General features: G+C 70.8%; 61 protein-coding genes, 1 other RNA gene and 1 pseudogene (1 of these 63 cut by a window edge). 20 read left to right on the forward strand and 43 right to left on the reverse strand.

What is annotated here, in order from left to right:
- The first annotated feature begins 743 nt into the window (after positions 1-743).
- From KY462_06505 to KY462_06525, 5 genes and pseudogenes are all read left to right on the forward strand, one after another.
- The gene (locus tag KY462_06505; GenBank protein ID MBW3577378.1) at positions 744-1190 is read left to right on the forward strand and encodes a hypothetical protein; all 447 of its coding nucleotides are present in this window, start codon (positions 744-746) and stop codon (positions 1188-1190) included.
- Positions 1171-1764, forward strand: coding sequence for a helix-turn-helix domain-containing protein (locus tag KY462_06510; protein MBW3577379.1), 594 nt, complete (start codon positions 1171-1173; stop codon positions 1762-1764). The genes KY462_06505 and KY462_06510 overlap by 20 nt, the downstream gene beginning before the upstream one ends.
- The gene (locus tag KY462_06515) at positions 1761-2201 is read left to right on the forward strand and encodes a hypothetical protein (protein ID MBW3577380.1); all 441 of its coding nucleotides are present in this window, start codon (positions 1761-1763) and stop codon (positions 2199-2201) included. Before KY462_06510 ends, KY462_06515 begins: the two co-directional genes overlap by 4 nt.
- Before the next feature lie 131 nt (positions 2202-2332).
- Positions 2333-2419, forward strand: a pseudogene (locus tag KY462_06520) (uracil-DNA glycosylase).
- A gap of 22 nt (positions 2420-2441) precedes the next feature.
- Complete coding sequence (locus KY462_06525; protein MBW3577381.1) at positions 2442-2972, forward strand: DinB family protein; 531 nt, start codon at positions 2442-2444, stop codon at positions 2970-2972.
- A 15-nt stretch (positions 2973-2987) separates the two neighbouring features.
- On the opposite strand, the gene KY462_06530 is transcribed toward KY462_06525, so the two are convergent.
- The 11 genes from KY462_06530 to KY462_06580 all read right to left on the reverse strand — a co-directional run bounded on the left by KY462_06530 (position 2988) and on the right by KY462_06580 (position 12295).
- Entirely contained in the window at positions 2988-4157 is a 1170-nt protein-coding gene (locus tag KY462_06530) for a sigma-70 family RNA polymerase sigma factor (protein MBW3577382.1), read from the reverse strand.
- Between the two features lie 118 nt (positions 4158-4275).
- Positions 4276-5070 (reverse strand): carbon-nitrogen family hydrolase, encoded by a 795-nt coding sequence (locus tag KY462_06535; protein ID MBW3577383.1) that lies wholly within the window; start codon positions 5068-5070, stop codon positions 4276-4278.
- Complete coding sequence (locus KY462_06540; GenBank protein MBW3577384.1) at positions 5070-5624, reverse strand: Fe-S cluster assembly protein HesB; 555 nt, start codon at positions 5622-5624, stop codon at positions 5070-5072. Before KY462_06540 ends, KY462_06535 begins: the two co-directional genes overlap by 1 nt.
- Positions 5625-5762: 138 nt before the next feature.
- Positions 5763-6344 carry a redoxin domain-containing protein gene (locus tag KY462_06545; protein ID MBW3577385.1) on the reverse strand — a complete coding sequence of 194 codons (582 nt, stop codon included), beginning with the start codon at positions 6342-6344 and terminating at the stop codon, positions 5763-5765.
- Between the two features lie 68 nt (positions 6345-6412).
- Positions 6413-7186, reverse strand: coding sequence for a hypothetical protein (locus tag KY462_06550; protein ID MBW3577386.1), 774 nt, complete (start codon positions 7184-7186; stop codon positions 6413-6415).
- Entirely contained in the window at positions 7183-7659 is a 477-nt protein-coding gene (locus KY462_06555; GenBank protein ID MBW3577387.1) for a cytochrome c-type biogenesis protein CcmH, read from the reverse strand. Before KY462_06555 ends, KY462_06550 begins: the two co-directional genes overlap by 4 nt.
- Positions 7652-9640, reverse strand: a complete 1989-nt coding sequence (locus tag KY462_06560) for a heme lyase CcmF/NrfE family subunit (protein MBW3577388.1) — start codon at positions 9638-9640, stop codon at positions 7652-7654. Before KY462_06560 ends, KY462_06555 begins: the two co-directional genes overlap by 8 nt.
- Positions 9637-10071 carry a cytochrome c maturation protein CcmE gene (locus KY462_06565; protein ID MBW3577389.1) on the reverse strand — a complete coding sequence of 145 codons (435 nt, stop codon included), beginning with the start codon at positions 10069-10071 and terminating at the stop codon, positions 9637-9639. Before KY462_06565 ends, KY462_06560 begins: the two co-directional genes overlap by 4 nt.
- Before the next feature lie 159 nt (positions 10072-10230).
- Positions 10231-10956 (reverse strand): cytochrome c biogenesis protein CcsA, encoded by a 726-nt coding sequence (gene ccsA, locus KY462_06570; GenBank protein MBW3577390.1) that lies wholly within the window; start codon positions 10954-10956, stop codon positions 10231-10233.
- Positions 10953-11696, reverse strand: coding sequence for a heme exporter protein CcmB (locus KY462_06575; GenBank protein ID MBW3577391.1), 744 nt, complete (start codon positions 11694-11696; stop codon positions 10953-10955). The genes ccsA and KY462_06575 overlap by 4 nt, the downstream gene beginning before the upstream one ends.
- Positions 11693-12295: an ABC transporter ATP-binding protein gene (locus tag KY462_06580; protein MBW3577392.1), complete on the reverse strand. Its 603-nt coding sequence runs from the start codon at positions 12293-12295 to the stop codon at positions 11693-11695. The genes KY462_06575 and KY462_06580 overlap by 4 nt, the downstream gene beginning before the upstream one ends.
- Before the next feature lie 342 nt (positions 12296-12637).
- On the opposite strand from KY462_06580, the gene KY462_06585 reads away from it, so the two are divergent.
- The 6 genes from KY462_06585 to KY462_06610 all read left to right on the forward strand — a co-directional run bounded on the left by KY462_06585 (position 12638) and on the right by KY462_06610 (position 17465).
- Positions 12638-13366, forward strand: a complete 729-nt coding sequence (locus KY462_06585; protein ID MBW3577393.1) for a cytochrome c biogenesis protein CcdA — start codon at positions 12638-12640, stop codon at positions 13364-13366.
- A 113-nt stretch (positions 13367-13479) separates the two neighbouring features.
- The gene (locus KY462_06590; GenBank protein ID MBW3577394.1) at positions 13480-13875 is read left to right on the forward strand and encodes a BlaI/MecI/CopY family transcriptional regulator; all 396 of its coding nucleotides are present in this window, start codon (positions 13480-13482) and stop codon (positions 13873-13875) included.
- Positions 13868-14641 (forward strand): M56 family metallopeptidase, encoded by a 774-nt coding sequence (locus KY462_06595; GenBank protein ID MBW3577395.1) that lies wholly within the window; start codon positions 13868-13870, stop codon positions 14639-14641. Before KY462_06590 ends, KY462_06595 begins: the two co-directional genes overlap by 8 nt.
- 14 nt (positions 14642-14655) lie before the next feature.
- Positions 14656-15285, forward strand: coding sequence for a class I SAM-dependent methyltransferase (locus KY462_06600; protein MBW3577396.1), 630 nt, complete (start codon positions 14656-14658; stop codon positions 15283-15285).
- 77 nt (positions 15286-15362) lie between these two features.
- Positions 15363-15503, forward strand: a complete 141-nt coding sequence (locus KY462_06605; GenBank protein MBW3577397.1) for a hypothetical protein — start codon at positions 15363-15365, stop codon at positions 15501-15503.
- A gap of 96 nt (positions 15504-15599) precedes the next feature.
- Positions 15600-17465: a copper resistance protein CopC/CopD gene (locus KY462_06610; protein MBW3577398.1), complete on the forward strand. Its 1866-nt coding sequence runs from the start codon at positions 15600-15602 to the stop codon at positions 17463-17465.
- A 1116-nt stretch (positions 17466-18581) separates the two neighbouring features.
- Here the strand turns inward: KY462_06610 and KY462_06615 are convergent.
- The 4 genes from KY462_06615 to KY462_06630 form a co-directional block, all read right to left on the reverse strand.
- Positions 18582-18842 carry a glutaredoxin family protein gene (locus KY462_06615; protein MBW3577399.1) on the reverse strand — a complete coding sequence of 87 codons (261 nt, stop codon included), beginning with the start codon at positions 18840-18842 and terminating at the stop codon, positions 18582-18584.
- The gene (locus KY462_06620) at positions 18842-19465 is read right to left on the reverse strand and encodes a redoxin domain-containing protein (protein ID MBW3577400.1); all 624 of its coding nucleotides are present in this window, start codon (positions 19463-19465) and stop codon (positions 18842-18844) included. Before KY462_06620 ends, KY462_06615 begins: the two co-directional genes overlap by 1 nt.
- Positions 19466-19526: 61 nt before the next feature.
- Positions 19527-20480, reverse strand: a complete 954-nt coding sequence (locus tag KY462_06625; protein MBW3577401.1) for a cytochrome c biogenesis protein CcdA — start codon at positions 20478-20480, stop codon at positions 19527-19529.
- A gap of 39 nt (positions 20481-20519) precedes the next feature.
- Positions 20520-20924 carry a DUF2933 domain-containing protein gene (locus KY462_06630; GenBank protein MBW3577402.1) on the reverse strand — a complete coding sequence of 135 codons (405 nt, stop codon included), beginning with the start codon at positions 20922-20924 and terminating at the stop codon, positions 20520-20522.
- 143 nt (positions 20925-21067) lie between these two features.
- Here KY462_06630 and KY462_06635 point away from each other — a divergent pair, with 143 nt between their 5' ends.
- Positions 21068-22021 carry a prolipoprotein diacylglyceryl transferase gene (locus KY462_06635; protein ID MBW3577403.1) on the forward strand — a complete coding sequence of 318 codons (954 nt, stop codon included), beginning with the start codon at positions 21068-21070 and terminating at the stop codon, positions 22019-22021.
- A 708-nt stretch (positions 22022-22729) separates the two neighbouring features.
- Here KY462_06635 and KY462_06640 read toward each other — a convergent pair.
- The 3 genes from KY462_06640 to KY462_06650 are packed head-to-tail and all read right to left on the reverse strand — an operon-like array spanning position 22730 to position 23706.
- Positions 22730-23083 carry a hypothetical protein gene (locus tag KY462_06640; protein ID MBW3577404.1) on the reverse strand — a complete coding sequence of 118 codons (354 nt, stop codon included), beginning with the start codon at positions 23081-23083 and terminating at the stop codon, positions 22730-22732.
- Positions 23080-23358: an SHOCT domain-containing protein gene (locus KY462_06645; GenBank protein ID MBW3577405.1), complete on the reverse strand. Its 279-nt coding sequence runs from the start codon at positions 23356-23358 to the stop codon at positions 23080-23082. The genes KY462_06640 and KY462_06645 overlap by 4 nt, the downstream gene beginning before the upstream one ends.
- 60 nt (positions 23359-23418) lie before the next feature.
- Positions 23419-23706, reverse strand: a complete 288-nt coding sequence (locus KY462_06650; protein ID MBW3577406.1) for a hypothetical protein — start codon at positions 23704-23706, stop codon at positions 23419-23421.
- A gap of 299 nt (positions 23707-24005) precedes the next feature.
- Here KY462_06650 and KY462_06655 point away from each other — a divergent pair, with 299 nt between their 5' ends.
- On the forward strand, positions 24006-24911 hold the full coding sequence (locus KY462_06655) for a hypothetical protein (protein MBW3577407.1): 906 nt from the start codon (positions 24006-24008) through the stop codon (positions 24909-24911).
- 231 nt (positions 24912-25142) lie between these two features.
- Here KY462_06655 and ssrA read toward each other — a convergent pair.
- From ssrA to prfB, 6 genes are all read right to left on the reverse strand, one after another.
- Positions 25143-25500: a transfer-messenger RNA gene (gene ssrA, locus KY462_06660) on the reverse strand.
- A 149-nt stretch (positions 25501-25649) separates the two neighbouring features.
- Positions 25650-26138 (reverse strand): SsrA-binding protein SmpB, encoded by a 489-nt coding sequence (gene smpB, locus KY462_06665; protein MBW3577408.1) that lies wholly within the window; start codon positions 26136-26138, stop codon positions 25650-25652.
- 35 nt (positions 26139-26173) lie between these two features.
- The gene (locus KY462_06670; protein ID MBW3577409.1) at positions 26174-27403 is read right to left on the reverse strand and encodes a peptidoglycan DD-metalloendopeptidase family protein; all 1230 of its coding nucleotides are present in this window, start codon (positions 27401-27403) and stop codon (positions 26174-26176) included.
- A gap of 212 nt (positions 27404-27615) precedes the next feature.
- On the reverse strand, positions 27616-28509 hold the full coding sequence (ftsX, locus tag KY462_06675) for a permease-like cell division protein FtsX (GenBank protein ID MBW3577410.1): 894 nt from the start codon (positions 28507-28509) through the stop codon (positions 27616-27618).
- A gap of 28 nt (positions 28510-28537) precedes the next feature.
- On the reverse strand, positions 28538-29224 hold the full coding sequence (ftsE, locus tag KY462_06680) for a cell division ATP-binding protein FtsE (protein ID MBW3577411.1): 687 nt from the start codon (positions 29222-29224) through the stop codon (positions 28538-28540).
- 149 nt (positions 29225-29373) lie between these two features.
- Positions 29374-30490, reverse strand: a protein-coding gene (gene prfB, locus KY462_06685) for a peptide chain release factor 2 (GenBank protein ID MBW3577412.1) whose coding sequence is annotated in 2 segments (ribosomal slippage) — positions 29374-30420 and positions 30422-30490 — 1116 coding nt in all. Because the reading frame shifts where the segments join, the coding sequence is not laid out codon by codon here.
- Positions 30491-30823: 333 nt separating this feature from the next.
- Here prfB and KY462_06690 point away from each other — a divergent pair.
- Positions 30824-31606 (forward strand): alpha/beta hydrolase, encoded by a 783-nt coding sequence (locus KY462_06690; GenBank protein MBW3577413.1) that lies wholly within the window; start codon positions 30824-30826, stop codon positions 31604-31606.
- Positions 31607-31626: 20 nt separating this feature from the next.
- Here the strand turns inward: KY462_06690 and KY462_06695 are convergent, their stop codons facing one another.
- The 3 genes from KY462_06695 to KY462_06705 form a co-directional block, all read right to left on the reverse strand.
- Positions 31627-32631 (reverse strand): alpha/beta hydrolase, encoded by a 1005-nt coding sequence (locus KY462_06695; GenBank protein ID MBW3577414.1) that lies wholly within the window; start codon positions 32629-32631, stop codon positions 31627-31629.
- A gap of 22 nt (positions 32632-32653) precedes the next feature.
- Positions 32654-34867: a DUF11 domain-containing protein gene (locus KY462_06700; protein ID MBW3577415.1), complete on the reverse strand. Its 2214-nt coding sequence runs from the start codon at positions 34865-34867 to the stop codon at positions 32654-32656.
- Between the two features lie 69 nt (positions 34868-34936).
- Positions 34937-35257 (reverse strand): antibiotic biosynthesis monooxygenase, encoded by a 321-nt coding sequence (locus KY462_06705; protein ID MBW3577416.1) that lies wholly within the window; start codon positions 35255-35257, stop codon positions 34937-34939.
- 84 nt (positions 35258-35341) lie between these two features.
- Here KY462_06705 and KY462_06710 point away from each other — a divergent pair, with 84 nt between their 5' ends.
- The 4 genes from KY462_06710 to KY462_06725 all read left to right on the forward strand — a co-directional run bounded on the left by KY462_06710 (position 35342) and on the right by KY462_06725 (position 39382).
- Complete coding sequence (locus KY462_06710) at positions 35342-35755, forward strand: hypothetical protein (GenBank protein ID MBW3577417.1); 414 nt, start codon at positions 35342-35344, stop codon at positions 35753-35755.
- A 19-nt stretch (positions 35756-35774) separates the two neighbouring features.
- Complete coding sequence (locus KY462_06715) at positions 35775-37670, forward strand: glycoside hydrolase family 15 protein (protein MBW3577418.1); 1896 nt, start codon at positions 35775-35777, stop codon at positions 37668-37670.
- On the forward strand, positions 37667-39157 hold the full coding sequence (locus KY462_06720; protein MBW3577419.1) for an NAD-dependent malic enzyme: 1491 nt from the start codon (positions 37667-37669) through the stop codon (positions 39155-39157). The genes KY462_06715 and KY462_06720 overlap by 4 nt, the downstream gene beginning before the upstream one ends.
- A 72-nt stretch (positions 39158-39229) precedes the next feature.
- Positions 39230-39382: a DUF3309 domain-containing protein gene (locus KY462_06725; protein MBW3577420.1), complete on the forward strand. Its 153-nt coding sequence runs from the start codon at positions 39230-39232 to the stop codon at positions 39380-39382.
- Positions 39383-39421: 39 nt separating this feature from the next.
- Here the strand turns inward: KY462_06725 and KY462_06730 are convergent, their stop codons facing one another.
- From KY462_06730 to KY462_06745, 4 genes are all read right to left on the reverse strand, one after another.
- A complete protein-coding gene (locus KY462_06730) occupies positions 39422-41089 on the reverse strand; it encodes an acyl--CoA ligase (protein MBW3577421.1) in 1668 nt (555 codons plus the stop codon).
- A gap of 111 nt (positions 41090-41200) precedes the next feature.
- Complete coding sequence (locus KY462_06735) at positions 41201-41782, reverse strand: FHA domain-containing protein (protein MBW3577422.1); 582 nt, start codon at positions 41780-41782, stop codon at positions 41201-41203.
- A 148-nt stretch (positions 41783-41930) separates the two neighbouring features.
- On the reverse strand, positions 41931-42398 hold the full coding sequence (locus KY462_06740) for an SRPBCC family protein (GenBank protein MBW3577423.1): 468 nt from the start codon (positions 42396-42398) through the stop codon (positions 41931-41933).
- A gap of 146 nt (positions 42399-42544) precedes the next feature.
- Positions 42545-43309 carry an endonuclease/exonuclease/phosphatase family protein gene (locus KY462_06745; protein MBW3577424.1) on the reverse strand — a complete coding sequence of 255 codons (765 nt, stop codon included), beginning with the start codon at positions 43307-43309 and terminating at the stop codon, positions 42545-42547.
- Positions 43310-43423: 114 nt separating this feature from the next.
- Between KY462_06745 and KY462_06750 the strand changes: the two genes are divergently transcribed.
- The gene (locus tag KY462_06750; GenBank protein ID MBW3577425.1) at positions 43424-44416 is read left to right on the forward strand and encodes a hypothetical protein; all 993 of its coding nucleotides are present in this window, start codon (positions 43424-43426) and stop codon (positions 44414-44416) included.
- Positions 44417-44454: 38 nt separating this feature from the next.
- On the opposite strand, the gene KY462_06755 is transcribed toward KY462_06750, so the two are convergent.
- Positions 44455-45072, reverse strand: a complete 618-nt coding sequence (locus KY462_06755; GenBank protein ID MBW3577426.1) for a hypothetical protein — start codon at positions 45070-45072, stop codon at positions 44455-44457.
- A gap of 99 nt (positions 45073-45171) precedes the next feature.
- Positions 45172-45396: a hypothetical protein gene (locus tag KY462_06760; protein ID MBW3577427.1), complete on the reverse strand. Its 225-nt coding sequence runs from the start codon at positions 45394-45396 to the stop codon at positions 45172-45174.
- Between KY462_06760 and KY462_06765 the strand changes: the two genes are divergently transcribed.
- Positions 45395-45796: a heavy metal-responsive transcriptional regulator gene (locus KY462_06765; GenBank protein MBW3577428.1), complete on the forward strand. Its 402-nt coding sequence runs from the start codon at positions 45395-45397 to the stop codon at positions 45794-45796. The two genes, KY462_06760 and KY462_06765, sit on opposite strands and share 2 nt — an antisense overlap.
- 355 nt (positions 45797-46151) lie before the next feature.
- On the opposite strand, the gene KY462_06770 is transcribed toward KY462_06765, so the two are convergent.
- From KY462_06770 to KY462_06815, 10 genes are all read right to left on the reverse strand, one after another.
- The gene (locus KY462_06770) at positions 46152-47300 is read right to left on the reverse strand and encodes a beta-lactamase family protein (GenBank protein ID MBW3577429.1); all 1149 of its coding nucleotides are present in this window, start codon (positions 47298-47300) and stop codon (positions 46152-46154) included.
- A 55-nt stretch (positions 47301-47355) separates the two neighbouring features.
- Positions 47356-48465 (reverse strand): N-acetylglucosamine-6-phosphate deacetylase, encoded by a 1110-nt coding sequence (nagA, locus tag KY462_06775; GenBank protein MBW3577430.1) that lies wholly within the window; start codon positions 48463-48465, stop codon positions 47356-47358.
- On the reverse strand, positions 48462-49634 hold the full coding sequence (locus KY462_06780) for an anhydro-N-acetylmuramic acid kinase (protein MBW3577431.1): 1173 nt from the start codon (positions 49632-49634) through the stop codon (positions 48462-48464). Before KY462_06780 ends, nagA begins: the two co-directional genes overlap by 4 nt.
- Entirely contained in the window at positions 49631-50542 is a 912-nt protein-coding gene (gene murQ, locus KY462_06785; protein MBW3577432.1) for an N-acetylmuramic acid 6-phosphate etherase, read from the reverse strand. The genes KY462_06780 and murQ overlap by 4 nt, the downstream gene beginning before the upstream one ends.
- Complete coding sequence (locus KY462_06790; protein ID MBW3577433.1) at positions 50535-51533, reverse strand: hypothetical protein; 999 nt, start codon at positions 51531-51533, stop codon at positions 50535-50537. The genes murQ and KY462_06790 overlap by 8 nt, the downstream gene beginning before the upstream one ends.
- A gap of 15 nt (positions 51534-51548) precedes the next feature.
- Positions 51549-52376 carry a carbohydrate ABC transporter permease gene (locus tag KY462_06795; protein MBW3577434.1) on the reverse strand — a complete coding sequence of 276 codons (828 nt, stop codon included), beginning with the start codon at positions 52374-52376 and terminating at the stop codon, positions 51549-51551.
- Positions 52373-53224: a sugar ABC transporter permease gene (locus KY462_06800; protein MBW3577435.1), complete on the reverse strand. Its 852-nt coding sequence runs from the start codon at positions 53222-53224 to the stop codon at positions 52373-52375. The genes KY462_06795 and KY462_06800 overlap by 4 nt, the downstream gene beginning before the upstream one ends.
- Before the next feature lie 135 nt (positions 53225-53359).
- Positions 53360-54643 (reverse strand): sugar ABC transporter substrate-binding protein, encoded by a 1284-nt coding sequence (locus KY462_06805; protein MBW3577436.1) that lies wholly within the window; start codon positions 54641-54643, stop codon positions 53360-53362.
- Positions 54643-55662 (reverse strand): ATPase, encoded by a 1020-nt coding sequence (locus tag KY462_06810; GenBank protein MBW3577437.1) that lies wholly within the window; start codon positions 55660-55662, stop codon positions 54643-54645. The genes KY462_06805 and KY462_06810 overlap by 1 nt, the downstream gene beginning before the upstream one ends.
- Positions 55663-55729: 67 nt before the next feature.
- On the reverse strand, positions 55730-56482 hold the 3' portion of the coding sequence (locus tag KY462_06815; GenBank protein MBW3577438.1) for an FAD-binding protein. It continues 720 nt past the right edge of the window; the window shows 753 of its 1473 coding nt (coding positions 721-1473); its start codon lies off the right edge, out of view — the gene reads right to left on this strand; the stop codon is at positions 55730-55732.

Below are 56482 nucleotides of genomic sequence, written 5' to 3' on the forward strand. Positions count from 1 at the left end.
TCAGGCAACCAGGAGCGGTAGCACGGCGACGTACTGCGGCCAGTGCACACCTCATCAGCCTCAGTCCTTGACTCCTACCACTGGAGCAATCAAGAGGCTCGTGCTCGCGAACATGCCTGTGGATAACTCCACGAGCTCGTCGCACACGGCCCGTACCGTAGGAGGGCGAAGCACATCAGTGCAACTACGTCGACGTAGTTCTTGCGAAAGGCCAGGTCATGTCGACAGTCGCAACTCTCCAGCGCGTCCTCGTCCGTCTCATCTGCGGCCGGTGCCGTCATGAGTGGGAACTCTGCGTCCCGGTCTCGGCGGCGGTTCCCCGTCCGATCCAGTGCAGCCCCCGCGGCGGGCCGGCCCCGGGAGCGGGTTCGCCCGCGGGCCTTCACTGTCCTGCCTGCCGTTGCTCATGCGATCTCGATGAAGGCGACCTCCGTCGACGCGTCGAGGAGGAGCTGCGCCGCGGTCGCGGCCGGCATGTTCGTGACGGTGCGGTCGTCATCGATTGCCGCTGACACCGAATCGCCGCGCACTCGCGGCCGCGCTGCGAACCGACCGCGCTCCCGCCGTCCCGTCCTGGCGCTCAAATGGATCCGGCACGCCAGCGGGTTGAGTTCACTTGACTGCACTTGCGGGGCGGCGGGGAACGCGCCATGCCGAGCAGGTAACTACATCTTTGTAGGCTCGCACACCGCACGGGAAGCGCACAACCGTTAAGTTGTGGGGGTAGTATGCCGTTACCTGAGGTGGACAGCACCACCGGGAACCTGCCTGAAGGTGACCATGTCGCCACATGGGACGAGCTTGACGAGCGGTTCGGCGTCGACCCTCGGCGCCGGCGCCGCCTTCGGGATCTGCGTGTCGTTCTGGATGACCTGGTCTGGCCGAGCGGCTCCGGGCGCGTCTGGATCGATGGCTCTTTCATCACCTTGATCGACTACCCCGAAGCAGGGAGGCCCAGAGACATCGACGTCTGTTACGAAGCTGTTCTCGGCCACGATCCGCTGAACTGGACAGACGCTCGACGTCAGACCCTATGGAAGCGCCGGAAAGTGGACTTGATGCCTTCGTACACGACGACCAACCGCTTCGACCGTACGCCAATCCTGGACAGGTTCAGGGTCGACGAAGAGGGCCGCGCGCGCGGCACCGTCGTGCTTCTCAACGAGCTGGATGGGGGTCAAGATGATTAAGAACGACCAGCAGCATCAGCGGGCCGAGCGCGACGCCGATGAACTGCGCAAGCTCCTAGAGGACGACGCGCTTCATCCGCAACAGAAGCCGGCTATCCAAGGTGAGCTGACTCGCATCGAAGCCGACATCGAGCGATACGCAGCTGTGCGTATGCGCCTGCAGCAAGAGTTCCACGTTGACGACATCGGAGATCTCGCTGACGTCCTCGTGCTGGCCAGGATCGCAAGAGGCGTGACGCAAAGCGAACTCGCTGATGAGCTCGGGGTCAGCCAGCAGCAAGTAGGCAAGGACGAGAACGGCGGCTACCACACAGCAAGCCTGACTCGGCTCAGCGACGTGCTGGATGCGCTCGACTACGACGTCGATCTAACCGTTCGACCAGCAGATTCGACCGACGTGGCGAAGCTCTGGCTGGCTGCGGAGGACTCGTTGGGTACGACTGCAGACGAGCGGCAGAGACTGCGGGTCCAGGTAGTGGGCGAGGTGCGGCAGCGTTCGAGTGCGACAACCGACTCCTCCACGAGCGGGCTCCGCTTGCGGTCGCAGCGCGCCGACTTCAAGGTCGATGCATGAGAACACTCGAACGGTTCTCGGGGACTGTGTTGTTGTGCGACGCGGCGCATGGCGACCGCGGGAAACTCCACGTGCTCGGCGCGGGCTGGACCCAGACTGGGCCAGATGCCGACCGGATCAGCGCCATAGTGAACGTTCAGGTCCCGCCCGAGACCGACACCGAAGTGAGGGTCCAGCTGTTGATTTGGAGGCGTGATCCATTCAACAACGATGGGCGACCTGACGCCGAGGCCGAGATCGTTGCGCTGATGGAACACGAGTCAACCGAGGAGGCGCCACCGTCCTGGCAGCTCTTGGCTCCCATCTCCGTACCCGTACGCTTGAGGCCGGCAACGGCTTACGTGGTCGAGCTCCGAGCGAACAAAACGTCGCTCGCCTTCGTCACATTCGCCACCCGCGACTATGAGCCCGACGTCCCAGGTGGAGAGGACCGCTAGATGCCACTTGGCGGGACACGTTCGCGCCTCGAGCCCTCTGGCTGTCAGCGTGGCTGTCACCCAAGATCCCTACCGGCTCAAGCGCGTCCGGGTCGGCGCACACGGCAGTCTTGGAGCGAGATGATGTCGTCAGCCAGCAGAACACGTTCACGGGGAAGCTGACCGAGGAGATGCTCGACGCGGTGTTCGACCGCGCGCGGCAGATCCTGGCGAGTTGATGCCGCCGATACGTTGGACCCCATGGAGACCAGCGCGATCCTGACGGACGCCTTCGAGCGCATCCGTGAGGGTGTGCGGCGGGTCACCGACGGGCTCGACGCCGACGCTCTCGCCTACCGCCCCGACGCCGACGCCAACTCGATCGCCTGGCTGATCTGGCACTCCACCCGGATCCAAGACGATCACGTGTCGGAGATCGCCGGGCGTGACCAGGCTTGGGTCGCCGACGGCTGGGCGGATCGCTTCGACCTACCCTCCGATCCGACTGACACGGGATACGGTCACAGCTCCCAGCAAGTCGGTGCCGTCCGCCCGGACGGACCGGACCTGCTCGTCGCCTACCACGAGGGCGTGGCACAGCGCACATTCCAGTACCTGGACACGATCGACGCTGCAGAGCTCGATCGGATCATCGACCGCCGGTGGGACCCGCCAGTGTCGGTCGGAGTGCGTCTGGTCAGCGTGATCAGCGACCAGATGCAGCACGTCGGCCAAGCTGCCTACGTCCGCGGGCTGCTGCAACGTCTGACGTCTTCGAGCGGCTCAGGTTGACCGGGTCGCAGTGCGTCAGTTCGGGCCGATGTCGGTGCCCTCGAGCAGTCCCCTCAGCCGGAACGCGCGGGCGGGGTGGCGCAGCTTGGTCAGCGTTTTCTTCTCGATCTGCCGGATCCGCTCACGGGTGAGACCGAACTGCTCACCGATCTCCTCGAGGGTGTGTTCCTCGCCGTCCATCATCCCGAAGCGCCACATCAGCACGGCGCGTTCGCGGGCGTCGAGGGCCGACAGCGCCGCCGCGACCTCCGCCTGGGTGAACACCGACGTCGCCGACTTGGACGGGTCGATCGCTTCCTCGTCGGCGACGAGCTCGCCCAAGGTTGCGTCGCCGTCCTCACCAACCGGCGTGTCGAGGGAGGTGACGTCCTGGGCGGCCTGACGGATCTCGCGTAGTCGCTCCACGCTCATGTCCAGCTCGGCCGCCACCTCGTCCTCGTGTGGTTCACGGCCCAGCTGCTGCAGCAGATCCAGCTCCACGAAGCGGATCTTGCCCAGCGTCTCGAACACGTGGGCAGGCAGCCGCACGGTACGGGCCTTGTCCGCCAACCCGCGCTGCAGCGCCTGTCGGATCCACCATGTGGCGTAGGTCGAGAACTTGTAGCCCTTGGTGTGGTCGAACTTCTCCACCGCCCGGATCAGCCCGAGGTTGCCCTCCTGGATCAGCCCGAGAAGGTCCAGCCCACGGCCCCGGTACTTGCGAGCGTTGGACACGACCAGCCGCAGGTTGGCGCGGATCATGTGGTCCTTGGCGTTCGCACCGTCACGCATGATCGACAGGAGCATCGCCTTGCGTCGCGGGACGAGCTTCATCCCTCCCCTCACGATGCGGCTGGCGTGCAGGCCGGCCTGGTACCGCTTGGCGAGGTTGACCTCGTCCTCGGCGGTGAGCAGGTCGGTGCGGCCGATCTCGTTGAGGTACTGGCGGATGGGATCCGACGAGGCGCTCATCGGCTGCGCCTCGGGCCGTTCGGCTCCGATCTCTGATTCCGACAGGTCGTCGACGACCTGCAGGCCCCGGTCCCGGACGCTCTGGGCCATCTCCTCCACCCAGGACTCCGGTTGGGTCAGCGGATCGTGCAGCTCGTGCAGCTCTGACAGCAGGACGTAGCCCCGACCTGCGGCCCGTTCGAGCAGTTCCGCCAGTGCAGCGACCTCGATGATGGTGGAGTCCACGGCTTCCATCCTGGCTCCTCAGGAGGAGGCGCGGAGGACCGCGACGGTCACCCGCGTCTGGGATGTTCTCTCGGCTGGTGCGCTGGCCAACGTGCGTTCCCCAGTGAAGGTTCCGTCGTGGCGTCCTTCAGGTCAACCAGGCAGCGTCGGCGCTGGCAGGCCCCTGCCGCTCCTGCAGCAGGGGGAAGCGCTCCCGCGCCTCCTGGACGCTGGCCGGATCGACACGGGCCATGACCAACGTCTCACCACCGCTCGCGGCTGCCAGCACCTCACCCCACGGGTCGACCACCAGGGTATCGCCTACGTAGGACAGGTCGTTGCCGTCGCGGCCGACGCGGTTGACGCCCAGCACGTACGCCTGGTTCTCGATGGCGCGTGCCCGGAGCAGCGTCGTCCAGTGTGTACGGCGGACTTCGGGCCAGTTCGCCGGGACCAGGTACAGGTCGGTCGTGAGCGCCGTCTCCCAGAAATCCCCGGCGAAGCGCAGGTCGTAGCAGACGAACAGGGTGGCGCGGAACCCACCGACCTCGACGGTGACCGGGCCGTCGCCGGCGGCGTAGTGCTCACCCTCGCCGCTGGCCGTGAACGTGTGCATCTTGCGGTAGCGGTGCAGGCGTCCGTCGGGCGCAGACAGCACGAACGTGTTGAAGGGACGGGACGCCCCAGCGGGGCGCTCGGGCACCGACCCTCCGACCCACATCCCGTGGATCATGGCCTGTTCGCGCAGGAAGCTGGCGCTGGGCCCATCGACGGGTTCGGCGATGCGGTCGGTCGCCATGGAGAAGCCCGTGGAGAACAGCTCCGGCAGGACCAGCAGCCGGACCCCTGCTGCGGCCGCGCGGCCGATCTCCGGCCGCAACCGCTCGAAGTTCGCCCCTCGGTCCTCCCAGACCGTGTCGCACTGCAAGCCACCGATCAACATCACCGCGCCTTGTGCCGCCGCTTCCACTCCCGTACGACCTGCACCGCCTCCGGCGAGTCGATGTCGGCCACCGACCGTGGCTGCTCGTCGGAGTACGGGGCGGCGGCCTCGCGCCAGCCGGGCGGGGCGGTCCCCAACCGCTTCCCGAGCACCGCGAGCAGGATCCTGGCTTTCTGGTCGCCGTACCCAGGCAGGGTGGTCAAGCGGTGCAGCACCTGGGCTCCGCTGTCCGCCGCCGACCAGATGCGTGCCGCGTCACCGCCGTAGTGCTCGACGAGGTGCGCGCACAGGTCCCGGGTACGGCGAGCCATCGACGCGGGGAAGCGGTGCAAGGCGGGCTTCTGTGCGAAGACCGCCTCGATCTCTTCGTCGCTCATGGCCGCGACCCGCTCGGCGACGAGTTCGCCGCCGAGCCGCTCACGCAGCCGGTAGGGCGCGGCGAACGCCCGCTCCATCGGGACCTGCTGGTCCAACAACATTCCAATGACGAGTGCCAGCGGGTCCTCGCCCAGCAGCCGGTCGACATCGGGATCGCCGGTGACGTGCAGTCCCATAGCCGCAGGCTAACGGAGAAGCAAGAGGGGGGCAGCGGCCGCGTGATGCCACGACCTGGGCGACGAACGAAGACGCTTGAGGCCGTGGCCGGTCTCAGCTCAGCGGGTGAGACGCGAACTCCCGGCGCACAGGGCTACTCAGCCGTCGCGTCCCTGCCAGAGCGCTCCTCCGGTCTTGCTGCCGGGCTGCTCGCCGACGAGGACAGCGTCCAGGGTCGCGCTGAGCGTGGGGTAGTCCGTCTTGCCGAGGACCTTCGCCGCCACGACGCCGTCGGTGTCGATGAAGAAGGTCTCGGGTATGCCGAACAGGCCGAACGCGATGGCCGCGCGTGAGCCCGGGTCTTCGAGGTGGTCGTAGCCCCGCCCGAGCTCGTCGAGGAAGCCGATCGCTTGCTCGCGGCGGTCCTGGTAGACGATGCCGATGAACGTGACGCCGCGGTGTTCGTAGGCAGCGGCGGCGGCGACGAGGTCGGCGTGCTCCTCGCGGCACGGGACGCACCAGGACGCCCAGAAGTTGACGACCACGACCTGTCCACGCAGGTCCGCGAGCGCCAGTTGGCCGTCGCGTTCCAGGTAGGGCAACGTGACGTCTGGGGCGGGGCGACCGATCAGCGGGGAGTCGACGGTGGTCGGGTCGGTGCCGAACCGGGTGCCGAAGGCCGCGGCCACGGCGATGGTCACGACAACACCGCCCAGGGCCAACCACCGGGGCCAGCGCACGCCGGAGTCGACCCCCTCGACCGGAGGTTCGCCGTCGTCGGCGTGGTTTCGCTTCAGCGACCCGTCGGTCACCGCCCCTTCTCCTGCCGCGCCTGGGCCAGCAGCGCTTCGACGACCGCGCGGTTGTCGGCGCCGAGGTCGTCGCGGGCGAGGAGTTCCTCGGCGATCGCGCCGGCCGCAGCGGCGTCCCCGCGTCCGTGCAGCGCCACGTACGCGCTCAGCCACAGCGTCTCGATGTCGTCGGGTTCGCGTTGCAGGCTGGCGTCGAGCAGCTGCTCGGCGAGCTCGACCTGACCGTCGAGGAACACCAGCCACCCGGTCCTGGCGAGGGCCTTGGGGTGGGGTTCGATGTCGAGCACCGCCCGGTAGTGCTCGAACGCCGCTGCCAGGTCGTCCTCGGCGAGGTAGCGGTCGGCGAGCAGCAGCCGCATCCCGACCACGCCGGGGTTGTCGGCGACGACCTCCTCCAGCGCCTCGATCGGGATGGCCGCGACGTCGGGGCTGCCGACCTGCGTGCCGGTGACGAAACCCCCGTCGGGCCGATCAAGCGCGAAGCGTGGCACCGCCAGCGCCGTCGCGACGACTGCGCCAACCAGCACCCCGCCTGTCATCCAGCGTCGCCGGCGGCCGCCGGTGGCGACCGGACCTCGCGCAGGCGGTTTCTGCTCGGCGGCGGCCTCGAGCGCGTCGAGGACCTCGGCGACCTCCCCCGTGTACAGCTCCCGGAGGGCGGTGGCGGTGGCCGGGTCGATCTCGCCGTCGGCGACCTGACGTTCGACGTCGGCGAGGTCACGCAGCGCCTGCCGCTTGCGCTCCTCGAGGCGCCTGATGCCGGCGCTCATCGCACGCCCTGTTCGCCGTCGTCGAGCTCGGCGAGTGCACGCGCCACCGCAGCGCGTCGCTCTGGGGTCAGCTCCACGTGCGGCCGACGGCGGTGCGACGTGACGCGGGCCACGACGAGGATCCCGGCGATGAGCACCGCCCCGGGCAGGACCCACAGCAGCGCGCTGGACCGGGTGAAGGGCGGGGCGAGGAGGATCCACTGCCCGTAGCCGTCGACGAACTCCTGGAGCACCTCGGCGTCGGACCTGCCGTCGGCGACGAGCTCCGCGATGCGTGCCCGCATCTGGCGGGCGGTCTCCGACGGGGAGTCGGCCACGGACTCGCTCTGACAGACGGGGCAGCGCAGCTGCGACGCGAGCTCGTGCACCCGGTCGGGTTCACGCGCGTCGGCCGTGAGCAGGCCGACGACGATGCCAGCCGCCAGCACGAGCGCCGCACCGGTCGTCGCCAGCCGCCGGACCCTGTCAGACACGGGTGCCCACCTCCTGGCTCGCCTCGGCGACACGGGTGGCGGTGGGCGGGGGGTCGCGCCGCCGGCGGCCGCCGGCCAGCGCCCACAACCCCCCGGCGGCGACCACCACGCCGCCGATCCACAGCATCCACTGCAGCGGGTACCGGTAGAGGTTGAGGGTCACCTCGTCGGTGCCCATCGCGGCGACCGACGCGTACAGGTCACCGGCGAACGTGGAGCGCACCGACGGGGTCCCGATCGGCTGGGCGCGTTGCCGGTACTCGTTGATCCGCGGCTCGAGCATCCCCGTCGGGGTGCCGCCCCGCGACACGTCGACCCGAGCCGCGACCACCGACCGGTGGGGCTCCTCCCAGCGGGCGATCTCGTCGAGGTGCAACTCGAACCCGGCGAAGTCCACCGAACTCCCCTGCGTGAGCGTCACCGTCGACCGCTCCGCCAGCCCGCCGGACAGCGCGATCGCGAACGCCACCAGCGCCACCCCCACGTGGGACAGTTGACCGCCCCAGTACCCGGGGTTGCCGCGCAGCACGCGCACGACCGCGACGTGCCCGCCAGCGGGGTGGCGTGCGGCGGCTGCTGACAGCTGCCGAGCGACGGCGGCCAGGACCGCTGCGGTGAACCCGCCGACGACGACCACGGATGCGACGCCTGCGGTGAACGCCAGCACGGCCGCCGCACCGAGCCCGGCGACGACCGGGATGCGCAGCCGTTCACGCACGAGCGAACCGGCTGCGACGCGGTACGGCAGCAGCGGCCCCACCCCCATGGTCAGCAGCAGCGCGAACGCGATCGGGACCGTGAACCGATCGAAGAACGGTCGACCCACCGACAGCTGCGCGCCGCTGGCTGCCTCGACCAGCACCGGGTAGGTCGTGCCGATGAGGACGACGAACGTGAACACCGCCAGCAGGAGGTTGTTGACGAGGAAGGCGCCTTCGCGGCTGGCGATCGACTCAAGGCGCGGCGTCGACGCGACGAGGTGCGCGCGGGCGGCGAACAACGCCAGGGAGGCGACGAGCACGACGGCGAGGAAGGCCAGCAGCACGGGGCCCACGGCCGACTGGGTGAAGCTGTGCACCGAGCTCACCACGCCCGACCGGGTCAGGAACGTGCCCAAGATCGTGAGGGCGAACGTCGCGACGATCAGGGAGATGTTCCAGGCCTGCAGGACGCCACGGCGCCGCTGCGCGACCGCGGAGTGGATGAAGGCGGTGGCGGTCAGCCACGGCAGCAGCGACGCGTTCTCCACCGGATCCCACGCCCAGTAACCACCCCAGCCGAGCACCTCGTAGGACCACCACGCGCCGAACACGATCCCGGCGGTCAGGAACGTCCACGCGACCAGGCTCCACCGCCGGCTGCGTTCCACCCAGGCGCAACCGCCCTCCCCGAGCGCGAGCGCGCCGATCGCCAGACCGAACGGGACGGTCCAGCCGACGAACCCGACGTACAGCAGCGGCGGGTGGATCAGCATGAACGCGTGGTTCTGCAGCAGCGGGTTGGGACCGGGGCCGTCGGCCGGGACAACGTCGAGGACGGTGAAGGGGTTGGCGGCGGTCGCCATCAGCCCGAAGAAGAACACCGCCACCGCCCCGGCGACCGCGAGCGCCGCCGCGCCGACGCGGTCACCGTCACGCACCGTCCTCCACAGCAAGGCCGTCATCGCAGCCAGCACCAGCCCCCACAGCACGATGCTGCCCTCCAGCGCCGCCCAGGCGGTGGCGACCTTGAACGCCACCGGCGTGGCCCGGGCGCTGTTGCGGGCGACGTACTCCAGCGAGAAGTCGTCGGTCAGGATCGCCCACTCGAGCGCGCCCATGGCGATGACGGCGCCGGCGAGGACGCCGAACACGGCCAGGCGGAGGCGTGGATGTGCGCGGACGCCTCCACGGGCCGCCCTGATCGCCTCGAACACCAGCAGCGCAGCCGCCGTGGCGGCGAGGGCGACACCCGCCGAGCCGGCGGCGGCGGCCACGTTCATCGGCTGGCACCGTCAGCGGGGGCTGCGTCGGCGGCAGGCGTGCGCGAGGGGCAGTGGCGCTCCTCGCGCTCGGGTGCGCAGTACTGCTCGTCGTGCTTGATCATCATCGTGTCCGACGCGAAGCGTCCCTCGTCCCACGACCCCTCGAGCACCACGTCGATGCCGGACCGGAACAGCTGCGGCGGCGCGCCAGTGTGCACGACCTCGATCGTCGTCACACCGTCGGTCATCGAGAACGCCGCGCCGGCGGCGGTGGGACGCACGCTGTCTTCCACGACATGCCCGGCGAGACGGAACCGCCGCTGATCGCCGAACTGTCCCTGCCTGTCCACGGCCTCGCTGGTCGTGAGGTAGTAGACGAGGTTGCCCCGGAGGTCACCGAACGCCAGGACGACGAACAGCACGGCGGCGACGCCGACCGCGGGAATCAGGAACGCCCGATGGGCGACCCTGCCGCCGCGCGCGCGTTTGATCACGGCTCGGGGCTCACAACCCGGCGAGCGGCGTTGCGCGCCCGCCGGCCGAGCGCGGCCGCGTACGCGCCGAGGCACACGTACGTCGTGGCGTATCCCACGGCGACCCACGACCAATCACCCATCGACGGCGCCTTCCAGACGTGGCGCGATCACCGCATCACCCGCGAGCGGGGCGTGCCGGTCGGTGTGGGCATCCGCCTCCGCTTCAAGGCGGGCAACCGCAGCGCGACGGCGGACGAGCGCGGCGTACACCGCGGTGAACGCGGCGACGTTGACCAGCAGCGCCATCAGCATGTCGTGATCCATCGTCGGATGCTGGTCGGGTCTGAGCACGGTCGGCGGCTGGTGCAGGGTCCGCCACCACACCACGGACATGTGGACGATCGGTACCTGCACGAACGCGACGACGCCGAGGATCGCCGAGCGTCGCGCCCGCGTCTCCGGGTCGGCCACCGCCCGTCGCAGTGCGAGGTACCCCAGGTAGACGATGAACAGCAACGCCGTGGTCACCAGGCGTGCGTCCCACGTCCACCAAACCCCCCAGATCGGCTTTCCCCACAGCGAGCCGAGCGCGATCGCCAGACCCGTGAACACCACCCCGACCTCCGCCGACGATGCGGCGAGCCGATCCCACCGGCGCCGGCGCGACACCAACCACCCGACGCTGCCCACCAGCGTGACCGCGAAGGCGAGGTAGGCGACCCAGGCCGCTGGGACGTGGACGTACATGAGCCGTTGGACGTCGCCCTGCAGCCGATCGGGTGGGGCGCCCATCGCGAGCACGAAGCCGATCGCGACCAGCGCGACCGCGACGATATCGAACGTGTGGCGGCGGATCATCGGGGTGACTCCTCGAGGGTCCGGGAGGCGGCGACGAGCGCGACGAGCACGACCAGATCGGATGCGACGGCCAGCAGGAGCCACCCTGTCGGCGGCTGGCTGTGCGCGGCAGCCTGTTGGGCCTGGGTGGCGGCGATCAGCAGTGGGACGGCGAGTGGCACCACGAGCACCGGAACCAAGCTCGCGCGCTGATCCACCCCGTCGGCCAGTGCGCCGGCGACGGTGCCCAGGACCGCGAGGCCGACCGCGACGAGGGGGACAAGGGCCGCCAGCCACGCCCATCCGTCGAGCGCCGGGTCGTAGAACGCCACGGCGACGGGAGCAAGCCCGACCGCGAACACCACGAGCAGCACCGTGCTCGCCGCCGCGCGAGCCAGCAGCGGCGCGAGCGGGTCCACCCCCAGCAGGTCGAGCAGATCCTGGTGGGCCGCGCTGCGGGTGGAGGTGTGCCGGACGGCCAGAAGGGCCCCGAACAGCAGCACGATCGCCCAGTACAGGCCCGGACCCAGGCTGCGAAGCAGCGGGACGTCGGCTCCGACCGCGAGGGGCACGATCAGCAGCGCTGTCGCGCCGAACGGCACGACCATCAGCAGCGCCTCACCGGAGCGGCGTTCGGCACGCAGATCCGTGCGGGTCAGCTCGCGGACCTGGCGCCAGAAGGACACCTCCCGACGCGGTCGCGACGCTGCGACGGGATCCGCAGCGCGTTTGCCCCGAGGGCGGACACCCGCACCGGTCATCGGCTGACGTCCCCGGGGTCGCGCAGGCGTCCGTCGACGAGCTCCACGGTCCGGTCGACCGCGCCGTCGAGGCGGCGAGGATCGTGGGACACGACCAGCGCCGCGCCGCCGTCAGCGCAGACCGTGCGGATGATCTGGGTGACGAGCTCCACGGAGGAGGAGTCCAGACCGCTGTGTGCCTCGTCCAGTAGGAGAAGTCGCGGCTCGGTGATGAGCACCCGTGCGAGTTCAGCCCTCTGCACCATGCCGTGCGAGCAGCGATCGGCCCGGCGTTCACCGGCCGCACCCAGCCCGACCGTCTCCAACGCCGCGTCCACCGTGGCGTCGGGGCGACCGCGCAGGCGCGCCACCAGCCGCAAGTGCTCGCGGAGCGTCAGTTGCGGATGCACCGACGGGTCGTGACCGACGAGCGCGATGTCGGGTCGCACGCGCCGGCGTTCATCGCTGCGAACGTCCGCGCCGAGCACCCAGCCCGCGCCCGAGGCCGGCGCGAGCAGCGTGGCTGCGACGCGCAGCAGGGTCGTCTTCCCGGAGCCGTTGGCGCCCCTGAGCCCCACCGCCTCACCCGGGCGCAGGCTGAGGGAGACGTCGCGCAGCACGCTGGCCCTGCCCAGTGTCACGCTCACGCCACGCAGCAGCAGCGGCACGACGCGCCCGCTGGCGGTCGCTGCAGGCGGCGTCGTCCCCGTTTCGGCGGCGGGGAGGGCGACGTTGACGAAAAGCACCACAGCCTCGCGACGGGGACCACGACGTATACGACGTGCTCGTAGTGCAGGGATGGTAGAACGTGACCGAACAACACGCGACCCGGGCACCGGGCAGCGCGCTCGCGACGCCACCCGCTCACTCCTACCATGCCGTAGCACCAACCAGCCTCCGACCTTCTGGCCGTTCCCGCGCACGTCCTGCACGATCCGGACCGACCGACCATGTGAGATCCGGTGGAACTGTTCGCGCTGGCCTCCCTCGCGCTTGTCGCGGGCATCGTGTCGTTCACCGCGCCATGCATGCTGCCGCTGCTGCCGGGCTACGTGTCCTACGTCACCGGTCTGACCTCGCCGGGGGACCACCCGACCGATCGCCGACGGCGACTGCTGGTGGGCACCGCACTGTTCGCCGCCGGGTTCACCCTCGTGTTCACCGCGATGGGCGCCACCGCCTCGGCGTTGGGATGGTTCCTCGCGCGCAACTCCCTGTGGTTCGACCGGCTGGCCGGGGCGGTCATCATCGTGATGGGGCTGGCCTTCGCCGGCGTCCTGAGGCTGCCGCTGCTGATGCGCGAGGCGCGCCTCGACCTGTCTCGCTTCGCGCGCGGACCGCGTGGCGCGGCGCCGCTCGGCGCCGCCTTCGCCCTGGGGTGGACGCCCTGCGTCGGGCCGGTGCTCGCTGGGATCCTCGCGACAGCCGCCACGGAGGCGACCCTGGGGCGCGGCGTGCTGCTGCTCGCCGCCTACTCCGCCGGGCTGACCATCCCGTTCGTATGGCTGGCGTTCGGCGTCCAGCGCGGCGCCGTGCGGCTGCGGTGGATCAAGGAGCACGGACGCCACGTCGAGATCGCGGGAGGCCTGCTGCTGGTTGCCATGGGCATCGCGATCGCAACGGGCGGCTGGGCGCAGCTGATGAGCCGGATGCTCACGTGGTACGCCCGGTTGGGGTGGCCGCCGATCTGAGCCGACTCACCGCCGAACACGGCGAGCGGTGCTACTGGTCGGTAGTATCCGCGCCGGCGCTCACGACCGGAGCACGCATGGCGCGAGGACGACCCCGCCGATCACGTCCGGCCGTGGAGGACCTTCTCGGACCGCTCGAAGCCGAATGCATGCGGGCGCTGTGGAAGCACGAGGCCGCGACCGTCTCCAGCGTGCTGGCGACCGTGAACGAGCGTCACGATCCCGAACTCGCGTACACCACGGTCATGACCGTGCTCTCCCGGCTCCACGACAAGGGGTACGCGACCCGCGAGCGCGAGGGACGCTCCTACACCTACCAACCAGCCTTCAACGAGCGGGAGCTCGTCCAGCTGCTCAGTCGTCGGGACGTCGACGCGCTGGTTGACCGCTACGGCCAGGCCGCGCTCGCCCAGTTCGCCGACGCCTTGCGCCGCGCCGACCCCGATCTGCTCCGGCGGGCCGCAGAGGTCGCCTCCGGTGGGCACCAGGAGGGCAGCGACGGTGCCTGAGGCCCGCGCTCGTCGACGGGTGCTGGCTGCGCTCATCGCGCTCCTGGTCGTCGCCTGCCTGTCGGCGGTCATCGTGACGTCACCGCCGGTGGCTGCGGCGGCCGGGGCCCTCGGGGGCACAACCCTCGCCGTGTTCGTGATCCGTGCGTGGCGCCACGGGCGACTGGCCCGGGCCTTCACGGCCGCGAGCACCCCCGGCGCCGTCGATGGCGTGGCGGTGCGCTGGTTGCCCTTCGATGCGGCCGCGGCGGTGGCAGGCCTGCGGCGTCCGAACGTGTTCTGCCATCCGTCGCTTCGAGGGGCGCTCAACGCCGATGAGCTGCGCGCCGTGGTGCTGCACGAGCGTCACCATCAGCTCCAGCGCGATCCCCTCCGCCTCGTCGCTCTCGACACGGTCGCTCCCCTGGTGACCCTCGTGCCTGGCGGGCGGCGGTGGCTCGAGGATCGTCGCGCGGCGATCGAGATCGCGGCCGACGCGTACGCGCTGGGCCGCGGCACGTCGAGGCGCGACCTCATCCGTGCCCTGCTCACGGTCGGCCACGGCCCATCCCCGGACGGGGCGGCCGGCTTCGCCCCCGCCATCGACCAGCGGCTCCGCGCCCTCGTGGAGGTCGGCACCGACGAACCGGGAGCGACCGACCGACACAGCCGTCCCGTGCGGCTCTCTTTGGGCGTGGCCGTCGTCGTGGCGGTGTGCGTGGTGGGCGTCGCCCATCATCTGGTGGCGGCGGGGACGACCATCGGCTGCGTGTGGTCCGGCTGCTGACGGTGAACGCCCGCTTGTCCGAGCTCGACACATCGACTGCGCGCGTCCGAGACCTCTACGACCGCGCCGCCAGCCGCTACGACACCATGATCGCGTTCTGGGAACGCATTCTCTTCCGCGGCGGGCGTGAGTGGGTCTGCGGTCAGGCACACGGCGACGTGCTCGAGTTCGCGGTCGGCACCGGGCGCAACCTGGCCCTGTACTCCTCGGCCTCGTCTGTCGTCGGCATCGACGTCAGCGAAGAGATGCTCGACGTCGCCAGGGCTCGGGCGGCGGACCTCGCCCTCGACGTTGAGCTGCGGGCCGGCGACGCGCAAGCGCTCGAGTTCGCCGACGGCTCGTTCGACACCGTGGTGTCGACCCTGTCGTTGTGCAGTATCCCCGACGAGCAGCAGGCTCTGGCGGAGTCCTACCGGGTCCTCAAGCCCGGCGGTGTGCTGCTGCTCCTCGAACACGTCGGCAGCCCGGTCACCGTGATCCGCGCCGGACAGCGGCTGCTGGAGCCGTTGTTCGTCCGCCTGCTCTGCGACCACCTGACGCGCGAGCCGCTCGAGTCCGTCCCGCGGGCCGGGTTCGTGCTCGACCATGTCGAACGGCGCAGGCTGGGCATCGTCGAGCTGCTCCGCGCGCGCAGACCTGGATGAGCCCTACGCATCTCCGTCATCGCAAACACGGCGACCGCCCGTCGTGGCCGCCGGGCTTCGGGCGACGAGCAGCTGCCGTGCTCTCGGACGCGCAGCTGGCGCAGCTCGGATCGGCATTCGGGTTCACCGTCGTTGCGTTCGACCGTCACAACGTCGTCGGTCAGCTCGGCGATGTCGTCCTCGGGCTGGCGGGCGTCTCCTTGGCCAAGAGGAACTGAGTGCGCCCATGGCGCGAGCCCGGGCGGGGAGTCGCCGATGACCGAGTCGTTGGTCGCCGCGCTCGGCGAGGGATCGCGGATCGGGCCCGTGCTCGGTTGCTGCCCGTCGTCTGCACGGCCCTGGTCATCGTCGCTCTCGGCGCCATGCCCGCTGCGGCGCACTCGTTCCTCGCCGCCACGGAACCGGCCGCAGGTGCCAGACTGGCGGAGCCCCCTGGAAGCGTGTCGCTGCAGTTCAGCGAGCAGCTGGCCGGGGACGCCACACAGCTGACGGTCCGCCGCGACGGGGCGGACGAGCTCAGGCTTCCCGCACCGGCCCTCGAGTCGGCCTCCCGAGTCGTGCGCACGCAGCTTCCCGACCTCGAGCCGGGGATCTACGTCGTCTCGTGGCACGTGGCCTCCGCGGTGGACGACCACCGGACGGCCGGCGAGTTCGCCTTCGCCGTCGGCGTGGATGACGCCGTCCCAGCCGCCGTCTCCCCAGCCCCGTCCTCGACGTCGACGTCGTCGCTGCTGTCGACCTGGCTGTTCTTCGCTGGTCTCGCCACCGCGGCCGGCGGCCTCCTCGGACCGCGCCTTGTCACCGGCACCGCGGGAAGCGACCGGCTGCTCGCGGGGCCCGGCTGGTTCCGCGCCGGTGCGGCGGCAGCGCTGGCCGCCGCGCTGCTTCGTGCCGCGGCGCCGGATGTCGCCGTGGACCCGGTCCGGCTCGGCGTCGTGGCCACGTCGCTCGTCGCCGGGCTCGGGCTCTCAGCACGCCCACCGTGGATCGCCGGCGGTGTCCTGCTGACCGCCGCGGCCGCGTGGGCCACCGCGAGCCACGCGGCTGCGAACGACGGGCTGGCCGGCGCCGCGCTCGACCTCGCCCATCTCGGGGCGGCAGCGCTGTGGGCAGGCTGCCTCGCCTACCTCGTCGCCGTCCTGTGGCGCACGCCCGCCGGTCACCGTCGCCAGGTCCTGGCCGGAGCGTGGGCCTACTCCCGGCTCGCGGCCGCGACCGTCGGTGTACTCACCGCCAGCGGCATCGTCGCCGCGGTCCGCCTCGTCCCGTCCCTCGACGCCCTATCGACGACCGGCTACGGGCAGGTCCTGCTCGTGAAGTCGGCGCTGCTGGCCGCGGCGCTCGCTCTCGCCCTGCTCGCCCGCCGCCGGCTCCTGCCTCGCCAACGCACATCGCGGCTGCGCCACGTCACCTCCGTCGAGGCGGTAAGCGTGATCGGCGCGCTCGCCGCGGCGGCGCTGCTGGTCAACCTTGCTCCCCCGGCACCGGTGCAGCCAGTCGACCACCTCCTGGGGCCGGCACCGATCCAGGGGCCGACCGCCCGGGCGGCCGGACTCGCCGGCACGCTCATGATCGACGCCAGAGCCGGCGACGGGCGCATCGACCTGGAGGTGCTCGGCTCGGCTGGCGGCTTCGACGGCGCCTCCCTGAGCGCCACCGCACACCTCCCCAACGGCACAAACGTCGACCTGCGTCCCCGCAGCTGCGGCGCCGGCTGCTTCACCCAGGAACTCGACCTGCCCGAAGGCGACACCGTCGTCAGCGTCGTCGCCGACGCTCCCGACCGTGACGGTGGAGGCCTCGACCTCACGTTGACCTGGCCGCCAGCACCCGAGGAGCCCGATCGCTTCGACCGGATGGTGACCACGATGCGGCAGGTCGACACGGTTCGCATCCACGAGGACGTACGCAGCGGTCCGGATCGGCGCACGCCGACCGACGCGACCGGCGGCGGGCTGGAACTGGGCGGCGAGAAGTTCATCGACCTCATGCCCTACGCCGGTGGCGGAGTCACCGACGTCCGCCCGCGTGACGACGGTTCGTTCTCCTTCTACCTGCCCGGCTCACGGATGCTGTTCACCGTCTGGCTGGACGGCCACGGCCGCATCGCCCGCCAGGAGATCGTCAATCCCGGCCACATCATCGAGTACGTGATGCGGTACGGGGACCGCGATGCGTGACGCTGCCGGACGATGTCAGGCTCTTCGGGCGGGATGCGCGGCCCCGCGGCCGGCCGCTGCTGACGCTGGTCACGTGCGCACGCGCTTCAGCGCCGCCAAGAGGCTCCTCGTCTTGACCGAGCTTGCCACCGGCTCATCGTGAAAATTCCGGGTGACCGAGTTCGGTCCGCGCCGGGCCGCTGTGGCGGGGACTCATGAAGGCACTCCGCTGGCTGATCAGTGCCGACCACAGCGTGCATGATGGCATCCCGGCTGGTCGGTGTGCATGCACGAACACGACCCGCGGCAGTTCACCGGGACGGAGGAGTTCTCCAGGCCGCTGTACCGCGGCAGCCTGACCAGCGAATGGATCCCGGCGCTTGAAGGGGTCGAAGCGAAGCTGCGGACGGGGGCTCGAGTCGCTGATGTCGGTTGCGGCCACGGCGCCTCAACCATCGTGCCGGCCGAGGCCACCCCAGCTCGAGCTTCGTCGGGTTCGACTACCACGACGCCTCCATCGAGACCGCCCGCAAGCGGGCGGCCGAAGCCGGCGTCCAGGCCGGGTCAGCTTCCAGGTGGCCTCGGCGAAGGACTATCGGGGTGACGGCTATGACCTCATCTGTTTCTTTGACTGCCTGCACGACATGGGCGACCCGGTCGGCGGTCCTGCTCCCACGGCTCGGGCCGACCATCGCCACCGAGCAGGTCCATGAGGTCGCTGCGGCGGATCGGGATGAAGCTCTGGGGCACGCTGCCGGCGGCCATGTTGCAAGGACACCCGCTTGCTCCGCTCGCACAGATCCTCCGTCGACGTCCGTCGCTACCGTACCGACGGCCTCGGAGGAGGCTTTTGAGTTCATCGTGCGGGGCTGGCGCCGCGCACCCTTGACGATGAGACCTCGCACCGCGGAGCATCCACCGAGCCTCCGCGCGGGTTGTCGGTAGCGCTGGGCAGACAGGATCAGGTCGTCGTGCTCCTCCTCGCACGTCACGCACCACGACGCCTAGAGGTTGATCACGAGCACTTTGGCCGCCCAGATTCGGTAGGGCCAGCCACCGTCCCCAGGGGAGCGCGTGCGGCCGCTGCTGCGGCGGGTCCGTTGTTCGGAGGCCGTCGGCGCCGCGGCTCATGGCTACCTACCTCTGCGCGACGGTCCGGCGATCGAACTCGCGGCGCACCCTCCGTTCGGATGGCCGCCCGTAGGAGACCGGGTCACTGTCGACCACGATGCCCGGGGGGAACAGCACGCCGGCGTCTCGGGCGAGCGCCTCACCCTCGGGCGAGCCGAGGTCGACCTCGCGGACGGTAAAATCGTAGTCGGCTGTGAGCCGGTCGAGCATCCGCTTGGCGTCGTCGCAGAACGCGCAGTGCTCTTGGGTGAGCAGGACGACCTCCACTACGCGCCCTCGCTGTCGCCGTTGAGCCCGGCGCGCAGGTCGTTGAGCAGCGCGTCGACCGGCAGGTACATCCAGTAGTCGGGAGCGCCGCCGTAGTCGGCGCGCCAGACGATGTCGCCTTCCGGGCCGACCACGACGAAGCTGTGGCCGTTGTGGCTGCCGCCCATCATCCCGTACGCGAGCGTGTCGTAGGCGGGCGAGACCTGCTTGTCCACGTCGGACAGCACGGTGGAGGTGATGCCCTCCAGCTGGACCTTCTGGCCCAGCGCGCCGAGGGGGTCGGTCGTGATGGTAACGATCCGGTCGATGCCGAGCTGCTCGAACCGACCCCAGTGCGACTCGATCTCGGTGAGCTGGTTCCAGCAGGGCTGGCACATCAAGCCCTCCTGGAAGTACAGCAGTACCGTCTCGCCGCGCGCGTCGGCGAGGTCGAAGCTGCCGCCGCTGGCTGCGGGCAGCTGGATCGGCGGCGCCGGCTCGCCGGCGCCCGGTTCGCCGACCTGGTAGGTGAAGCCGCCAGGTCCGGTCTGGGCCCCGGCCGCGTCGCCGCCGCCGGGACCGCTCCCCAGGAAGATCGCAGCGGTGACCAGGCCGACGATGCCGGCGACGACGAGCGCGGTCAGCCAGCGGCGGCCGGAGCGCTGTGGCTGCTTCGTCCCGGGCCGCCTGCGGGTCCGGGCGCGGTTACGCGTCGATGTGGGCACGGGTCGTCTCCGGGTTGTCGGTGTCGTCCGCCGCGGCGGAGCAGGTCGGTGCGTCGGTGGAGGCCAGGTCGGCGTGGGTGCGGGTCTGGCGCCACGCCAGCCGCCCGAGCGCCGCGACTGTGCCGACGAGTGCGAGCGCGGCTGCCCAAGCCGGCACCCAGCCGAGCGCGTCGGTGACGGCACGACCGGCGCGCTGCAGCGCGACGGTGAAGTTGGCTTGCCAGCCGGTGGCTGCGGGCATCGCCTCGCCGGCCACGCCGACCCAAATCATCCCGCCACCCATCAGCGCGAGCAGCACGCCGCTGGCCAGCGCCGAGCCGCTGAGGCTGCGCCGGAGCGGGCCGATGCGCCACGTGAACGTGCGCGGCTTGAGCAGGCGTGCGGCCCGCTCGCCCCAGCGGTCCCAGGCCAGCGCCAGGACGAACAGGGGCGCGACCATCCCCAACACGTAGGCCAGACCCAGACCCGCGCCGGCGGCGAGACTGCCGCCCACGCCCGCCAGCGCCACGACTCCGGCGAGCACCGGCGCGCAGCAGGCGCTGGCCACCCCCGAGAACGTCCCGAGCGTGTACACGCCCCACGGTCCGGTCCGCCCTGCCGGGGCGCGGCCGGGCATCGGCAGGCGCAACTCACCGCCGACGAGCGTGTAGGCGGCCAGCGCCAGCACGATGACGCCGCCGCCGACGTAGACGTAGGTGTGGCCCTCGACGAGCAGGCGGCGCAGCGCGACCGCACCGAGCGCGAGCGGGAGGATCACTGTCGCCACGCCGGCGGCGAACAGGAACGTCATGCCCACCAGCGCGCGGCGGTTCTGCACCGAGCTGGCGAAGTAGGCGGGCAACATCACCGAGAAGCAGCACGGCGCCAGCAGGGCGATGGTGCCGGCGACGACCGCGGCGATGGCGGAGCCGCCGAGGAGGACGCTGGAGTCCATGGACGGACCTCGAGAAGACGGGCTGGCGCGGCCTGCGGGTCAGCGGGGCGGTGCGGTGTCGGCCGGGACGTCGGAGGCGGTCGGCACGGTGGAGCCCTTGGCGGTATCCGGAGCGTCCTCGATGTTGTGGGCGGGTGGGCCGTGTCGCTCCCAGGCGGGGTCGGCGGTCGCGGCTGGTGTCCCTTGGGCGTCGTCACCGGCGAGGGGCAGCGCGAGCTGACCGGCGGGCACCGTCGGTTCGCCTGTGGATCTGGTTGCCCCGGTGGATTGCGCGTGATGCTGGCCGTTCATGCCACCCATGGCCTTCATCATGAAGACCATGGACAGCGGGCAGATCGCGATCAGCAGCAACGGCATGGCCGCGCCGATGGCGCCGGGCGCGAGCCACCAGATGCCCAGCCCGACCGCGGCGAGGCCGGCGACGACCTTCTTGTTGATGCACATCCCCAACACCTTCACGGCGCCCTCCGCGTGCTCGTGCCGGCCGGCTCCCCCGGGCGGATGCTACAGGTCAGTAGTACGCCGATATGCTACCGACCCGTCGTAGCAGCGTCACCCACGCCGTCACCACCACGCCAGGAGATCCCGTGGTCCTCGCCGCCCTCGAGTGGCCGATCCTCGAGCGCATCCCCATCGTGGGCGACCTGGCCATCTCGCCGCACGGCATCGGCATCGCCGCCGGCTTCCTGCTCGGCGCGTGGCTGATGATCCGACGCGCCCAACTGCGCGGTCTCGGGGTCGAGGTCGAGGACGTCTCCCAGGCGGTTCAGGACGTGCTGTTCCGCGTCGCCATCGGCGTGATCGTCGGCGCGCGGCTGTTCTACGTGGTCAACCACCTCGACGTCTACGCGCGCGACCCGCTGCAGATCCTGATGATCTGGCACGGCGGGCTCACCTTGCTCGGCGGCATCGCCGGCGGGGTGATCGCGGCGCTGCCGCTGGTCCGCACCCGCGGCTACCGCACCGCGCTGCTGATGGACTCGGCGGCGGTTGGGTTCACCGCCGGCCTGGCCGTGGGCCGCCTGGGTGACCTGGCCATCGGCGACCATATCGGCGCCCCCGCAGCCGGCTTTCCGCTCGCCTGGCGCTGCACCGGCAACTGGTGGGTGGCGGCGACCAACTCGTTCGGCTACGTCCCGCCCCAGTCCTACCCGCTCCAGGCGGCGGTCGCGCCCACCCAGGGTTGCTTCGCCGAAGCGGTGTACCAGACGGCGCTGTTCGACGTCCTGGCCGGCGCGCTGCTGTTCGCGGTCCTGCTGATGCTCGAACGGCGGCCGCGGTTCGACGGCTTCTTCGTCACCGTGTTCGTGTACGGGTACGGCCTGTCGCGGCTCGCCACAGACTTCCTGCGTGAGGACCGCCGCTACCTGGCCCTGACTGGTTCGCAGTGGGCGGTGCTCGCCACGCTCGCGGCGCTGACCGCGTGGCTCCTGCTCCGGCGACCCTGGAAGCGAGCCGAGCGCGCGTGGCGCCCGCCCTTCACCCAGCCGCCGGTCCAGGAACCGACCGACCGAGGAGAGCCGATCGATGCCCGACCGTAGAAGCCCCGTCCGCCCAAGGCCATCCGCCGCGCGAAGCGGCCCGACCCTCGCGCCCGCGCCGCCCGCACCAAGCACATCGGCTGGGCCCTGGCCGTCCTCGGCCTCGTGCTGTTCGTGTCCGGAAGTCTGGGTGCAAGCCTCGGGATCGTCATCCTTCCCTTCGACCAGCACCACGTCATCGGCCAGTTCGGCGGAATCGTTCTGGCCGTCGTGGGCGTCAACGTGGCCACCAGGGACCGCTGACACGTGAACGATCGACGCGCCGTTTGTGGGTCGTCGCGGTTGACGAGTAGCCCGCGCCGAGGTCGCCCGGTTCGCCCGCGGCGACGGTCGTCGTCGTCGGAGCCGCCGAGCCGACGTCGGACGTGGCGGTCACCGTCGCCGCGGTGGCCGGGGCTACCTACACCGGCGGTTGCTGGCCCTGCTTGGCGTTGTGATGCCGTTCATGGCCTTCATCATGACCACCATCGACAGTGGGCACATCGCGAGCACTAGGACCAGGAGCGGCAACGCCGCTGAGATGGCCTCGGGCGTGAACACCCAGATACCGAGACCGACGGCGGCGAGCCCACCTACCACCCACTGTCGATGCACGTCCCGAAGACCTTCATGGCCCCTCCGTATCGCTTGACGGCCGTTCGCCCGGGGATGCTACACACGCGTAGTAGGTTTCGGCTATCCACCCGCGGTAGCGCGGTGGCCGGCAGGTCACCCGGTCACGTGGCGCGCCGGCCCAAGCGGCGCAGCCGGCGCCAGTTGGTGACGACGACGCTGACGGAAGAGAACGCCATGGCGGCGCCGGCGATGATCGGTTGAGCAGCCCACGGCCGCGAGCGGGATCGCGGTGGTGTTGTAGCCAGCGCCCACAAAAGGTTCTGGAGGATCGTGCGGTTGCCGCGACAGGTCGATGGCGGTCACGACGCCGTCCAGCGCGTCGCACATGAGTGTGAGATCGCTCGACTCGATGGCCGCGTCGGTGCCGGTTCCGATGGCGATCCCCTGCCCAGCACGCCGTGGCCGCGGATCCGGTTGCCTCGTCGTCTGGCCGCCCGCGAGCGTCACTCGCTGAGTGCGCGACGACGCTGCGCGAACTCCTCGTGATCGATCTCGCCTCGCGCGTAACGCTCCTCGAGGATGCCCAGCGCCCTGGAGCCTCCGCCGTCGCTGCCTCGACGGGCGGGGCCACCACCACCGCGCGGATCGCCCGCTCCGTCGCGGACGGCCCGAACGAGCAGCCACACCCCTGCGACGACGGCGGCGATGAACAGCAGGGTGACCAGCAGCATGAACAACATGAACACCCAACCCATCCCGTTCATCATCCCGTCCATCGGCATGTCACGCCCCTGTCGTCGTGCCCGGTGGGCGGCGGGCTGGAAGCATCCGGGCCGCGCCGCTCACCGTCCCATCATGCCGCCCATGCCCGAGCCACGGTCGTTCATCATCCCGCCCATCATCCCGCCGTTCGACATGCCCCGCATCATGTTCGACATGCCACCCATGGCGTCCATCATCCCGGCGCACTGATCCATCATCTCGTCGACGCCCTCGAGCTCGTGCATGCGCTCGGCCGTTCCCTCGCCGTGCATGGCGTCCATCATCCGGTGCATCACGCTGTGGGAATCACCGTCCGAGGCGCCTGCCTGCCCCGCCCAGGCATGCGCCGTCGCGGGGATGGCCGCCAAGAGCCCGAGTCCTCCGACGGCGACCAGAGCGATCCCAGCGACCGCCAGTTTCAGGCGGCGGAGCCCCGAGAGAGCGTGGCGTGAACGTCGCATCCGTTGACCTTCCATCGGTTCGCCGGGCCGCACCATATACTACCGTCGAGTAGTGGTCAGACTGTCGTGGACAGACTCGTGGCGTCGCGAGCTCGTGGCGTCGCGAGCGCGCCCATATCCTACTGCCGCGTCGTAATCGAGAGCTTGGAGCCAGCGGGCCGCGCGGCGGTCCGACACAGGCTCCCACATCCAGGTGAGGAACTGCCGTGAGCGTCATCCGAGGGACAAGGCCTTCCACCGCTCGACGGCGCCCGGTGACGCTGGCACTGGTCGCGTTGTCGACGATGTTGCTCGCGGCGTGTGGCTCACGGGTCGAAGAGGGGGAGGTTCTGCCCGCAGCGCCGCTCGAGGGCGAGGATCCCGGTCTGGCTCACGTCCACGGGCTCGGCGTGAACCCGGCCGACGGCCTGGTCTACGTCGCGACCCACTTCGGCCTGTGGCGCCTGTCGGGATCCGGAGAGCCAGAGCGCGTCGGGGAGTACTTCCACGACCTCATGGGCTTCACGGTCGTGGGCGAGGACCATTTCCTCGCGAGCGGACACCCGTCCGGCGGCGACCTGCCGCCACAGCTCGGCCTGATCGAGACCACCGACGCCGGCACGACCTGGCGCAGCGTGTCGTTACTCGGGGGCGCCGATTTCCACGCGCTGTCGGCCGCGCACGGGAAGGTCTACGGGTGGAACACCGCGGACAGCGCCTTCATGGTCAGCGACGACGGCCGCGACTGGGAGGAGCGCAGCACCGTGCGGATCCTCGACTTCGCGGTCGCGCCAGACGACCCCGACGAGGTACTCGCCACGATCGCCGAGAGCCGCGGTGACACGTCGGTCGCACGCAGCCGCGACGGCGGGCGCACCTGGGAGGAGATCGACGCCCCGTCACTGGGACGGCCCGCATGGCCGGATGGTGACGTCGTCTGGGCGGTGGGCGTCGATGGCGTGTTGTGGCGCAGCGAGGACCGTGGCGCCATCTGGGAGGAAGGCGCCTCGCTGGGTGGGTTCCCGGAAGCCTTCTTCGCGCACGAGGACCGGCTCTACGTCGCGGCGGGCGGGGTCATCGCACTTTCCGAGGACGAAGGCGAGTCATGGGACGCCCTCGTTCGTTACGGGTGAGCTGGCGACACGGTGGGACGGATCCGGGTCGACGGCCCTAGAACCGAACGACCCCGCGACACCGGGTCGCGGGGTCGCAGGCTCGACCTTCACCGATCGCGGGGCAGAGCGGCCCTTGAAGCGATGACGCGTGGACAACGCCGCGTTGAGGGCCCTTGCGGCCTTCATGCAGGCGGTGCCCTGCCCGGTCAGGCCCTTGGTGGCCCGTCGCGGGTGCGTTCTGGCGGCGTCTGGTGGAGCTGCCGGGAGTCGAACCCGGGTCCCGCAATCCCGACGCTGAGGCTCTACGAGCGTAGGTTCCGGATCAGGTTCGGGATCCGGTGCTCCGGAGCCAGGCAGCTCTCGGATCCCTAGCCACCTGCGGTTTCCCGGCTGACCCGGTGGCCAGGTCAGCCGGTCGAGCCCTGTTTCTGATGCCGGGATCTCCCTACAGGGCGTCAGGAGTCCGACAGGCGGACCTTCTTAGGCCGCCACCGCCAGGTTTTGGTCGGCAGTTGTTGGTTTCCGGCGCGGATTAACGAGGCAGCGTCGGCTCCTCGGCTCGCTCCCCGGGCGCCGGCTAAGACTACGGTCGAAGCCGTTCAGCCCCAGGTCTCTTACGTTGTGGGCCGCTCTGCAGTTGTCAACGATCGGCGCAACGGCCAGATCGGCCGGCACGCACCAAGCGTAACGCCACATGGCCCGGCGGTGTTCCGCCCCACATCGCCGTTCGGTCAGCCGAACGTCCGGTCGCGACACCTACCGCCGGCCATGCTGCTTCAGGGCCCGCTCGACCTCCCGCTGGGCGTCGCGGCGGGCCACGTCCCGCCGCTTGTCGTGCTTGGCCTTGCCGCGTCCGACGGCGAACGCCAACTTGGCGTACCCGTCGCGGAAGTACAGTTCGGTCGGCACCAGGGCGCTCCCCGTCTTGTGGAACTCGCCGACCAACCGGTCCAGCTCCCGGCGTGTGAGCAGCAGCTTGCGCGGCCGGGTGGGGTCGTGGTTGCGTCGGTGGCCGTACTCGTACTCGGGGATGTGTGCCTGCATCAGCCAGGCTTCGCCCGACTCGTCGATCTTGACCCACGCCTGGGCCAGGGAGGCCTTGCCCTGCCGCAGGGACTTGACCTCGGTGCCCTCGAGGACCAGGCCGGCTTCGTACCGGTCGCCGAGGTCGTAGTCGTAGCGAGCCCGACGGTTCACGGCGACCGTGCGGTCGCCGTGACTGCGTTCGCTGCTGGACCCTGACACGACCCGAGGCTACCGGCGAGCCCCTACCGCGCCCGTCAGTACCAGCGCATCGGGTCCTGGGGCTCACCGCCCACGCGGACCTCGTAGTGCAGGTGCGGCCCGGTCGAGAACCCGGTGGAGCCGATCTCGCCGATCTTCTCGGCTCTCTTGACCAGCTGCCCCGGGGACACCGCCAGCCGGGACTGGTGGGCGTACAGGGTGGCCAGCCCGCCCCCGTGATCGATCACGACGGTGAGGCCGTACCCGCCGCGGTACCCGGCCCCGACCACCAGGCCGTCCGCCGCCGCGACGATGGGTTGGCCGATGGGCCCGGCGATGTCGACGCCGGCGTGGAAGCGCTGGGTCCCGAAGATCGGGTGGGTACGCCATCCGTACCCCGAACCCGGGCGCCCGTCGGTGGGCCAGGCCAGCGTACCCGCACCCGGTGCAGCCCCAGCGCGCCACTGCGAGCGGCGCAGCTCCGCCGCGAGCCGGTCGGATTCGGCTTGCAGTGTGCTGACGAGCTGCTCGTGGCTCTCTCTGCTCGCCTCCAGCTCGGACAGCGTCTTGGCGCGCTCAGCCCGGTCCGCGGCGACGCGCTCGGTCAGCGCGCGCTGTTCCTGGGTCAGCCGCCTGACCTCCGCCTCCGCCTCCGCAGCGGTCTGGCGCTGCTCCACCGCGTCCTGCCGCATGCTGTGGACCTCAGCGCGTTGCTGGCGGACCTCCTGCGTCAGCGCGGAAACCTCGTCGATCAGCGCTTCCTCGAAGTCGAGCGCCGAACGCACGTAGTGGTAGCTGGTGACGAAGTCGCTGAAGTCCTGGGCCTGCACGAAGGCGTCGGCGTATGAGACCGTGCCGTACTTGTAGGTCGCAGCGACGCGGCGGCCGAACCGACGCTCACGCTCCTGCAGCTCGGCGACCACACGCTCGAGCCGTTGGGTCTCGGACTCCAGGCGGACGGTGAGCTCCGCGGTGCGGGCGGCGGCCGCCAAGTGCGCGTCGCGGGCGGTGCCCAGCTGCGTGTGGAGGGCGGCGAGCTCTCGGGAGGCGGCAGCCAGTTGCGTGTCGATGACCTGCAGTTGCGCGGCCACGGAACCGACCTGCGCCTCCACGCTTTCCAAGCCGGACCGGGCGCGGTCGAGCTCCTCGCGTGTCTCACGCAGGTGCTCGGCGGTGGGGGACGACGGCTGGCCCATCGCGGCGGTCTGCGCCGTGACGATCACGGCGGCCGCGAGCGCCAGGCGCCACGCTCCGAACCGCGTCAGCCGACCGGCACGGCGCGTCACCACACGAACCTCCTCCCCACGCCACCCGAGCCACACGGCCACACACGAGGTCATGCGAGCCACACGGTAACACACGAATAACAGGCTCTATCGCCGATCCACAGGCGGGCTGCGGGCGCGGGTAGGTATCGACCGCGTGGGGGGGTTCCTTGACGCCGTGGACGGGGTGACCCCGGCGCAGCCTCAACTGCGGGACTGCAGCGTTCGAGACGTCAGACGTCGAGGAAGCGCCGCAGCGCGACCATCGACGACATCCCCGCGATGACCACACCTGCAGCCAGCAGCACGGGACCGACCCGCACGGCCTCGTCCAACCCGATGAACGGCATGAACCTGACGGTGGCGCGCAGCGAGGAAGCGATCGCCGGGACCGTCAGGAGGAGCACGACCCAGGCCAGGAGCGCCCCGACCAACCCCGCGAACACGCCCTCGAGGACGAACGGCAGCCGGATGTACCAGTTGGACGCGCCGACCAGCTTCATGATCCCGGTCTGTTCGCGGCGGGCGAAGGCCGCCACGCGGATCGTGTTCACGATCAGCACGCACGCCGCGCCGAGCTGGACGATCGCCACGACCAGCGCCCCCATACGGACCTTGTCGATGAACGCGAAGATGGGGTTGAGCGTCTCACGCTGGTCAACGACCTCTTCCACGCCCGGACGCGCCTTGAACTTCTCGTAGATCGCGCTGAACTGCTGGGGGTCGACCAGCTTCACCCGGAACGACGCCGGCAGGGCGTCCTGCGTGACCGACTCGACGAAGTCGGGCTGGTCCTTGAACATCCGCTTGAACGACTCGTAGGCCTCGGCCTTGGATTCGTAGAAGACCTGAGCGACCAGCGGATCCTGACCGAGATCCGCGCGCAGCTGCTCCTGCTGGTCGGGGGTGATCGGGTCGCAGTTACGACCGTCGCACAGGAAGATCGACAGCTCGATCTTGCCGTACCACTCGTCGGTGGCGACCTCGACCTGGTCCTGGAACAGCATCGACGACCCCAGCAACGTCAGGGAGACGAACACCGACAGGATCACCGCGATCGTCATGAGCAGGTTGCGTCCGAGGCCGTTGATGGCCTCCCGCAACAGGTAGGTCAGGCGTGGACTCACCGCGCTCGCTCCCTGGCTGGGTCCCTGCTCATCCGCCGTAGCCGTACACGCCCCGCGACTGGTCGCGGACGACGATCCCGCCCTCGAGTTCGACCACGCGGCGGCGCATGGAATCGACGATCTGCTGATCGTGGGTCGCCATCACCACGTTGGCACCGGTGCGGTTGATGCGGTCCAGCAGCTTCATGATCCCGACCGACGTGTGCGGGTCGAGGTTGCCGGTGGGTTCGTCGCACAGCAGGATCCGGGGGGCGTTCACGAACGCTCGCGCGATCGAGACCCGCTGCTGCTGCCCACCGGACAGTTCGTGAGGCAACGCGTCGCTCTTGTCAGACAGCCCGACCAGCTCCAGCACCTCAGGGACCCGCTTGTTGATGATCTGGCGTGGTTTGCCGATCACCTCCAGGGCGAACGAGACGTTCTCCACGACGGTTTTGTTCGGAAGCAGCTTGAAGTCCTGGAACACGAAGCCGATCTCTCGGCGGAGCAGCGGGACCTTCCACCGCTTGAGCGTGTTCAGGTTCTTTCCGGCGACGTAGATGTCGCCTTCATCGGGAAGCTCTTCGCGGGTCAGCAGACGCATCAGCGTGGACTTGCCCGACCCGGACGGGCCGACGACGAAGACGAACTCGCCCTTACCGATCTCGAGCGTCACGTCCTTGAGGGCGACGATGCCGCCCTTGTACGACTTGGTGACGTTGCGCAGCGTGATCACAGGTCAACCGTCTGGAGAGGGACACGACGTGGGGGCCGCGGCGGCGCAGGGTAGCACCGTCGCCTCACGTCGACCGCAGAGGCCACGGTCACCGACGATTGATCCGCACCCGCAGTCGATCCTGTCGCACAGGTGCGGTGACCCGCTGGTCAACCCGTCGCACGTTCCGCGGCGCGACGCCGCAGCTCCGCTTCGATCAGCTCGTCGAGCGCCCCGTCGAGCACCGCGTTGATGTTGCCGGTCTCGTACCCGCTGCGCAGATCCTTGACCAGCTGGTAGGGGTGCAGGACGTAGCTGCGGATCTGCGAGCCGAAGCCGACGTTCTGCGTCGCGCCGCGGAGCTCGTCGAGGGCGTCCTGGCGTTTCTGGCGCTCCAGCTCGGCGAGCCGGGCTTTGAGCACCCGCAGGGCGACCGCCTTGTTCTGGTGCTGCGACTTCTCGTTCTGGCACGACACGACCAGGCCGGTGGGAACGTGGGTGAGGCGGACCGCCGAGTCGGTGGTGTTCACGCTCTGCCCGCCGGGCCCCGACGACCGGTACACGTCGACGCGGATGTCCTCCTCGGGGATGTCGACCTCGGCGTCGACCTCCGGGATCTCCGGGACCACGTCGACCAGCGCGAAGGAGGTCTGACGCCGGGCGTTGGCGTCGAAAGGCGAGATCCGCACCAACCGGTGCACCCCGTGCTCGGCCTTGATCAACCCGTAGGCGTCGCGACCGCGCACGGTGAACGTCGTCGACTTCAGACCGGCTTCCTCCCCGAACTGCTCGTCGAGGACCTCCACGTCGAAGTTGCGCCCAACCGCCCAGCGCAGGTACATGCGCTGCAGCATCTGTGCCCAGTCCATCGCGTCCAGACCGCCCTCGCCGGCGTGGACCGACACGATCGCGTCCGAGGCGTCGTGCTCGCCGGACAGCAGCGTGGCGATCTCGAGGCGGTCGAGCTCGGCGACCAACGCCTCCACGCCCTTGGCGACCTCCGCAGAGGCCCCCGCGTCGTCCTCCTCCTGCGCGAGTTCCTCGAGGACCTCGAGATCGTCGACGGTGGCGGTCAGGCGGTCGACCTGGGCGAGTTCATCCTCGAGGCGCGACAGCGCCGTGGTGACCTGGCGGGCCCTGTCGGGGTCGTCCCACAGGTCGGGCGCGACGGCCCGGTCCTGCAGGTCGCCGGCCCGCGCCCGCTTGCCCGGCAGGTCAAAGGTACTCCTTGACGTGCTCGAGGCGGCGCCGCAGCTCGGCGATCCGGTCTGCGTGGGATTCGGGCATGGTCGACTCCTGGTCCTGCGTGGGGTCGCCGCGGCGGCGGGGCCACCACCCAGGGTACCGGGGGCGAAGATGGAGCCGGAGACGCGGCAGAGATGATGCCCTCCCCTCAAAGAGCACCCGCTCGGCAGCCTCTCCGGCTCTCGGTCCAGGTTCGACGCGGGCACGTCGGCCTCCTGCCCCTGCCGGGCCAGGGTGCGCCAAGCGCACATGCTGTCATCGAGGGCGCGCGAAGACGGGCGACCGGTGGCGCCCCCAGGGAGGCACGGCGGGACCACCGACGCGGGGCTGCGCGACCGTGGCGCCGCTGGCAGGATGGGTGGGGGAGGTCACGCTGTGCCGTACATCGACATCGAAGGGACCCGGTTGCACTACCGCAGTGCCGGGCAGGGGCCGCTGGCGCTGCTGATCCACGGCTTCCCGATGGACTCGACGTTGTGGCTCGATCAGCTGGAGGCACTGGCGTCGCTCCGCCGCTGCGTCGCCCCGGACCTGCGCGGCTTCGGCGCTTCCGACCCGACCTCGGCTGCGGTGCTGACCATGGAGCGCCACGCCGACGACGTCTCCGCGCTCGTGGCCGAACTGGGCGACGGCGACGGCCGTGCTGACCTGGTGGTGCTGAGCATGGGCGGCTACGTGACCTTCGCACTGTGCGAACGCCACCCGGAGGTCGTCCGGTCGTTGGCATTGATCTCCACACGCACCGAAGCCGATGACGAGCAGGGCCGTGCCCGCCGCGACGACGCGATCGAGTCGGTCGTCGCCGAGGGGCGGGGCGCCTTCGCGGACGGGATGCTCGGGACGCTGCTGGCCGCGGACGCCGACGCCACACCCCGCGCACGGCTACGCACCATGATCGAGGGCACGCGCGTGGAGACGATCGTGGCGGCCCAGCGCGGGATGCGTGAGCGCCCCGACCGCACCCACGTCGTGGAGGGGCTCGAGCGGCCGATCGTCGCCATCTCCGGACGCGAGGACAGCCTCACTGGCCCCGACACGATGGGGCCGCTGGCGCAGCGGGTCGGCGCACGTCTGGAGGTCGTCGACGGGGCCGCGCACCTGCCCCCGATCGAGCGACCGGAGGCGGTGAACGACGTCCTCGCCGCCTTCTGGTCCTAACACCGGGTTGAGCGCACGCGCTATGCGGCTTCGCCGGCGGCCAGGACGGTCGCGGCGAAGTGCCAGCTCTCGCGGATGTCGGCGACGACTTGGCGCAGCTGCCGGAGCGTCGGCGCGAAGTCGACGTGGGTGAACAACCGCACCTGGTGGGTACGGGCGTCGGGGAACGCGCGCTGCAGGCGGGCCAGCTCGGCGGGCGGGATCGTGGGATCATCGACCGCGTGCGCCAGGATGATCGGTGCGCGGACGTGTCCGGCGACGCGCACGGGCGACAGCCGCTCGACCAGAGCGGGGAACGGGGCGGGCAGGCGCGCGATCAGGTCCGCCACCGCAGCCGGGTCGTCGTTGTCCACGAGCGCCCGGACAGCGGCCTGGTGGTCGGGGCACGCTCCGCCGAGGTAGGCGCTGATCGTCTGATCGAGGCGCGCCTTCAGGATGCGGGCGACGCGCTGGTGGCCCGACCACAGGTGGGTGCGGCCGTCGACGATGCTCGCCCCGGTGGTGACCGCCTGGATGAGTCCGGTGAGGTCGCCGTACGCCCCGAAGGTCGCGACCAGGTTCACGCGGTCGCTCAGACGGGGATCGGCTGCGGCCAGCAGCGCGAACGACCCGCCGAACGAGAAGCCCAGCAGCGTGACACCGCGACGCACCGCCGGGCTGGCGTGGAGGGCCAGCACCGCGCGCACGAGTCGTTCGACGTCGGCCTCGGTGATGCGCTGGCGCGGCAATTCCATCGCGGGCACGAACACGACCCGACCGCAGCGGGTCAGCGCGTCGGCCAGGCGGACCACCCGCGGATCGTCGGGGCCGCGGGGGGTCACGCCCGCGGCCAGGACGATCGCGGGGGCCGGGCCGCCGGGCGGGATCCACAGCTGACCGGTGACCTCGGGGGGGCCGGGAGCCAACACGAGGTCGTGGCGGGTCACCGCCGTCCCCACCGGCCGGCGCGGCCCCAGCGCCCACAGGAGCACCATCGCCGCACGGATCCACGTGCCGACGCGAGGGCGGGGATGGTGACCGCTCATCCGCCCGCCGGTCTCGCGCCTGTCAGGGCCGCAGCGCCGGCCAGCTCGAGATCTCGATCATCGCGACGCCGAAGGCCAACAGGCACAACGCGATCACCAGCGCCTCGCGGGGATGGTCACGGGCCCCGGTTGCCGGGAGCTGCCCGGGCGGCGGGGCGCCGGATGCGGTGATCGGGATCGTCACCGCGGTGCTGGCCGGCTGGTCGACGTCCGCGGTGGTGATCGTGGCGAGGTTGATGATGGCCGCGCCGGGCGCGGCTGAGGCGACCCGCAGCGACTGCTGCACGACCACGACCTGGCCGGGGGCGAGGTCGCCCAGGGCGAGCCCGTCCGCCAGGGGGTTGCGACCGTCGGCGACGTCGGCCACCGCCGACCCGTCGCGCGACGTGCTGGCCGGGACGTAGTCCAGACCTGCCGGCGTGGGGTCGGTCAGAGCCACCTGCCGGGCGGTGGCCGCCCCCAGGTTGGCGACGGTGATCGTGAACGTGACCGTGTCGCCGGGCGCGGCGGCGGCGACGCTCGCGGTCTTGGCCAGGGTCAGCTGCGGGGCGCCGCCGGCCACGACCGCGATGGGGTGCGACACCGTCCCGGTCACCGGGACGACACCGGTCGCGGTCGCGGTGGCGACGTTGCGCAGCGTCCCCGCCGCGGCCGGGTCGAGGCGGACCCGCGCGGTGACGGTCCGCGCCGTCCCCGGCGTCAGATCCCCGAGCGGCAGCCCGGCGGCCAGCGCAGCGGCGCCGTCGCCGACCTCCACGCCGTCCAGCGTCACAGCCAGCGCGGTGGTCCCAGCCGGGAACGGGTCGGTCAGGACCACGTCGTGGGCGGTGGCCTGCCCAGCGCTGGTCACCACGATCGTGTAGGTCAGCTCCGCGCCGGGAGCGACCGGCTGTCCGCCCGGTGGCTCGGCCCGTTTCTCGACGGTCAGGCCGGGCAGGAGCTGGCGGACGGTGGTGGGGTCGCTGGCGCGGTCGTTGTCAGGATCGAGATCTCCGGGCGTCGCCACGGTCACCGTGTTGGTGACGCCCGGCACGGCCGCAGCTTCGGGGCGGACGGTGACGGTGATGGCACTGCTGGCCCCGGCGGCCAGCGGGCCGGGCGTCGTGCAGGTGATGTCCTGGCCGGCGACGTCGCAGGTCCATCCGGCGCCGGCCGCAGCGACGGGGACGAGCCCTGACGGCAGCGGGTCGCTGACGGTGAGCGCGCCGAGGGTGGGACCGGACCCGGCGTTGCTCACCGTGATCGTGTAGTCGGCGGGGACCCCGACCGTGAAGTCACCGGTGTGGGTCTTGGCCACGGCCAGGTCCGGGGGCGCCACCGCGGTGACGGTGATCTGCTCGACCCCTGGCGTGGCGGTGTTGAAGTCGGCGTTGTAGTGGTAGCTGCCGCCGGAGATGTCCAGGATGGTCTGCATCATGGTCGCGGTCCCTGTGCCCACGATCTGCACGGTGTAGACGGTGGTGACCGTCCCTCCGACCCGCCCGCCCGCGTAGTTGGGCGGCCCGACGCACGACAGGTAGTCGGACGACGTCGGGTCGCTCTCCCAGCCGCACGCGTCGGCGTAGATCCGATCGTTGGTGGCCCCGGACGGGGCGCCGTAGGTGACGTCGACGTCGAGGATGCGGAAGATGGTGTTCGGGAAGTCGAGGAAGACCTCCAGCTGTGGGAAGCCCTGCGGGGAGGTCGCAGCGACCGTCTCGTACTGGTACGTCTGGCCGACCACGACCTCGGTCGGCCCGGTGACGGCCGTCGCGTCGTTGCGGTTCTGCGACAGGATCGGCTGCACGAACAGCTCACGGGGCCTGGGCGTGCTGACCGTCCCGAGCCCATTGCCGGTCGCCTCGATGTGGTAGCCACGGGCGGTTCCCCTGGCCGCCGGGTTGCGCGCCACGGCCACGTCGTAGTAGGCGTCGGCGCACTGGCCCGGGGCCAGGTCGCCGAGCGCGAGGGTCGGCGTGCCGCGCAGCGTGACCAGAGGGTTGTCCGAGTCCCACACGAAAGCGGTCGACACGCCGGTCGCCGCGGCGTCGCCGGTGTTGCACACCCGCGCCCCGACCAGGAACACGTTGGGGCCCTGCGACACGTCGTTGTGGTCCAAGCCGATCACGTTCCACGTCAGCGGCTCGATGCGCAGCGCCGGCGCCGCACTGGCGGCCGGAGCCGCCGCCACCGCCGCGACCACCATGGCCAACAGCACCGCTGCGCGCAGTGCCCCACAACCGACCTCACGCCCCACGTCGTCCCCCTGCCCGCAGGCCACGGATCGTAACCGGCGGATCGTCCGGCTGGGCGGCGGCATGACGTCTCAGCGGTCGTCGGGACGCCCGACCTCCACGACGACCTCGAAGCTCAACAGCTCCGAGCCGGTGGCGGCGGGTCCGTGGCGGGCACTCTGCGCGTGGCCCTTCCGGAAGGCGTCGCTGTCGACCCACGCCAGGAACGCGTCCTCGCTCTCCCACCGGGTGACGACGAAGTAGCGGCCACCTTCGTCGGTGGGTCGCAGCAGGGAGAAGCCCTCGAACCCGGGGAGCTTGTCGACCTCCCCGGCCCGGGCCGCGAAGCGTTCTTCGAGCGTCTCCGCCATGTGCGGCGGGACGTCCAGGGCGTTGATCTTCACGACGCTCACGGCGGCTCCTCGCTTCCAGGATCGCCCATCGTAGGCCGCAGCGGCGCGTCGGCGTCGTGTGGTGGGCGGCGATAGGTTGCTGCCGTGCCTGCAGCGCGGTCCCGCCCCGATCCCGACGCCCACCGCCAGCCGTGGTCGGAGCTGGACTTCGCGACACGCCGTCGCATCGTCCGGGCGGTGAACCGCGGACGGGCGCTGGACGACCCGCACGAGGCAGCGCTGGCGGTCGGCGTCGCACGCAACCAGCAGCGCTTCTGGCGGTGGGCGTGGCTGATCGGCCCGGTCGCCGCGATGCTGCTGCAGCTACGCAGCGGGTGGGTCGCGATGGCATGGAACGCTGCGGTCGCCGGCGTGCTGTTCGCGGTGATGGCGTGGCTGTTCCACCGACGGGCTCGACGCGCCGAGGCCGCCAACCGAGCCGTGACCGACCGGACTCGAAGAGCCCGCCGGCACCTGCCGCGTCGCAAGCACCGCCGCCGGTCGAAGCGACGCCGGTGACCGGGGCTGGGACGCGCCGATGAGCCGCCCGCTGGAGGACTACGCGCTGATCGGCGACACCGAGACGACCGCGTTGGTGTGCCGCGACGGCTCGATCGACTGGCTGTGCCTGCCGCGCTTCGACGCGCCGGCTTCGTTCGCCGCGCTCCTTGGTGATCACCGGCACGGGCGGTGGCTGCTGGCGCCAGCCAGCAACGCCCGTGCCGTCCGGCGCCGCTACCGGCCGGGCACGCTGATCCTCGAGACCGAGTTCGACGTCGACGGCGGGACTGCGCGGGTGGTGGACCTCATGCCGCCTCGGTGGGCCCCGAGCACCCATGCGGGCAACCCCGACGTCGTCCGTGTGGTGCAGGGCGTGCGCGGCCGGGTCGAGATGCGGATGCAGCTGGTGATCCGCTTCGACTACGGCGCCATCGTGCCGTGGATCGTGCCGTTCGATGGGGGGATGCGAGCGATCGGAGGACCCGACGCCTTGACGTTGCACACCCCGGTGGAGCTCGAGCACGACGGCGGGTCGACGCTGGCGCGTTTCTCCGTGGCGGCGGGCGACGTCGCCCCGTTCGTTCTCACCTGGCACCCCTCGCACCGCCCCAGCCCCGAACCGGTCGACGCCCACGAAACCCTGGATACGACCACCCACTGGTGGCAGCAGTGGGGACAGAGCAGCCGCTACACCGCCGAGTGGGCGGACGCGGTGCACCGTTCGCTGATCACGCTGAAGGCGTTGACGTACGCCCCCACCGGAGGGATCGTCGCCGCCGCGACCACCTCGATCCCCGAACAGATCGGCGGCGTGCGCAACTGGGACTACCGCTACGTCTGGGTCCGCGACGCCACGCTCACGCTCTACGCCCTGCTGCTCGGTGGCTTCCGGGAGGAGGCGGTGGCGTGGCGCGACTGGCTGCTGCGCGCGGTGGCCGGCGATACCAGCAACCTCAACATCCTCTACGGCATCGCGGGGGAACGCCGCCTGCCCGAGCTGACGCTCGACTGGCTGCCCGGCTACGAACGCTCGTTCCCGGTCCGCCAGGGCAACGCAGCCTCGCGGCAGATCCAGCTCGACGTGTACGGCCAACTGATGGACTCGATGGAGTTCGCCCGCCGTGCCGGGATCGAACCGGCCAGGGCGGCCTGGGACCTGCAGAAGGCCCTGATGGACGCGTTGGAGGGGCTGTGGGACCAACCGGACCACGGATTGTGGGAGACCCGCGGAGCGATGCAGCACTTCACGCACTCCAAGGTGCTGGCGTGGGTGGCCTTCGACCGTGCGGCCAGGGCGGTGGAGCAGTTCGGCCTGGACGGCCCCGCGGACCGGTGGCGGGCCCTGGCCGGCACCGTCCACGACGAGGTCTGCCAGCGGGCGTTCGACGCGGACCGTCACTGCTTCACGCGCAGCTACGAGTCGGAGGCACTCGACGCCAGCCTGCTGATGATCAACCAGGTCGGGTTCATCCACGCGCGCGATCAGCGCTTCCGCGGGACGGTGGAGGCGATCGAGCGCGAGCTCAGCGACGGCTGCTTCGTCTACCGCTACGACACCACCACGGCCGGCGATGGCCTGCCCGCGGGGGAGGGAGCCTTCCTGCTGTGCTCGTTCTGGATGGTCGATGCCCTGGCCGCGATCGGCCGGGGCCGCGATGCCCGGGAGCGTTTCGAGCAGCTGCTGCAGGTCCGAAACGACGTGGGACTGCTGGCCGAGATGTACGACCCGGTCCGACGGCGGCAGGTGGGCAACTTCCCGCAAGCCTTCTCGCACGTCGGGCTGGTCAACAGCGCCTGCAACCTCGCGACCACGGAGGGCCCGGCGCACGACGCGCCACCGCGGGATGACGGCCGTGGACGCGCCGGGTCCCGACCGGACGGGCGCGGCGCGACCGCGACGACCCTCGCCGACCAACGCGGAGACGGCGGATGACCACGTACCACGTGACGATGCGCGTGGCCCTCGAGAACGTCCCGGGGATGCTGGGCCGAGTCACCGGGACGATCGAGGACCACGGCGGGGACATCGCCTCGATCGATCCCGTCCGCGCCCACCGCCACATGGTCGTCCGGGACCTGACGGTGGAGGTCCGCGACGAGGCCCACGGGGAGGAGATCGCGGTCGCGCTGGACAGCATCGAGGGCATCGAGGTGCTGGCGCTCACCGACGAGGTGGTCCGCGCCCACCTCGGCGGGAAGATCACCGTGGAGAACCGGCGTGCGGTCCGCGACCGCGAGGACCTGTCGCTGGTGTACACGCCGGGGGTGGGGCGGATCTGCCAGATGATCGCCGAGGACCCCACCGAGGCGTACCGCCTGACGATCAGATCCAACAGCGTCGCGGTGGTGACCGACGGCACCGCCGTCCTCGGCCTGGGACACATCGGCACGTTGGCCGCCCTCCCGGTGATGGAGGGCAAAGTGATGCTGTTCAAGGAGTTCGGGGGCGTCGACGCGTACCCGATCCTGGTGGACGAGACCGACCCGGACACGTTCGTGGAGACGGTCGCCCGGATCGCCGACGGGTTCGGTGGCATCAACCTCGAGGACATCTCCGCCCCGCGGTGCTTCGAGATCGAAGGGAAGCTCCGCCAGCAGTTGGACATCCCCGTCTTCCACGACGACCAGCACGGCACGGCGGTCGTCGTCCTCGCCGCACTGGTCAACGCCGCCAAGGTGGTCGGCAAGCAACTCGCGCAGCTGCAGGTCGTGCTTCAAGGTGCCGGGGCGGCCGGCGTCGCGGTGGCCAACCTGTTGATGGCCGCCGGTGTGCAGGACCTGGTGGCGGTCGACCGCCAGGGGATCCTCACGATGCGACGGAAGGGCAACGACCCGATCAAGCGACGTCTGGCCAAGCAGACCAACCCCCGCGAGGTGGAAGGCGACCTCGCCGACGCGATCGGTGGGGCGGACGTGTTCATCGGCGTGTCGGGGCCGCAGAGTTTCCCGGTCGGGCTGGTCAAGACCATGGCCGACGACCCGATCATCTTCGCGCTGGCCAATCCGACCCCGGAGATCATGCCCGAGGAGGTCAGTCCCTACGCCCGTATCGTCGCGACCGGCCGCTCGGACTACCCCAACCAGATCAACAACGTGCTGGCGTTCCCCGGGATCTTCCGCGGGTTGTTGGACGCCGCAGCGGTTGCGGTGTCCGACGAGATGAAGATCGCCGCCGCCCGGGCCATCGCGACGATCGTCGGTGATGAGGTCTCGGAGGACTACATCATCCCCTCACCGTTCGACCGGTCGGTCGCCCCGGCCGTGGCCGAAGCCGTGGCTCGCACCGCTCGCGAACAGGGCCTGGTCCGCCCGGGCTCGTTCGGATCGCTGCAGGAGGAGTTGGATGCCCGCGCGCATGAGGCCGCCAAGCGGGCGATCGCACGGGCCTACGACCGGCTCGGTCAGCAGCCTGACGGGTGATGCAGGGGGGCACCTGCACACTCGCCTACGCTGGGGGCGGGTTGGATCTGTTGTGGGGAGGACACAGTGAGCCTGCTACTCACCATCCTGCTGGTGCTGCTCGTCCTGGGACTGATCGGGTCGCTGCCGCGGTGGGGCTACAGCCGCGGCTGGGGGTACGGGCCCAGCGGCGGCGTCGTGGCGCTGATCGTGATCGTCGTTGTGATCCTGCTCCTGGCAGGGTAGGGACCGCGGCGAACCCGGCCGGAGCACCGCACGTGATGCTCACCGTGCGCGGTCGGTGCGCTGGTCAACGTCCGACTCGGCCGTCAGGTCGGCCGCCAGGTGGCTGGCTGCGGCCCGGTCGACCTTGCCATGCGGACCGCGCGGGAGGGCATCGATGACGTACGCCGCCCGTGGACGCCGGTAGCCGGCCACCTCGGTCGCGGCCCAGTCCAGGAACGCTCGCGCGTCGAAGCTGTCGCTGCCCGGGACGACCAGGGCGACGGGACGGTCGCCGCGACGTTGATCGGGAAGGCCCACCACCGCGACGTCGGCGACGTCAGGATGGCGACGCAACTGCGACTCCACCTCGGCGGGGAACACCGAGAAACCGCTGACCTTCAAGCGGTCCCGCGTCCTGCCGACGAACGTTAGAACGCCTCCCGGCCAGACACGGCCGAGGTCGCCGGTGGACAGCCATCCGTGGCTGTCGCAAGCTCCGGGATCGTCCGCGTACGACGCCAGGACGCCGGGGCCGCGGAACTGCAACTGGCCGACCCGACCCCAGGCAACGGGCGCACCGTCGTCGTCGACCGCACGGACCTCCACGCCGGGCAGGGTGACGCTCAGCGGAGGAGCCGGAAGTGGCCGGATCAGTGACGGCGGGAACAGGCGGACGGCGGCCGGGCCCGACATCTCGACCATGCCGTACACGTCCGCGAAGGCGGCCGTGCCCAGACGCCAACCGCCGACCTCCGCGGCGGCGCCGTACTGCTGGAAACGCCGGGCGCGTGACGCCGGCATGATGTCGGCTGCGCTGGCCCACAGCTGGACGCTCGCCAGGTCGCGGTTGTTCGCACCGGCCGATTCGAGGTCGGCGTACATGGTCGGAACACCCACGAACACGTTCGGGCGGCGTTCCTCGATCACGTCGAGGACCTCGGCGGCGTCGAAGCGGGCACGGTGCAGCAGTGGCACACCTGCGCACAGGGCGCTCAACGCCACCGAGAACCCCATCACGTGGGTGAGGGGCAACGCCGCGAGCGCCAGGTCGCGGCGCGCTCGCGGTCCGACCCGCCACCCGACCGGGGCCATGGCCAGCCGACCGACCCCGCCCAGCAGCCCGTGACTCGTGAGCCGGGCCGCCTTGGGGGTGCCGGTCGTTCCGGACGTCGCCAGGATCAGCGCTGTGGCGTCGGGGTCCCGGTCGGTCGGTCCCATCCGCTGGTCTGGATGTGCGGCCAGCCACGCCGCCACGTCGACCGCGTCGCCGCCGTCGGTCGTCAGGCGCCAGGCGAGGTCACGTGGAGCGGCGACGCCGCCGATGTCGCGGGCGATGTCCGGATCCGCAACCGCTGCCACGGCCCCGGCCGCAGCGGCGATCGCAGAGATCTCCGCCGGCGCGAGGCGCGAGTTGACCGGTGCGGCGACCGCACCGACCCGGGCGAGCGCCATGGCGTGGAAGACGATGTCGATCCGGTTGCGGCACACCACCAGGACCACGTCACCGGCCGAGGTCCCCATGGCCCGGTGCGCCGCCGCCAGCCGAGCCACCGCCTCCTCGACGTCGCGGTAGGTCCGCCGCGAGTCTTTGGCCACCCCCGGGGTCGGTGCTCCGTCCTCGAGCGCCAGCCGCTCGCCGTAGCGGCGGGCCAGGACGTCGGTGAGGTCGCCCAGGGGTATGCCGTACCCGCGCAGCAGCTGCGCGACGTCGACCAGGTGACCCAGCACGGACCCTCCTCCGCAGTGGAGGCTACGTCACTGGTCGCCGTCGGGGCGCAGCGCGTGGGCGGCTTCGAGGCGCCGGTCAGCCGCCGCGGGGGCCGGCTACAGAAGACCTTGCTACAGAAGACCTTGCTTGGCGGCTTGGGCGACCGCGCCCGCCCGGTTGCGGGCCCCGAGCTTGTCGTACAGCTCCTGGGCGTAGGCCTTGATGGTCCGCTCGGTGACGCCGAGCTGAGCGCCGATCTGGCTGTTGGTCATGCCCTGTGCCATCAGCTCGAGCACCTGCTGCTGGCGTGGCGACAGCTTGGGCCCCATCGGTGTCTCGGGGAGCTCTATCACCATCGTGAGCTCGTCGTCGGATGCCATGGTTCCGGGATCCTCGAAGACGAAGGCGACCGGCCCGAACGCCACCACGTCACCGTGGTGCAGGACGCTGGGACCGGTGAGCTCCTCACCGTTGACCGTCGTGCCCGCGCTGCTACCCAGGTCGGTCAGGACGTAGGCGCCCGCCTCTTTGCGGATCGAGGCGTGGACCCGCGACACCCGCGGGTCGGCGATGACGTAGGTGTTGTCCTCGCGCCGGCCGATCGTGCCGTCGCCCTCGTGCAGCCGCAGAACCGTGCCGGCCAGCTCGCCAGAGCGAGCCGTCAGCGTCGGCGCGGGGACGACCTTGCGTGCCTTCTGCGGGATGACGTCCATGTGTCCCATCCTCGCTCGACCTCGGCTCGCACCCGGTGAGCCGGAGGGAGCACTATGGGGGTCGGCGCATCCGGCCGCCGTCGCCGGCATGGTCGTTCGGACACCGACGTGCTGAGGTGTGAGGAGCGGCCGATGGGCGCCTTAAGCCTCAGCTGGTCGGATCCTGCGGGACCTCACCGCGCCACGCGCCGGTCTCCTCACCCCGCGTCTCGATGAACTCCTTGAAGCGCTGCAGATCTCCTTTGGCTCGCTGGTCGGTGAGGTTGAGCGCGTCGGCCGCCTTCTCGGCGAAGTCGTCCGGCTCGATCTGCAGCTGCAGCATCACCCGGGTGGTGTTGTCGTCGATCTTGTGGAACGTCACCGCCCCGGCGTTGGTGGTTTCGCCGATGGCTTCCCAGGCGATGCGCTGATCAGGTGTCTGCTCGGTGATCTTCGCGCTCCACTCACGCTCCACACCCGCGATCTGCGCCTTCCATTGCAGGGTCGTGTCATCGATCTGACGGACCTCCTCGACACCCCGCATGAAGCGGGGGAACTCCTCGAACTGCGTCCACTGGTTGTACGCCGTGCGGACCGGGACGTTGACCTCGATGCTCTGTTCGATCGTCTTGGTCATGGCGGTCTCCTCATCATGGGTTGGGTGGGGGCGGGTGCGTCACCGCCGCGCAGGTCGTTGCCACCGTGGCCGGCGTCGGACGTCCGCGCAGGGCAACGTCCCCGACCATCGTCGCGACGAACGGGCACTGGACCGGCGGCCGCGGGTCAGCCGTGGACGTCGAGGATCGCCCGGACGCCGAAGTGGTCGGACACGATGGGCGCGTCGTCCCCGCGCAGCACGACCGCGGCGTCGACCACTTTCAGGCCGCGGACCAGGATGTGGTCCACGCGGCGGCGCAGGAGACTCGGCTGCCAGACGTAGGGGTTGTCGGGGTGGAAGGTCCACTCCTCCTCGCCGTCGCCGCCGTGACGTCGGGCGTAGCAGTCGACCAGCGGCTCGAACGCCTCGTGCGGTTCGGTGAGGACGCGGAGCGTCGGTGAGCCGGGGACGTCGTTGAGGTCGCCCAAGAGGATGGCCGGTCCTGTCCACGACGCGAACTCCTCACGGATCCGCTTGGCCTGCTGCACGCGGACGTCGGTGGCGTCCAGGGGCCAGGTCAGGTGGGTGTTGCCAACCAGGATGTTCCCACCGTCGCCGAGAACGATCTCGATCAGCTGCAGCGCCCTGGGGTCATCCGAAACCCCCGGCAGCGTGACGGCGGCGCGCTCTTGGCCGGGAAGGTCCGTCAGCAACGACAGAGCCTCGCCCAGCTCGCCGTCGCGTCCGACGACACGATGGTGGGCGACGGTGGCGTACCCGACCTCCTCGGCGATGCGGTGGGCCTGGGACCGGCCGTCGAGGTCGTCGACCTCCTGAAGGCCGACCACGTCCGGGCGGTGGGACCGCAGGTACCGGACGAGGCCGGCCATCCGTTCGTCACGGGGCGGGTTGGTCCCCCACACGTTGATCGTCAGCACCGTCAGTTGCACGCTCGGCCCCACGCTGAAGTCGGTTCATCATGCCGTTGGTCGGGCCGACCGCCGTGGCGGCGGCGGCCAGGGAGCGAGCAGCGGGGTCGGAACGCTGGGCTAGGTTCGGTCGCGATGGCTGACACGCCGCTGGCCGCGGGGAAGGTTCCCGTCGATCTTCTCGCGTCGCTCCTCGACGGCTTCGGCCCGACACCGCCCGAGGTCCGGGTCGGGCCGGGGATCGGGGAGGACGCCGCCGCCATCGACGTCCCCGCCGGGATCCTGGTCGTGGCCACCGACCCGGTGACCCTCACGGGCAGCGACGTGGGCGCGTTCGCGGTCGTGGTCAACGCCAACGACGTCGCGGTCATGGGCGCCAGGCCACGGTGGTTCCTCGCCTCGGTCCTGCTCCCGCAGGGGACGACGGAATCGGAGCTGCGTGAGCTCTTCGCCGACCTTCGCATGGCGCTCGACGACGTCGGCGCCGCTCTCGTCGGGGGCCACACGGAGGTCACCGCGGCGGTCACCCAGCCTGTCGTGGTCGGCCAGATGATCGGCCTGGTGGACGACCGGCGGGTCGTCGCAACCTGCGGTGCGCGACCCGGTGACGTCCTCGTGCAGAGCGGAGCGGTCCCGGTCGAAGGCGCCGCCGTCCTAGCGGCCGAGGCGGCCGACCGGCTCGGCGAGGTCGATCCCGCCACGCTCGACGCCGCACGGAACGCCATCCGCGACCCTGGGATCTCCGTGGTCGACGGCGCGATCCTCGCTGCGCAGCTAGGAGCAACGGCGTTGCACGACCCGACCGAGGGGGGCTTGGCGTCCGGCCTGCACGAGCTCGCACGGGCATCGGGGGTGGGGCTACGGGTGGACGCCGACGCGATCGCGTGGTTCGAACCTGGCCTGTCGGTGTGTCGGGCTCTGGGTGCGGACCCCTGGGCGACCCTGGCGTCGGGCTGCCTGCTCGCGACCTTCCCGCCCGACATGGCCCGCGAGGCCGTCGACGCGCTGCGCCGCCATGGCGTGACCGCCGCGACGGTCGGCGAGGTGATCGAGGGCGAGGCAGTCACGAAGGCATCAGGGGAGCCGGTTGCGTGGCCCGAGCGCGATGAGGTCGCGCGTCTGACCTGACTGTGGCGCGCTCCGCTCGTCAGGCGGCGCGGGGGCGGTCACGGGGTCGCGCGCGGCGCCGGCGTCCCGACGAACTGCAGACTGGCCACCATCTCGTCGAGGACCTGCCTCTTCGTCTCGAAGTCGAGTTCGCCGGCGTCGTAGGTCACCGCGATGAGCGTCGCCCCATCGAGGTCGACGGCGTAGCGGTAGACACGCATGCCGTCGGGGACGAGCGCCTGACCGGTGCCCTCACCTTCGACGCGGACAGCCTGACGCCCAGCGACGGTCGTCTCCTCCCGGCTCGTCTCGTCCACGGCCATGTCTTCCTCCGCGACCCGCTCGAAGGACACGTTCTCCGCACGGATGGCGATCGCGACGTCGAACCCGATCTGGGTTCCCGGCTCGATATCGATGGGTTCCGGGTCGAACAAGCTGCACTCGGCAAGGACGTCGCCCGTGTTCGTCTCCCAGTCCGCGGGGTAGTCGATCCGGTAGGCCGCGTCGGCGTTCTCGCAGCTCGCGGTCCGGGCCATGGGACCGGTCGCCACCGGGCTGGCGGGAGTCGTCACCGTCTCGGCGGGGCTGGTCGGGCTGACCGGCTCCTCTTCCGGTGCGCGCTGGCAGGCGGTCACGGCCAGCATGATGACGGCCAGGACAAGGACGAACCGCGACATCAGGGTCCCTCTCGTCGTGCGGATTCTTGGTCGGCCATGTGGGAAGAGCCGCCCCGCTATGGCAACGTCGGCGCGTTGGCACCGTAGGGGCCGACCCGGTCAGCGCAGCGGACGGACCCCGCCGGACGGGTACGCCTTCTGGTTGCTGGAATACCCAGGGTCATCGAGGCTGAGGTCGACGTGGCCGGGACCGCGACGGTCCGCGACGACCAGGACCGGATCAGCGAGGAGCAGCTGAGCGCGGGTGCGCGCTGCCGGCTTCGGCGTTGCGTCGTGAACCGCCTCGGACGCCGCGGCGAGCAGTTGATCGGGGAGGGTCCACATGCGGATCGGTGAGCTCGCCGACGAGGTCGGCGTCGACCCCAAGACCATCCGCTACTACGAGTCGATCGCGCTGCTCCCCGAACCGCCCCGCACGGCCGCGGGCTACCGCCACTACGGCCCCGAAGACGTCGAGCGGTTGGCGTTCGTCCGCCGCGCCACCGAACTGGACCTGCGCCTCGATGAGATCCGTGAGATCCTGGCGCTGCGCGACCGGGGCGTGCGTCCCTGCGACTACGTCCTGGAGGTCGCGAGACAGCGGATCACCGAGTTGGACCAGCGCATCGTCCAGATGCGCCAAGCCCGCAACGAGCTGGAACGCCTCCTCGCACGCACCCCATCAGCCGAGCAGGCAGGCCGCTACTGCGAGCTGATCGAACACCGCACCTCGAACGGGGCGTGACCCCCATGGGATGGGCCAGCCGTGCGGCATGACAGGCGCTGTCCGCATCAGGTCATCCGGGTCAAGGCGGTCGCGTCCAGCGCCGTGTTGCCCTGGGGCATCGGTGTTGCCTGTCGCCGGTGCCGCCCGGGTCGACTCCGAACGTCGCAGACCATCGGTGTCGGCTACCCCGAGGGGCGTGGAAGGCGGTCACCCACGGCGGGCGCACCACCAGCGAAAGAGACGCACCGCAAGCCAACAGCGAGCAATACCGAAGCTGCGACGCAGCAGCGCCGAAGCACGCGTGTCGCTGTGTTCCTCACGACGCGACTCCACGAGCCGCAGGATGCGCCGACGTGGCGGGGGGACACAGGGTCTACAGCGCCACTGCTCCCCGCAGGGCGTCCAGGGTCAGCCGCCATAGCTCCATGTGATCCGGGGGCGGATCGCGCTCGGTGTGCAGCCGGTTGGTGAGGAGGACGACGACCGCCTCCGCCCGGGGCACCACAGCGATCTCACAGCCGGTGAAGCCTCCGTGACCGAAGCCGACCCTCTCGCGTCCCCAGTCGCAGCGACGTGTCCACCACCCTCGGCCCTGCCCGCGGTCGTAGGGCTCACGGAGGAACCGTTCCAGGGTCGAACGATCCCAGATGCTCGCCCCGCCGTTCAGCGTGTCGGACAGCGCGCCGCCGAACGCAGCGAGGTCCGATGCGGTGGAGAAAGCACCTGCCGATCCCGCCACGCCTCCGAAAGAGTGAGCGGCGTTGCCGTCCTGTGCCTCACCGACGAGGGTGTGGGTTCGCCAGTGGCGGAAGTCGCCCGGGGATCCGTCCACGGCCTCGGGGTCGTTCGTCTCGATCATCCGCTGCTCCGTGCGGTTGCCCGTCGAGGTGGCGGCGATCAACCCACGGGTCTGTTCCAGCGGCTGGAAGCACGTGGCCGTCATGCCGTGCGGCGTGAAGATCTCCCGTTCGCAGAACCGGTCGAGCCGCTCACCGGTCACCTGTTCGACGATCCCACCGAGGAGGATGAAGCCGAGATCCGAGTAGCGCCGGCGACGGTCCGCGCGATGCCTGACGCCGTGGTGGCAGACCCACTCGAGCGCCTCGTCGCGCTGCTTGGCGTAGAGGTAGACGGGCTGCCACGCGGCGAGGCCGCCTCGGTGGGTGAGCAACTGATCGACGGTGAGGGGAGCCGGGCCCGATCCGAGCGCGGGGAGGAAGGTCTTCGCCGGCGTGTCGAGGGCGATCTCACCGTCCGCCTCGAGCCGCATGATCGCCGACGTGGTGAACACCTTCGTGATCGACGCGATGTCGAAGATCGTGTCCTTGGTCATCGGTCGCGGGTGCTCGATCGGACCTTCGTGGTCGTGGGTCTGCGCCCACCCGTAGGCACGGTGGAAGACGGCGACTCCACCGCGCGAGATCAGGGCGACGGCCCCTGGAGTGACCGGGCCGGGGACGAGGTCACCGAGACTTCGGTGGAGCAACTCCAGCGGGTCCACATCCGAACGGGAGCCGGTCACGGGGTACGGGTCTCCTGCGTCAGGCCGGCGGGAGCCGGGGGGTCGCGCCGGATGGTCAGGTTTGGGCTCCGCTCACGAGCACCCGGCGAAGTTCCAGGCGATCGTCGAGGACGACCAGATCGGCGCGTGCGCCCGGCCGGAGCACGCCGAGATCGCCACGCTGCAGTAGGCGAGCGGGGACGGCCGCGGCCGCGTCGAGGGCGTCTGCGAGTGGGACGCCGAGTTGGTGCAGGTTGCGGACGGCATCGATCATGGTCAGGGCGCTCCCGGCGAGGGTGCCGTCCTCGCGGCGGGCCTCCCCGTCGACGACCTCGACGGTGACGTCGCCGAGCCGGTAGCTGCCGTCACCGACGCCAGCGGCGGCGATGGCGTCGGTGACGAGCGCGAGCCGCCCCGCTGCGGCGCGCCACGCGAGCTTCACGGTCTCTGCCGCGAGGTGGTGGCCGTCGACGATCAACGTGACCACGACGTCGTCTCGGGTGAGGGCGACGCCGACGATCCCCGGCCTGCGAGGGATCATCCGCGTCATCGCGTTGAACAGATGGGTGACGGCTCGCACCCCTCGGTCGAACGCCGCATGGGCGGTCTCCGCGTCGGCGTCGGTGTGTCCGGCGGAGACCAGGATGCCCCGGCCACGGAGGAGATCGACGAGCTCGAGGGCCCCCGGCAGTTCCGGCGCGAGGGTGACCGTCGTGACGTGCCCGGCCGACACGATGCGCTCCAGCAGGCCACGTTCGGGATCTCGACGCGGCCCGGCCGGGTGCGTGCCAAGCCGCTGGCGCGACAGGAACGGGCCTTCGAGGTGGGCACCGACGATCCGGGGCAGGACCTCACCCCCGCCGCCTCCATGGCGGCGGGCCGTCTCCATCACCCGCACCGCGGCGACGAGGCGCTCCTCGGGGGCGGTGATGAAGGTCGGCTGGTATGCCGTGACACCGGTGCGCACCAGCGCCTCGCCCGCCGTCCGGTACCCGTCCGGATCCGCGCCCAGCAGGTCGACGCCGCCGAACCCGTTCACCTGGAGATCGACGAAGCCGGGGGCGGCGAGGCCTCCTCGCCCCGCGGGGCTCACCCCCACCAGGGCGACCCGGCCCTCGTCGATCTCGACGTCGCCGGGCACGATCTCCCCGTCGACGAGTGCGGCGGCCGCCCCGAGACGCGTCATCCCGGCCCTTCGATCACGAGCCGTCGCGGACGGCGCTCCGCCGGAGCAGGGACGGTGAGGGGGCCGCGGCCCGGCGTGAGCGAGCCCAGGATCCGGCTGCCGCGCGCGCCGGTGCAGCTCGGGAGGGTACCGGCGATGCCGTTCCAGCTGAGGAAGCCGAGGACGGCGAAGGCGTACGCCTCCTTGCTGTCGGGGGGCAGCCCCCAGACGTCAGAGGTGACGACGTCGGCCGGGGCGAGCTCGGCTGCGAGCATCCGCATGAGCGTCGCGTTGCGGACCCCGCCGCCGCTTGCGGTGACGCGCCCGACCGCGAACGGGCGGAGCGCGTCGGCGATCACCCGCGCGACGGCGGCGGTGAGCGTGGCGAGGACGTCCTCGAGCTCGCCGACGGGCGCCCGCGCGAGCGTCTCGTCGAGGTATGGGCGGTTGAAGCGCTCCTTCCCGGTCGTCTTCGGAGGTGACCGCCGGTAGTAGGGATCGTCGAGGAGCACGTCGAGCAGCACGTCGTTCACCCGCCCGCGGGCCGCGAGCGCTCCGCCCTCGTCCCAGCCTGCGCCGTCGCCGTGCCGGCGGACCGCGGCGTCGAGGAGCGCGTTCGCTGGTCCGACGTCGAAGGCGACCGGATCGGTGTCGGGCGTGACGACGGTGAGGTTCGCGATCCCACCGAGGTTGAGAGCCGCCTCCGGCTGCTCCGAGCCGCCGAGGAGGAGCGCGTCCACGAGGCTGACCAGCGGCGCGCCCTGACCTCCCGCGGCGACGTCGCGGACGCGGAGATCGGAGACCACCGGCAGACCGGTGCGTTCGGCGATCCATGCGGGGTTGCCGAGCTGCAGGGTGCCGCGCACCGCTCCGTCCTCCACCCAGTGGTGGACGGTCTGTCCATGCGAGACGACGAGGTCGGCGCGGTCGGTGCTGAGCGCATCGATGCCAGCGGCGCCCGCGTTCGCGAACGTCTGGCCGAGTTCGCTGTCGAGCCTGCACAGCTGCGCCGCGGTCAGGCTGTGGCCGGCCAGCACGCTGTCGAGGAGGTCGCGCACGGCGTCTGGGAAGGGATGCGTCGTGGCCCCCAGCGTCCGGACGCGGATGCTGTCGTCGTGGAGGCGCACGTCGGCGGCGGCGACGTCGACGGCATCCGCGGACGTGCCCGACATGAGCCCGATCACGATCATCGCGGCGGGACGCCGACAGCGGCCCGGACCGCGCCCCCGGCTTCGTCGAGCCGCCGTCGTGCCGTCTCCGCATCGACCCCGGCGGCGATGCTGACGATCGCGGTCTTCACGTCGCCGTCCGCCGCGTCCAGCGCCTCGTCGACCGCGGCCGGACCCGCACCGGTGGCTTCGGCGACGATCCGGCGGGCCCGCTCCCGGAGCTTGTCGTTCGTCGCCTGCACATCCACCATCAGGTTGCCGAAGGTCCTGCCGAGCCGGACCATCGCGACGGTCGAGATCGTGTTGAGCACGAGTTTCTGCGCCGTCCCGGCCTTCAGGCGTGTCGAGCCGGCGATGACCTCTGCACCGACCGGGATCTCGATCGGATGGTCGACCCGGGCGCTGAGCGGCGTGCCGGGGTTGCAACTCACGCCGACGGTGAGGGCTCCGGCCGCGCGCGCCGCATCGACCGCTGCCAGGACGTAGGGGGTGCGGCCGGACGCGGCGATCCCGACGACCGCGTCCCCGTGGTCCACCCCCGACTCGATGATGTCCCGCTCCGCGGCGTCGGTGTCGTCCTCGGCCCCCTCGACCGCGGTTTTCCCGGCGTCGGGGCCACCGGCGAGGAGGGCGACGACACGACCGGGAGCGACACCGAACGTCGGGCCGCACTCTGCGGCGTCGAGCTGCGCCAGCCGCCCCGACGTTCCCGCACCGACGTAGACCAGCCTCCCACCGACCCGCAACCGCTCGACGATCGCGTCGATCGCCGCGGTCAACGGGTCCGTGGCCGTCGCGACCGCGGCGGGGACGGTGGCGTCCTCGCGGTTCATGAGGCGGACGAGCTCGCCGGTCGGGCGCAGGTCCAGGTCGGCGAGGTCGGGGCGGACCTGCTCGGTGAGGAGGTCGCCGACGTCGCGGTCAGCCATCTCGTTCCTCTCCGGTCAGAGCCGCGGTGAGCGCGTCCCACACCGCCTCGGGATCGCGGGTGGCGAGGTAGTCCATGTGCCCGCAGGCCTCGTAGCCCCAGGTCCAGATGTCGTCGACCCCCTCGGCGCGTGCGGCGCGCACGGCGGCGTGGATGTCGTCGCGGTCCTCGGGACCGAGCCCGAACCCTTGGATCCAGATCTGCGGGGTGAGATGGTGGGCGTCGGCGAGGTCACGGACCTTGCGGGCGAAGCGAGCGACGAACGCGGACGCGGGCTGCCCGAAGACCTTCCAGTACGGGTCGGTGGCGATGGTGTCGAGCCCGTCGGCGGTCGCGACCCCAGCCCAGTCGCGCAGGCCGAGACTGCCCTCGACGAGGGGCAGTAGGCAGACGGTGCTGCGTCCACCGCGCGACGACACGTGGGCAACGAGCTCACGCACGAACTCGACCAGGCAGCGCTCGCGGAACGCGACGACCTCGCCGGTCAGCTCGCGCGGCATGTCGCCACCGTGCTCCTCGCGGAACCGCGCCCGGCAGGCGCCACACCGGCAGGCCCAACGGTCCTCGTCGAGGCCGAACCGCTCCGGATGCGCCCAGTGCGGCTCGTCCCAGAAGATCCGGTCCGCTCCCGTCTCGACCGCGGTGTCCGCCCACCGCTTCACGAGCTCGCGGAACGCGTTGCGGTTCAGACAGGCGGCGCCGACGCGGCGGTCGTTGTCGAAGACCTGACCCAGCTCGGGATGGGTGGCGGTGAACAGGCTCTCCGCCTCCCCTCCGAACGCGTGGCCCACCCCCCACGGGCCGATCTGGACCTCGAGCCCGACGTCGTGGGCGGCCGCGACGAGCCGGCCCATCTGCAGGGGGTAGTAGTTGAGGTCGTTCTCGCTCATCGTGTGCAGCACAGCGGTGAAGCCACGCGACGCGAGGTCGTCCATGTCGGCTTCCACATGGCGCAGGATCCGGTTGCCGAAGTACGAGGCGCCGATCGCCACACCGTGCTCCTTGGCTCAGCCTTTGACGGACCCGGCGATCATGCCCTGGGTGAGCCGCCGGTGGACGAAGAGGAAGAACACGACGACCGGCAAGGTGAAGAGCACGCTCGCGGCCATGATCCCTCCCCAATCGATGTGTGCAAGGCCCTCGAACCGCGCGAGCGCGACGGGGAGGGTGTAGGTCTGCTCGTCGGTGATGAACGTGAGCGCGACGAAGAACTCCCGCCACGCAGCGATGAACGCGAAGACGCCGACGGCGGCGAGGCCGGGTCCGGCGAGCGGCAGGACCACCCGGAGCATCGCCCCGACGCGCGTCGCCCCGTCGACCATCGCCGCCTCCTCCAGCTCCTGCGGGATACCGAGGAAGAAGCCGCGGAGGATCCAGATCGACAGCGGCGTCGTGAACGCCATGTAGGTGACGACGAGCCCGAGGAGCGAGTCGAGCAAGCCGAGGTTCCGCATGACGATGAACAGCGGGATGATGAGCGCCGCGATCGGGAACATCTGCGTGCTGAGCACGACGAGGACGAGGTAGCGGCGCAGCGGCAGCTTGAAGCGGGCCAGCGAGTAGCCGGCGAGCGCCGCGACGCTGACGCCCGCGACCGTGGTGGTCACCGCGACGATCAGCGAGTTCCGCAGGTACGTCGCGAAGCCGCGGCGGAGCACGTCGACGTAGCGTTCGAGCACCAGTTCGCTGGGGATGAAGATCGGGGTCGCGGTGAGGATCTCCGGGCGGGGCTTCACCGAGGTGAGGATCATCCACAAGAACGGGAAGACGGCGAACAGGCCGACCGCCACTGCGGAGACGGCGATGCCGACGCGTCCGACCGTCGGGCGGATCACAGCTGCTCGTCCTCGTCTCTGGCGACGCGGATGTACACCAGCGTGAAGACGACGAGGACCACGAACAGCGTGACCGCCAGCGCCGAGCCCATCCCGAAGTTCAGGCGGGTGAACGCCTCCCGGTAGACGGTGACGACGATCACCTCCGTGCGGCGTGCCGGTCCTCCACCGGTCATCACCATGACCTGGTCGAAGATCTTGAAGTCCCAGATCGTCGATATCACGAGCAGGACGAGGATCAGCGGCTTCAGCATCGGAAGCGTGACGTAGCGCAGACGCTTCCACGCGGTGGCGCCGTCGATCTGGGCCGCCTCGTGGACCTCCTTCGGGATCGACTGCAACCCTGCCAGCAGCGAGATCGCGACGAACGGGAACGACTGCCACACGACGACGAGCCAGACGACGAAGAGGGCCGGCACGCGGGCGTTGAACCACGGGTAGCCCGCGAACGTCTCCAGTCCGACCCCGGCGAGCGCCCAGTTCACGATCCCGTACTGGTCGTTGAACATCCACTTCCAGACGATCGTCGCCGCGACCGCGGGCACCGCCCACGGCAGCAGCACCAGGACTCCCAGCAGCACCCGGCCGCGGAACCTCTGGTTCAGCAGCAGCGCAACCGCCAGTCCCAACAGCATGGTCCCGGCGACGGCCGAGAGCCCGAGAAGCGCCGTCTGGACGAAGACCATGCGCAGGTGGCTGTTGCGGAGCAGCTCGATGTAGTTCCCGAGCCCCACGAAGTCCATGTCGCCGGTGACCAGCGACTGCAGCCCGGCGTCGTGGACCGACAGCCAGAAGGTGCGCCCGAGCGGGTAGAGGATAACGCCGAAGATGACGATCACGGCGGGCACGACGAGCACGATCGGCAGAGCCCGGGATTCGAACCACGTCCGGTCCCACCTCGCCTGCGGCGGCGCCGGCCCGCCGGGCCGCCGCAGACGTGGGTCTTGCGTCGGGGTCTGTGCCGGTGCCGACACGGACGTTCCTCAGCCGGCGAAGGCCTCGTTCATGCGGTCCGCGACCTCGTTGAGGGCCTCCTCGACGGTGCGCTCACCTCCAAGGATCTGCTCCATCGCGGTGACGAAGACGCCTTCACCCTCGAGCGTGCCCCACGCGCCCGACGCCGGGTAGGTGCGGGAGTGGTCGCGCAGCTGCTCGGCGAAGGGACTGTACAACGGGTCGTCGAGCAGCCCGGAAGCCTCGATCCCGCTCTCGGTCCCCGGAAGGAAACCGAGTTCCGTCGCGAACTCCGCGACCCGTTCCTCCTCCAGCATGTGGCTGATGAACTGCTGGGCGAGGTCGGGGTTGTCGCTGCCCTCGAAGACGACGAAGTGGCTGCCTCCGGCGAACGCGGCGCGGTTGCCGGCCGGCCCTTCGGGGGTCAGGACCGCCTCGACCTTGCCCTCGAGGTCCGGGGCGCTGGCGAGGATGGCGGACAGATCCCACCCCCCGCCGATCATCATCGCGAAGTCGCCGGCCGCGAAGGCCTCGCGCAGGTCGGCGGAGTTCCACCCCAGCGCGCCTTCCGGAGCCCAGCCACGCTCGAACAGGTCCGCGTAGGTGGTCCAGGCCTCGACCGCCTCGGGCGAGTTGATCCTCGACTCCCATGTGCCGTCTGTCTCGACGGCGATCTCACCGCCCCACTGCCAGATCATCGGCAGGTACAGGTGCGTGTACCCGCCGATCACCCCGAACGGGAAGAGGTCGGTCTGTTCGTCGATCACCTCGCCGGCCCGGACGAGTTCGTCCCAGGTCTGTGGCGGCTCCAACCCGAGATCCTCGAAGACGTCGGATCGGTAGATCAGCGCACGCGCACCTGCGTACCACGGGGCGCCCAGCGTCTCACCCTCGATCGTCCCGCTCTCGACGAGGCTCTCGACGAAGTCCTGCTCGCCGGTCTGTACGGCAGCCAGTGCGCCCATCTCGCCGAACTCCGGCGTCCAGGTGGTACCCATCTCGGCGACGTCCGGCGTGCGGTCACCGGCGATCGACGTGACGAACTGGTCGTGCGCTGCCGGCCAGGGGACGAACTGCAGGTCCACGGTGGCGCCGGTGTCTTGCTGGAAGGCTTCGACCTGGTCGCGGACGATGTTCTCGACCGCCTCCGTGCCCGGCTGCATGATCCAGACCTCGATGCTCCCAGCAGCGGCGTCGCCCTCTCGACCGTCAGGCAGCTGATCGGTGTCCGTCCCCGGCTCGGTGCCGCCACAGGCGGCGAACACCAGCAACAGAGCGGCGATCGCCGCCAGCTTGGGTCGTGTTCGTTCCATCATTCCTCTCCCGTCTGGGACACTGCATGCGTCCCGGTTGGTTCGTTCGTCGGTCGTCTCCCCACTCCGTGACGGTGGAGGAGGAGACGTTCGTGGCAGGTGCGGTCATCGCGCGCGAGCAGAGCCGCGCCGTCGAGCGGATCTCCCTGTGGCGGGGTGACAGCGGCTGTGGGTGCGAGCCGTGCGAGCTGTTCCCGGAAGGGATCGACGAGCAGATCGCGGTTGGAGAAAAGGCCGCCGGCCCACGACACCGCTACAGACCAGGAGGCGGCATCCGATCGCGGTGTGCGCGCCCCGAGCCGTTCGACGGCCGCAGCCGCGCTCCGGGCGAGATCTTCGGCGGCGTGCGTCCAGATCCTCTGTGCGATCTCGTCGCCGGCACGGGCCGCAACCGCCACCGCGTCGCTGAAGCTGGCGACGAGGCGTGCAGGGTTGGTCTCCCCGTGGATACGGGCAGGCAGGTTCTGCAGCGGCCCGAACCGATCCTCGGCGAGCTCGACGAGCACGGTGGGCGCGCCGCGACCATCGCGGCGGGCGAGCGCAGCAGCGAGCCCGGAGCGCCCGATACGGAAGCCGCTGCCGGCGTCCCCCAGCAGGTAGCCCCAACCGTCGACGTGCACCGGCTCGCCGGCGGGGGAGACACCGAGCGTGGCCGCGCCCGTCCCTGCGAGCACGACGACGCCGGGGCGCCCGCCGAGCGCCCCCGCGTGAGCGATCGTCACGTCACTGGCAACGACCGATCTCGCCTGCCCGTGCAGCTCGCCGAGGACCTCGCCGACCCTGTCACGCGTCCTCGACGCCTGGCGCACGCCGGTCAGGCCGAGCGCCGCGCCCTGAACCGGCGGAGGACCCAGACGCTCGGTGAGCCGCCGGAGCGTGTCGACGACCGCCTGCTCACCGTCCAGATCGATGACCGTCACCTCCGTCGCCTCCGTCACGACCTCCCCTGGCGTGCCGTCGACCACGACCACACCGCGGCAGCTCGTCCTGCCGAAGTCGTACGCGACCACAGCGGTCATCGCGAACTCGGCGGCCAGCTGCCGCCCCGACGGCAAGTCGTCACCGACCCCCAGGCTGGCGATGCGATCATGCGTCGCCGCCCTGGTGGAGTCGTACGGGCGGCCGCGGACCTCGCCTCTCGACGGTCACCTTCCCCGGGTTCAGGATGCTCCCCGGGTCGAAGGCATCCTTGACCCAACCGTGCACGTCAACGCCGGTCTGGCCCAACTCGCGCGCCAGGTGAGCGCGCTTGAGGACACCCACACCGTGCTCGCCGGTCACCGTGCCTCCGAGGCGCAGCGCGAGCTCGACGATGTCGTCGAACGCCGCACGAGCCGCTGCCACCCCGGAGACATCGTCGCGGTCGAACACGATCGTCGGATGCATGTTGCCGTCCCCCGCATGCCCGAACGTGCCGATGACCACCCCGCGCGCGGCGGAGATCTGCTCGATGCCGGCCAAGAGGTCCGGGACGCGTGCCGGCGGGACCGCGACGTCGTCGAGGAGCGTCGCACCCTGCCGTTCGAGCGCCTCGTACGCGAACCTGCGGGCTGCCATCAGTTCGTCGGCCTCGTCCCGGTCCGACGACCTGGCGACGAACACGGCCCCAGCACCGCGACAGCACCGTTCGATCGTCTCCAACTCTTCTCCCGCCTCCGCGCCTGCGACGTCGGATTGGGCAACCAGCAGGGCGCCCGTATCCGGGCCGAACCCCATCCGCTTCCACTCGTCGATCGCCTGGATGGTCGTGCGGTCGAGCACCTCGAGCAGTGCGGGCACCGTCCTGCGCATGATCCGGGCGATGGCGTCGCCACATGACGCGAGGGCTCCGAACGTCGC

The organism is Actinomycetota bacterium, from assembly GCA_019347675.1.
Lineage (GTDB): Bacteria > Actinomycetota > Nitriliruptoria > Nitriliruptorales > JAHWKO01 > JAHWKW01.

Bases quoted from the DNA above. Each gene is read 5' to 3' on its own strand.
- murQ (MBW3577432.1), bottom strand. From the start codon at position 50,542: ATGGCTGACCGCGACGTCGGCGACCTCCTCACCGAGCAGGTCCGCCCC.
- KY462_06515 (MBW3577380.1), top strand. From the start codon at position 1,761: ATGAGAACACTCGAACGGTTCTCGGGGACTGTGTTGTTGTGCGACGCG.
- KY462_06510 (MBW3577379.1), top strand. From the start codon at position 1,171: ATGGGGGTCAAGATGATTAAGAACGACCAGCAGCATCAGCGGGCCGAG.
- KY462_06535 (MBW3577383.1), bottom strand. From the start codon at position 5,070: ATGTTGATCGGTGGCTTGCAGTGCGACACGGTCTGGGAGGACCGAGGG.
- KY462_06740 (MBW3577423.1), bottom strand. From the start codon at position 42,398: ATGACCAAGACGATCGAACAGAGCATCGAGGTCAACGTCCCGGTCCGC.
- KY462_06720 (MBW3577419.1), top strand. From the start codon at position 37,667: ATGACCACGTACCACGTGACGATGCGCGTGGCCCTCGAGAACGTCCCG.
- KY462_06805 (MBW3577436.1), bottom strand. From the start codon at position 54,643: ATGGAACGAACACGACCCAAGCTGGCGGCGATCGCCGCTCTGTTGCTG.
- KY462_06540 (MBW3577384.1), bottom strand. From the start codon at position 5,624: ATGGGACTGCACGTCACCGGCGATCCCGATGTCGACCGGCTGCTGGGC.
- KY462_06560 (MBW3577388.1), bottom strand. From the start codon at position 9,640: ATGAACGTGGCCGCCGCCGCCGGCTCGGCGGGTGTCGCCCTCGCCGCC.
- nagA (MBW3577430.1), bottom strand. From the start codon at position 48,465: ATGACGCGTCTCGGGGCGGCCGCCGCACTCGTCGACGGGGAGATCGTG.
- KY462_06625 (MBW3577401.1), bottom strand. From the start codon at position 20,480: ATGGACTCCAGCGTCCTCCTCGGCGGCTCCGCCATCGCCGCGGTCGTC.
- KY462_06735 (MBW3577422.1), bottom strand. From the start codon at position 41,782: ATGGACGTCATCCCGCAGAAGGCACGCAAGGTCGTCCCCGCGCCGACG.
- KY462_06810 (MBW3577437.1), bottom strand. From the start codon at position 55,662: ATGACCGCTGTGGTCGCGTACGACTTCGGCAGGACGAGCTGCCGCGGT.
- KY462_06645 (MBW3577405.1), bottom strand. From the start codon at position 23,358: ATGCCGATGGACGGGATGATGAACGGGATGGGTTGGGTGTTCATGTTG.
- KY462_06780 (MBW3577431.1), bottom strand. From the start codon at position 49,634: ATGATCGTGATCGGGCTCATGTCGGGCACGTCCGCGGATGCCGTCGAC.
- ccsA (MBW3577390.1), bottom strand. From the start codon at position 10,956: ATGATCCGCCGCCACACGTTCGATATCGTCGCGGTCGCGCTGGTCGCG.
- KY462_06760 (MBW3577427.1), bottom strand. From the start codon at position 45,396: ATGTGGACCCTCCCCGATCAACTGCTCGCCGCGGCGTCCGAGGCGGTT.
- KY462_06525 (MBW3577381.1), top strand. From the start codon at position 2,442: ATGGAGACCAGCGCGATCCTGACGGACGCCTTCGAGCGCATCCGTGAG.
- KY462_06715 (MBW3577418.1), top strand. From the start codon at position 35,775: ATGAGCCGCCCGCTGGAGGACTACGCGCTGATCGGCGACACCGAGACG.
- KY462_06750 (MBW3577425.1), top strand. From the start codon at position 43,424: ATGGCTGACACGCCGCTGGCCGCGGGGAAGGTTCCCGTCGATCTTCTC.
- KY462_06630 (MBW3577402.1), bottom strand. From the start codon at position 20,924: ATGTGCATCAACAAGAAGGTCGTCGCCGGCCTCGCCGCGGTCGGGCTG.
- KY462_06550 (MBW3577386.1), bottom strand. From the start codon at position 7,186: ATGAGCGCCGGCATCAGGCGCCTCGAGGAGCGCAAGCGGCAGGCGCTG.
- KY462_06765 (MBW3577428.1), top strand. From the start codon at position 45,395: ATGCGGATCGGTGAGCTCGCCGACGAGGTCGGCGTCGACCCCAAGACC.
- KY462_06695 (MBW3577414.1), bottom strand. From the start codon at position 32,631: ATGAGCGGTCACCATCCCCGCCCTCGCGTCGGCACGTGGATCCGTGCG.
- KY462_06755 (MBW3577426.1), bottom strand. From the start codon at position 45,072: ATGTCGCGGTTCGTCCTTGTCCTGGCCGTCATCATGCTGGCCGTGACC.
- KY462_06530 (MBW3577382.1), bottom strand. From the start codon at position 4,157: ATGGAAGCCGTGGACTCCACCATCATCGAGGTCGCTGCACTGGCGGAA.
- KY462_06575 (MBW3577391.1), bottom strand. From the start codon at position 11,696: ATGACCGGTGCGGGTGTCCGCCCTCGGGGCAAACGCGCTGCGGATCCC.